The 53,030-nt window shown below is 61.9% G+C and carries 67 protein-coding genes and 1 pseudogene (1 of these 68 running past the window's edge); 36 read left to right on the top strand and 32 right to left on the bottom strand.

All coding sequences use genetic code 11. The features are described from left to right. A protein-coding gene (locus tag HFRIS_RS05160; RefSeq protein ID WP_006462192.1) for a L,D-transpeptidase crosses the window boundary here: on the bottom strand, nt 1–44 show its 5' end (the start). Its footprint begins 775 nt before the window's first position; only the first 44 of its 819 coding nucleotides appear in the window; its start codon is at nt 42–44; its stop codon lies beyond the left edge, outside the window. A gap of 88 nt (nt 45–132) precedes the next feature. Continuing rightward, the gene (locus HFRIS_RS05155) at nt 133–924 is read right to left on the bottom strand and encodes a universal stress protein (RefSeq protein ID WP_006462191.1); all 792 of its coding nucleotides are present in this window, start codon (nt 922–924) and stop codon (nt 133–135) included. 135 nt (nt 925–1,059) lie between these two features. Here HFRIS_RS05155 and HFRIS_RS05150 point away from each other — a divergent pair, with 135 nt between their 5' ends. Then, nucleotides 1,060–1,500 carry a universal stress protein gene (locus tag HFRIS_RS05150; RefSeq protein WP_006462190.1) on the top strand — a complete coding sequence of 147 codons (441 nt, stop codon included), beginning with the start codon at nt 1,060–1,062 and terminating at the stop codon, nt 1,498–1,500. A gap of 56 nt (nt 1,501–1,556) precedes the next feature. Then, nucleotides 1,557–2,207 (top strand): BON domain-containing protein, encoded by a 651-nt coding sequence (locus HFRIS_RS05145; RefSeq protein ID WP_006462189.1) that lies wholly within the window; start codon nt 1,557–1,559, stop codon nt 2,205–2,207. Nucleotides 2,208–2,421: 214 nt separating this feature from the next. On the opposite strand, the gene HFRIS_RS05140 is transcribed toward HFRIS_RS05145, so the two are convergent. The 4 genes from HFRIS_RS05140 to HFRIS_RS25925 form a co-directional block, all read right to left on the bottom strand. Then, complete coding sequence (locus tag HFRIS_RS05140; protein ID WP_006462188.1) at nt 2,422–2,979, bottom strand: general stress protein; 558 nt, start codon at nt 2,977–2,979, stop codon at nt 2,422–2,424. Nucleotides 2,980–2,992: 13 nt separating this feature from the next. Next, on the bottom strand, nt 2,993–3,346 hold the full coding sequence (locus tag HFRIS_RS05135) for an SPW repeat domain-containing protein (protein ID WP_006462187.1): 354 nt from the start codon (nt 3,344–3,346) through the stop codon (nt 2,993–2,995). 105 nt (nt 3,347–3,451) lie between these two features. Next, nucleotides 3,452–3,808, bottom strand: a complete 357-nt coding sequence (locus tag HFRIS_RS05130; RefSeq protein ID WP_006462186.1) for a hemerythrin domain-containing protein — start codon at nt 3,806–3,808, stop codon at nt 3,452–3,454. Between the two features lie 91 nt (nt 3,809–3,899). Beyond that, nucleotides 3,900–4,439 (bottom strand): BCAM0308 family protein, encoded by a 540-nt coding sequence (locus tag HFRIS_RS25925; protein ID WP_275450447.1) that lies wholly within the window; start codon nt 4,437–4,439, stop codon nt 3,900–3,902. Nucleotides 4,440–4,829: 390 nt separating this feature from the next. Between HFRIS_RS25925 and HFRIS_RS05120 the strand changes: the two genes are divergently transcribed. The 6 genes from HFRIS_RS05120 to HFRIS_RS05100 all read left to right on the top strand — a co-directional run bounded on the left by HFRIS_RS05120 (nt 4,830) and on the right by HFRIS_RS05100 (nt 7,322). Next, on the top strand, nt 4,830–5,033 hold the full coding sequence (locus tag HFRIS_RS05120; RefSeq protein ID WP_006462184.1) for a dodecin family protein: 204 nt from the start codon (nt 4,830–4,832) through the stop codon (nt 5,031–5,033). A 71-nt stretch (nt 5,034–5,104) separates the two neighbouring features. Next, the gene (locus tag HFRIS_RS05115) at nt 5,105–5,752 is read left to right on the top strand and encodes a BON domain-containing protein (RefSeq protein ID WP_006462183.1); all 648 of its coding nucleotides are present in this window, start codon (nt 5,105–5,107) and stop codon (nt 5,750–5,752) included. 69 nt (nt 5,753–5,821) lie between these two features. Next, a complete protein-coding gene (locus HFRIS_RS05110) occupies nt 5,822–6,271 on the top strand; it encodes an Hsp20/alpha crystallin family protein (protein WP_039874477.1) in 450 nt (149 codons plus the stop codon). Nucleotides 6,272–6,349: 78 nt separating this feature from the next. After that, nucleotides 6,350–6,511 (top strand): hypothetical protein, encoded by a 162-nt coding sequence (locus HFRIS_RS25410; protein WP_161625964.1) that lies wholly within the window; start codon nt 6,350–6,352, stop codon nt 6,509–6,511. A gap of 93 nt (nt 6,512–6,604) precedes the next feature. Continuing rightward, on the top strand, nt 6,605–6,814 hold the full coding sequence (locus HFRIS_RS05105) for a dodecin family protein (protein ID WP_006462181.1): 210 nt from the start codon (nt 6,605–6,607) through the stop codon (nt 6,812–6,814). Between the two features lie 22 nt (nt 6,815–6,836). Beyond that, nucleotides 6,837–7,322 carry a flavodoxin family protein gene (locus HFRIS_RS05100; RefSeq protein WP_006462180.1) on the top strand — a complete coding sequence of 162 codons (486 nt, stop codon included), beginning with the start codon at nt 6,837–6,839 and terminating at the stop codon, nt 7,320–7,322. Between the two features lie 128 nt (nt 7,323–7,450). On the opposite strand, the gene HFRIS_RS05095 is transcribed toward HFRIS_RS05100, so the two are convergent. From HFRIS_RS05095 to HFRIS_RS05005, 19 genes are all read right to left on the bottom strand, one after another. Continuing rightward, nucleotides 7,451–8,599, bottom strand: coding sequence for an ABC transporter permease (locus tag HFRIS_RS05095; protein ID WP_039874474.1), 1,149 nt, complete (start codon nt 8,597–8,599; stop codon nt 7,451–7,453). Beyond that, nucleotides 8,596–10,089: an efflux transporter outer membrane subunit gene (locus HFRIS_RS05090; protein WP_006462178.1), complete on the bottom strand. Its 1,494-nt coding sequence runs from the start codon at nt 10,087–10,089 to the stop codon at nt 8,596–8,598. Before HFRIS_RS05090 ends, HFRIS_RS05095 begins: the two co-directional genes overlap by 4 nt. A gap of 2 nt (nt 10,090–10,091) precedes the next feature. Then, a complete protein-coding gene (locus tag HFRIS_RS05085) occupies nt 10,092–11,180 on the bottom strand; it encodes an HlyD family secretion protein (RefSeq protein ID WP_006462177.1) in 1,089 nt (362 codons plus the stop codon). Beyond that, nucleotides 11,177–11,878 (bottom strand): ABC transporter ATP-binding protein, encoded by a 702-nt coding sequence (locus HFRIS_RS05080; protein ID WP_420865055.1) that lies wholly within the window; start codon nt 11,876–11,878, stop codon nt 11,177–11,179. The genes HFRIS_RS05085 and HFRIS_RS05080 overlap by 4 nt, the downstream gene beginning before the upstream one ends. Before the next feature lie 174 nt (nt 11,879–12,052). After that, the gene (locus HFRIS_RS05075; protein ID WP_006462175.1) at nt 12,053–12,901 is read right to left on the bottom strand and encodes a helix-turn-helix domain-containing protein; all 849 of its coding nucleotides are present in this window, start codon (nt 12,899–12,901) and stop codon (nt 12,053–12,055) included. Nucleotides 12,902–13,271: 370 nt separating this feature from the next. Further along, on the bottom strand, nt 13,272–14,348 hold the full coding sequence (locus HFRIS_RS05070) for a GlxA family transcriptional regulator (RefSeq protein ID WP_006462174.1): 1,077 nt from the start codon (nt 14,346–14,348) through the stop codon (nt 13,272–13,274). 333 nt (nt 14,349–14,681) lie between these two features. Continuing rightward, nucleotides 14,682–15,365, bottom strand: coding sequence for a hypothetical protein (locus HFRIS_RS25675; protein ID WP_006462173.1), 684 nt, complete (start codon nt 15,363–15,365; stop codon nt 14,682–14,684). Nucleotides 15,366–15,432: 67 nt separating this feature from the next. Then, on the bottom strand, nt 15,433–16,011 hold the full coding sequence (locus HFRIS_RS05060) for a hypothetical protein (RefSeq protein WP_006462172.1): 579 nt from the start codon (nt 16,009–16,011) through the stop codon (nt 15,433–15,435). A gap of 782 nt (nt 16,012–16,793) precedes the next feature. Next, nucleotides 16,794–18,161 carry an LLM class flavin-dependent oxidoreductase gene (locus HFRIS_RS05055; RefSeq protein ID WP_006462171.1) on the bottom strand — a complete coding sequence of 456 codons (1,368 nt, stop codon included), beginning with the start codon at nt 18,159–18,161 and terminating at the stop codon, nt 16,794–16,796. Next, nucleotides 18,158–19,099 (bottom strand): TauD/TfdA dioxygenase family protein, encoded by a 942-nt coding sequence (locus HFRIS_RS05050; RefSeq protein WP_006462170.1) that lies wholly within the window; start codon nt 19,097–19,099, stop codon nt 18,158–18,160. The genes HFRIS_RS05055 and HFRIS_RS05050 overlap by 4 nt, the downstream gene beginning before the upstream one ends. A 79-nt stretch (nt 19,100–19,178) precedes the next feature. After that, nucleotides 19,179–20,018 (bottom strand): ABC transporter ATP-binding protein, encoded by an 840-nt coding sequence (locus tag HFRIS_RS05045; protein WP_039874568.1) that lies wholly within the window; start codon nt 20,016–20,018, stop codon nt 19,179–19,181. 24 nt (nt 20,019–20,042) lie between these two features. Further along, nucleotides 20,043–20,864 (bottom strand): ABC transporter permease, encoded by an 822-nt coding sequence (locus HFRIS_RS05040; protein WP_006462168.1) that lies wholly within the window; start codon nt 20,862–20,864, stop codon nt 20,043–20,045. 10 nt (nt 20,865–20,874) lie between these two features. Next, entirely contained in the window at nt 20,875–21,735 is an 861-nt protein-coding gene (locus HFRIS_RS05035) for an ABC transporter permease (RefSeq protein WP_006462167.1), read from the bottom strand. 3 nt (nt 21,736–21,738) lie between these two features. Next, nucleotides 21,739–22,833 carry an ABC transporter substrate-binding protein gene (locus tag HFRIS_RS05030; RefSeq protein WP_006462166.1) on the bottom strand — a complete coding sequence of 365 codons (1,095 nt, stop codon included), beginning with the start codon at nt 22,831–22,833 and terminating at the stop codon, nt 21,739–21,741. 344 nt (nt 22,834–23,177) lie between these two features. Continuing rightward, nucleotides 23,178–24,884: an ABC transporter ATP-binding protein gene (locus HFRIS_RS05025; protein WP_006462165.1), complete on the bottom strand. Its 1,707-nt coding sequence runs from the start codon at nt 24,882–24,884 to the stop codon at nt 23,178–23,180. 15 nt (nt 24,885–24,899) lie between these two features. After that, entirely contained in the window at nt 24,900–25,448 is a 549-nt protein-coding gene (locus HFRIS_RS05020; protein ID WP_006462164.1) for a carboxymuconolactone decarboxylase family protein, read from the bottom strand. Between the two features lie 9 nt (nt 25,449–25,457). Further along, nucleotides 25,458–26,327 carry an ABC transporter permease gene (locus tag HFRIS_RS05015; RefSeq protein ID WP_039874461.1) on the bottom strand — a complete coding sequence of 290 codons (870 nt, stop codon included), beginning with the start codon at nt 26,325–26,327 and terminating at the stop codon, nt 25,458–25,460. Nucleotides 26,328–26,337: 10 nt separating this feature from the next. Beyond that, on the bottom strand, nt 26,338–27,393 hold the full coding sequence (locus HFRIS_RS05010; RefSeq protein WP_006462162.1) for an ABC transporter permease: 1,056 nt from the start codon (nt 27,391–27,393) through the stop codon (nt 26,338–26,340). Between the two features lie 9 nt (nt 27,394–27,402). Then, nucleotides 27,403–29,043, bottom strand: a complete 1,641-nt coding sequence (locus HFRIS_RS05005; protein ID WP_006462161.1) for an ABC transporter substrate-binding protein — start codon at nt 29,041–29,043, stop codon at nt 27,403–27,405. 366 nt (nt 29,044–29,409) lie between these two features. Between HFRIS_RS05005 and HFRIS_RS05000 the strand changes: the two genes are divergently transcribed. The 5 genes from HFRIS_RS05000 to map all read left to right on the top strand — a co-directional run bounded on the left by HFRIS_RS05000 (nt 29,410) and on the right by map (nt 33,164). Continuing rightward, the gene (locus HFRIS_RS05000; RefSeq protein ID WP_006462160.1) at nt 29,410–30,393 is read left to right on the top strand and encodes a DUF1852 domain-containing protein; all 984 of its coding nucleotides are present in this window, start codon (nt 29,410–29,412) and stop codon (nt 30,391–30,393) included. A gap of 40 nt (nt 30,394–30,433) precedes the next feature. Next, a complete protein-coding gene (locus tag HFRIS_RS04995) occupies nt 30,434–31,462 on the top strand; it encodes a methionine synthase (RefSeq protein WP_006462159.1) in 1,029 nt (342 codons plus the stop codon). 119 nt (nt 31,463–31,581) lie between these two features. After that, nucleotides 31,582–32,091 carry a flavin reductase family protein gene (locus tag HFRIS_RS04990; RefSeq protein ID WP_039874459.1) on the top strand — a complete coding sequence of 170 codons (510 nt, stop codon included), beginning with the start codon at nt 31,582–31,584 and terminating at the stop codon, nt 32,089–32,091. A gap of 93 nt (nt 32,092–32,184) precedes the next feature. After that, on the top strand, nt 32,185–32,397 hold the full coding sequence (locus HFRIS_RS04985) for a ParD-like family protein (protein WP_039874457.1): 213 nt from the start codon (nt 32,185–32,187) through the stop codon (nt 32,395–32,397). Continuing rightward, a complete protein-coding gene (gene map / locus HFRIS_RS04980; RefSeq protein WP_006462156.1) occupies nt 32,394–33,164 on the top strand; it encodes a type I methionyl aminopeptidase in 771 nt (256 codons plus the stop codon). Before HFRIS_RS04985 ends, map begins: the two co-directional genes overlap by 4 nt. Nucleotides 33,165–33,240: 76 nt before the next feature. Here the strand turns inward: map and HFRIS_RS04975 are convergent, their stop codons facing one another. Further along, nucleotides 33,241–33,552, bottom strand: a complete 312-nt coding sequence (locus HFRIS_RS04975) for a helix-turn-helix domain-containing protein (protein ID WP_006462155.1) — start codon at nt 33,550–33,552, stop codon at nt 33,241–33,243. A gap of 244 nt (nt 33,553–33,796) precedes the next feature. On the opposite strand from HFRIS_RS04975, the gene HFRIS_RS04970 reads away from it, so the two are divergent. The 19 genes from HFRIS_RS04970 to HFRIS_RS25400 all read left to right on the top strand — a co-directional run bounded on the left by HFRIS_RS04970 (nt 33,797) and on the right by HFRIS_RS25400 (nt 43,377). Beyond that, on the top strand, nt 33,797–34,039 hold the full coding sequence (locus HFRIS_RS04970; protein ID WP_006462154.1) for a hypothetical protein: 243 nt from the start codon (nt 33,797–33,799) through the stop codon (nt 34,037–34,039). A 104-nt stretch (nt 34,040–34,143) separates the two neighbouring features. Next, nucleotides 34,144–34,350, top strand: coding sequence for a hypothetical protein (locus tag HFRIS_RS25165; protein ID WP_006462153.1), 207 nt, complete (start codon nt 34,144–34,146; stop codon nt 34,348–34,350). Next, a complete protein-coding gene (locus HFRIS_RS04965; RefSeq protein WP_006462152.1) occupies nt 34,340–34,546 on the top strand; it encodes a hypothetical protein in 207 nt (68 codons plus the stop codon). Before HFRIS_RS25165 ends, HFRIS_RS04965 begins: the two co-directional genes overlap by 11 nt. Beyond that, entirely contained in the window at nt 34,546–36,351 is a 1,806-nt protein-coding gene (locus HFRIS_RS04960; RefSeq protein ID WP_006462151.1) for a replication endonuclease, read from the top strand. Before HFRIS_RS04965 ends, HFRIS_RS04960 begins: the two co-directional genes overlap by 1 nt. After that, nucleotides 36,336–36,488, top strand: coding sequence for a hypothetical protein (locus tag HFRIS_RS25405; protein ID WP_156481294.1), 153 nt, complete (start codon nt 36,336–36,338; stop codon nt 36,486–36,488). The genes HFRIS_RS04960 and HFRIS_RS25405 overlap by 16 nt, the downstream gene beginning before the upstream one ends. Nucleotide 36,489: 1 nt before the next feature. Next, nucleotides 36,490–36,786: a hypothetical protein gene (locus HFRIS_RS04955; protein WP_006462150.1), complete on the top strand. Its 297-nt coding sequence runs from the start codon at nt 36,490–36,492 to the stop codon at nt 36,784–36,786. 88 nt (nt 36,787–36,874) lie between these two features. Further along, nucleotides 36,875–37,198: a hypothetical protein gene (locus HFRIS_RS04950; protein ID WP_006462149.1), complete on the top strand. Its 324-nt coding sequence runs from the start codon at nt 36,875–36,877 to the stop codon at nt 37,196–37,198. Beyond that, nucleotides 37,195–37,674, top strand: a complete 480-nt coding sequence (locus HFRIS_RS04945; protein ID WP_006462148.1) for a hypothetical protein — start codon at nt 37,195–37,197, stop codon at nt 37,672–37,674. Before HFRIS_RS04950 ends, HFRIS_RS04945 begins: the two co-directional genes overlap by 4 nt. Beyond that, the gene (locus tag HFRIS_RS04940; RefSeq protein ID WP_161625963.1) at nt 37,658–38,275 is read left to right on the top strand and encodes a P-loop NTPase family protein; all 618 of its coding nucleotides are present in this window, start codon (nt 37,658–37,660) and stop codon (nt 38,273–38,275) included. The genes HFRIS_RS04945 and HFRIS_RS04940 overlap by 17 nt, the downstream gene beginning before the upstream one ends. Before the next feature lie 123 nt (nt 38,276–38,398). Beyond that, complete coding sequence (locus HFRIS_RS25920; protein ID WP_006462146.1) at nt 38,399–38,533, top strand: hypothetical protein; 135 nt, start codon at nt 38,399–38,401, stop codon at nt 38,531–38,533. A gap of 254 nt (nt 38,534–38,787) precedes the next feature. Next, a complete protein-coding gene (locus tag HFRIS_RS04935) occupies nt 38,788–39,639 on the top strand; it encodes a major capsid protein P2 (protein ID WP_006462145.1) in 852 nt (283 codons plus the stop codon). Nucleotides 39,640–39,648: 9 nt separating this feature from the next. Continuing rightward, nucleotides 39,649–39,918 (top strand): hypothetical protein, encoded by a 270-nt coding sequence (locus HFRIS_RS04930; RefSeq protein WP_006462144.1) that lies wholly within the window; start codon nt 39,649–39,651, stop codon nt 39,916–39,918. Nucleotides 39,919–40,321: 403 nt separating this feature from the next. After that, on the top strand, nt 40,322–40,573 hold the full coding sequence (locus tag HFRIS_RS04925; protein WP_039874452.1) for a hypothetical protein: 252 nt from the start codon (nt 40,322–40,324) through the stop codon (nt 40,571–40,573). Next, nucleotides 40,570–41,052 carry a hypothetical protein gene (locus HFRIS_RS04920; protein WP_006462142.1) on the top strand — a complete coding sequence of 161 codons (483 nt, stop codon included), beginning with the start codon at nt 40,570–40,572 and terminating at the stop codon, nt 41,050–41,052. Before HFRIS_RS04925 ends, HFRIS_RS04920 begins: the two co-directional genes overlap by 4 nt. After that, nucleotides 41,049–41,795, top strand: coding sequence for a hypothetical protein (locus HFRIS_RS04915; protein ID WP_006462141.1), 747 nt, complete (start codon nt 41,049–41,051; stop codon nt 41,793–41,795). The genes HFRIS_RS04920 and HFRIS_RS04915 overlap by 4 nt, the downstream gene beginning before the upstream one ends. Further along, entirely contained in the window at nt 41,788–42,384 is a 597-nt protein-coding gene (locus HFRIS_RS04910) for a lysozyme (protein WP_006462140.1), read from the top strand. Before HFRIS_RS04915 ends, HFRIS_RS04910 begins: the two co-directional genes overlap by 8 nt. After that, nucleotides 42,381–42,716: a hypothetical protein gene (locus HFRIS_RS04905; RefSeq protein WP_006462139.1), complete on the top strand. Its 336-nt coding sequence runs from the start codon at nt 42,381–42,383 to the stop codon at nt 42,714–42,716. Before HFRIS_RS04910 ends, HFRIS_RS04905 begins: the two co-directional genes overlap by 4 nt. Before the next feature lie 302 nt (nt 42,717–43,018). Further along, entirely contained in the window at nt 43,019–43,201 is a 183-nt protein-coding gene (locus HFRIS_RS04900) for a hypothetical protein (protein ID WP_006462137.1), read from the top strand. Continuing rightward, on the top strand, nt 43,201–43,377 hold the full coding sequence (locus tag HFRIS_RS25400; protein ID WP_161625962.1) for a hypothetical protein: 177 nt from the start codon (nt 43,201–43,203) through the stop codon (nt 43,375–43,377). Before HFRIS_RS04900 ends, HFRIS_RS25400 begins: the two co-directional genes overlap by 1 nt. Nucleotides 43,378–43,482: 105 nt before the next feature. On the opposite strand, the gene HFRIS_RS04895 is transcribed toward HFRIS_RS25400, so the two are convergent. Further along, on the bottom strand, nt 43,483–43,755 hold the full coding sequence (locus tag HFRIS_RS04895) for a hypothetical protein (protein ID WP_006462136.1): 273 nt from the start codon (nt 43,753–43,755) through the stop codon (nt 43,483–43,485). A gap of 10 nt (nt 43,756–43,765) precedes the next feature. Continuing rightward, nucleotides 43,766–44,179, bottom strand: a complete 414-nt coding sequence (locus HFRIS_RS04890; RefSeq protein WP_006462135.1) for a hypothetical protein — start codon at nt 44,177–44,179, stop codon at nt 43,766–43,768. A 394-nt stretch (nt 44,180–44,573) separates the two neighbouring features. On the opposite strand from HFRIS_RS04890, the gene HFRIS_RS04885 reads away from it, so the two are divergent. Further along, nucleotides 44,574–45,155 (top strand): DUF305 domain-containing protein, encoded by a 582-nt coding sequence (locus HFRIS_RS04885; RefSeq protein ID WP_006462134.1) that lies wholly within the window; start codon nt 44,574–44,576, stop codon nt 45,153–45,155. A gap of 115 nt (nt 45,156–45,270) precedes the next feature. Here the strand turns inward: HFRIS_RS04885 and HFRIS_RS04880 are convergent, their stop codons facing one another. From HFRIS_RS04880 to HFRIS_RS04870, 3 genes and pseudogenes are all read right to left on the bottom strand, one after another. After that, nucleotides 45,271–46,572, bottom strand: a complete 1,302-nt coding sequence (locus HFRIS_RS04880; RefSeq protein ID WP_006462133.1) for an MFS transporter — start codon at nt 46,570–46,572, stop codon at nt 45,271–45,273. Between the two features lie 286 nt (nt 46,573–46,858). After that, nucleotides 46,859–47,169, bottom strand: a pseudogene (locus HFRIS_RS04875) (DUF4147 domain-containing protein); the annotation flags it as partial. A gap of 199 nt (nt 47,170–47,368) precedes the next feature. After that, on the bottom strand, nt 47,369–48,460 hold the full coding sequence (locus HFRIS_RS04870; RefSeq protein ID WP_006462131.1) for a tartrate dehydrogenase: 1,092 nt from the start codon (nt 48,458–48,460) through the stop codon (nt 47,369–47,371). A gap of 110 nt (nt 48,461–48,570) precedes the next feature. Between HFRIS_RS04870 and HFRIS_RS04865 the strand changes: the two genes are divergently transcribed. Continuing rightward, nucleotides 48,571–49,557: a LysR family transcriptional regulator gene (locus HFRIS_RS04865; protein WP_006462130.1), complete on the top strand. Its 987-nt coding sequence runs from the start codon at nt 48,571–48,573 to the stop codon at nt 49,555–49,557. 85 nt (nt 49,558–49,642) lie between these two features. On the opposite strand, the gene HFRIS_RS04860 is transcribed toward HFRIS_RS04865, so the two are convergent. After that, a complete protein-coding gene (locus HFRIS_RS04860; RefSeq protein ID WP_006462129.1) occupies nt 49,643–50,707 on the bottom strand; it encodes a DNA-binding protein in 1,065 nt (354 codons plus the stop codon). 185 nt (nt 50,708–50,892) lie between these two features. Between HFRIS_RS04860 and HFRIS_RS04855 the strand changes: the two genes are divergently transcribed. Beyond that, nucleotides 50,893–51,870, top strand: a complete 978-nt coding sequence (locus HFRIS_RS04855; RefSeq protein WP_006462128.1) for a site-specific integrase — start codon at nt 50,893–50,895, stop codon at nt 51,868–51,870. Nucleotides 51,871–51,993: 123 nt separating this feature from the next. Continuing rightward, nucleotides 51,994–52,869, top strand: coding sequence for an MBL fold metallo-hydrolase (locus HFRIS_RS04850; protein ID WP_006462127.1), 876 nt, complete (start codon nt 51,994–51,996; stop codon nt 52,867–52,869). Nucleotides 52,870–53,030: the final 161 nt, after the last annotated feature.

Genomic DNA, 53,030 nt, shown 5'->3' with positions numbered 1-53,030 from the left:
AGCGCCGTTGTCAGGCCGGCGATGGACGAATGGCGAAATGGCATGCAGTTCTTTCCGTTTATACGCTGGCGTGACGTTCGAGACGCTGCATACCCCGAAGGAGTTGAAGCAACGACCAGCCCGGGAATGATTTCAGTGCGACATCAGCAATGCGATGTCAGTATGTTCGAGCATGAATCCCGTGGTGCCTCCGCGTAGCACGTTGCGCCAGCGCGGATGCGCGGATCCGCCCATGACGACCATGTCGGCATGTCTGTTCCTGGCCAGCGCCGCCAGACGTCGACCAACGTCATCGACCCCGTTGTCACAGCACACTGTGGGGGCGATGCCCACGCTCTTCAGGTAGTCGATGGCGTTGTCGAGTGCGGCTGGACTCGCGGTCCTGGAGGGGCCGAAGGTGGCCAGGGTGACCCGTTGTGCCGGCTCCAGAAAGGGGCGCGCCTGCGTCAGTGCATGAAATGCCGCGTTGCTGCCGTCGTAGGCGATGATGACGTTCGAGCCGAATTGCGCCTGCGTGCCGACGATCAGAATCGGGCAGGAGGTATTGAGCACCACGAATTCACACAGGTCGAGATGCCCAGGCGGCGTCGCGCCATTGACACGGTGGCTCATGATCACCAGGCTGGCACCCTGAGCAGCCCGGGCCAGGGCAGTAGCTGCATTGGTATTGGACAGATGACGGCATACCGCAACAATACCGTGGCGGACCATGAGGTCGCCGAAGTGCTGCATCGCCGCGACGGCGGCGCGATAGGTATCGGTCGCCTGCCCAGGCGAGAGCGTCGGACCCAGGTGGACCAGCCCGGTGGCGCAGACGGCGGTGATCCTGCAGTTCCATTCGCGTGCCAGTTTGGCCGCGACCTCCGCCCGGCATTCGAGCGTATCTGCAAGATCGACATGGACGACGATGGTGGGTGCTGACATGGGTGGCCCCGGTTCTCGGATGGATGATGGAGATCATGTTGGCGCCATCGACGGGCTCTGTTTTGATCCATGTCAGTTCTTTGGGGACGGCGGGGAATAGGATGAAAGTACTGTCCACTTTCAGGAGATTGAGCGATGAGCATCTTCAAAAAAATCCTTGTTCCAACCGATGGATCGAAAGTGGCGGAAAAGGCCGTCGAGGCGGCCATCCAGTTCGCCAAGGAAAACGGCAGTAGCCTGGTCGGCCTGTCGGTGGCGGAGGATATCGTCCAGTGGGCGGTGATCGACGGCACGGCTATCAATTATCTTCAGGTGGAAAACGAGATCCTGGAAAACGCCAGGACAAACGTGACCAGGCTGGCCGAGCTGGCCAAGAGCGCCGGCGTTCCCTGCGAAGTCTTCACCGTGAAGGCCATCCATCCTTACGAGGAGATTCTGGCGCATGCATCGCGGCATCATTGCGACGCCATCTTCATGGCCTCGCACGGCAGGAAGGGGATGGAAAGATTCATCCTCGGAAGCCAGACCCAAAAAGTCCTTTCCGGCGCGACGATACCGGTCCTGGTATTTCGCTAGGGCGCTGGCCTGCGCAGGCCGACTGGCATGTTGAATCTTCTCAAGGGAGCAGGATGATGAAAAGCGACCATCAATTGCGGCAGGAAGTCATGGACGAACTGGCTTGGGATACGGCCTTCGACGACAATCGCATCGGCGTGGAGGTGGTGGACGGGGTCGTGACGTTGACCGGTCATCTTTCCAGTTACGCGCAAAAGTACGCCGCCGAACGCGCGGCCTTGCGGGTGGGCGGTCTGAAGGGACTGGCGGTGGAAATCGACGTCCGCCTGCCCGGCGCGAGCCAGAGACTGGACAGCGACATCGCGGCGTCGGCCAGGAATGCCCTTGAATGGAACGTCGTATTGCCGCGGGAAGGTATCCAGATCAAGGTGGAGGGTGGCTGGATCACCCTGACCGGCCAGGTCGAATTCGACTACCAGCGCGAAGCGGCCGAACAGTCGTTGAGAAACCTGTTCGGCCTGATCGGCATCAGCAACCAGCTCACGGTGCAAGCCCGGGCAGTACCTCGAGACATCAAAAGCAGTATCGAGGCAGCGTTGCAAAGACGGGCGCACGTCCAGACCAAGGCCTTGTACGTCACCGTGAATGACAGGGTGGTGACCCTCACCGGCATGGTCAGCTCTCTTGCCGAACGACAAGAGGCGCACCGGGCGGCACTGCATACACCGGGAGTGGAACGCGTCATCGACGACATCGTCGTGGTGTAGCGGAAGACCTTCCGAGAAACCAAGGGCGGAGAACAAGCAAAACTGCCCTGAGAGAAAGCAGAACAGGACGGAGACAAGAGGAGATACAACACGAAAATGAGAGTGAGAGCCGCGGCAGGTGCCGCGGCTCATTTTTTATGGTTTGCAGGGGGATGGACGTCTTTCGTGTGACTTCCGTGCTCCCGTTTTCCGCACTGCCAGTCCACCGATGCGCTCAGCAATATTGCTCGGGGGCGCCGATATTGACCTTCTTGACCACGGTGTGATGTTCGAACGACAGGTGGCCGGATGCGGTCAGCAAGGCCTTCGCACGCTGGATATCGTGTTCGTCCCCATGCACCACCAACAGGAACTCTCCGGCCTGCAGGGAGTTCTGGTAGCGCAGGACCGAGTCCTTGGGGATACCCATCGCGCTCAACGCTCCCACCAGCGCACTCGCGCCGCCCACTACCACCGCGCCCTCCAGGCCGCTGAAGAGCATCGCCGCAATCGGCCCGAGCGCCACGACCGGACCGATCACCGGGAAGGAGAACAGCGCCGACCCGAACAGAATGCCCAACAGGCCGCCCCAGAAGGCGCCCAGTCGGCCATAGATCTTGGCGCGGGTGCCGGCGTTGAGAAAGCCCACCACATGCTCCTCCAGGCGATAGTCGCGTCCGACGATGGAAATGCGGGTCATGTCGAAGCCCAGCCTTTGCAGCTCCTTGATGGCCGATTCGGCCTGGACATGGGTGCCGTAGGTCGCTACGGCGAGATCTGATTCCGTGCTCATACTGTGCCTCCCATCAGGATACGAAACGGTGTTCTTCCTGGATCACCCAGGAAGCGCAGATCAACGTGACCACTGCCACGCCCACGGTGAGGCTGGTGACATTGTGCAGGTCGGAGAAATCAAGTATCCAGGGCGAGGCCAGCAGCCATAAACCGAGGAGCAGGATGATCACCTCTTCCCAGATCGCCGGCATGAACAGGGCTGCCAACGCCGCTGCCATCAGCGCGCCACCTACCAGATAGCAGTTCAGCGACACCGCGGTATTGCTGATGTCGAAGATGAGCGTCGATGCGAGAAAGAAAGCGCCGGCCAGCAGCGTGACCCAGTCTTGCCAGTGCGGAGACTTTTCGGGGATGGATACAGGCATGATCAACTCCTAGAATGAGGGGAGCTTCAGTATCCGGTCATCGCGTGGCGCGCGACTGACGCAGGTCAAAAAAATCCCGCTGTCGACTCGCGTGGATGTCGTCATTCAGCGAGGCAAGTACGCGCTTGATGAACCCAAGGCCTGCTGCAGTGGAAGGTCGACCTTGATCATGTGCTCCAGCAGACAATGCGGCAGCATGTCCACCATATCGGCGCCAGCGGCCGCGCCGTCGTAATGCATCCGGGCCGAGATGCGCCACAGCAGTTGCAGCAACTTCTGATGCTCGGCCATGTGGGCATCCCGGGTGGCATAGCCGATCAGGACCATGTCTTCCTCCTCCTTGCGGAAGGCCAGCGTGAGCGCATCCTGAAAATGTTGGAATGCCGATCGGAAGCCCGACTCGGACGCGGTCAGCAGTGCCTCCAGGCGCCGCACCACGAATGTTTGCTCGATCAATTGCATGGGATTGAATATGAAGAGAGGTTGATGCGTGGCGGGCCCGACCTCGATTCACCACAGCCTGGTACGCCGGATAGCAAGAAGACACGAAGCTTCAGCCGTTGTGTGGCTGGGTGGTCTGCCCGTGTTGGCGCAACAGGCGGCAGCAGTCGCGCCATTTGGTCCACTGCATGTTCAGGCAATCGGCCTGCGCATCGTAGTGGATCTGCAGGCTGCCTTTGAAGGAGGTCGCCAGGGCGACGTAAAGACCGCGCACCAGGGCGGAGCCGGTGGTGGTGACGACGATCTTTTCACCCTCATGCTGGATCTCGATGAGTCTTTCCATGGGATGTGATCGCTGCTCGCGATCGGCTCTACGCCTGAGCAAGGCGCAGATCGCTTGCAGCTGTTCCTGGGTCATCGGTCCTTCGATGATGAGACGACCTGCCGGCCTCTTTTCGGCAACGCGGCGGCACGCCGGACATACGATACCCTTCGCGTAGGCAGGCGAAGGCGCCCAATGCCACTGGCCTCCATCGTTGACGGCACCGCATTGAAGGCAGATAGATGGGCCGGAATCAGGCTCGGTCAGGGGCGAGGAAAGGGCCGGAGAGGGGCGCACCGGCTGGACATCGAAGGACTTCAAAACCGCCATTGCCACCAGGGCTTTGGATTGGACACTTCCTGAAGCACGCATGTTGGTTCCTTGCTGGTCTACGCGTTGGGACAGCCGGACTGCATCAGTGAAGCGGAGGGCAACTGTGGTCCCCTGGCTTGCAGCACACCGGCACGTTCAAACTTTCGCAATACCGCGCCAGCACCCGATGGCGCCAGCGAATATGCAGCTCACACTGTGAACCTCGAGCAGTCTGAAATCCTGCGCCATATCAAAAAAAATGCAGTCGCTGCAGCTGTCCTTGCAGGCAGGCGCAGCCGATCGCCTGCATGCGCATGCATCCCTGCAACGGGGGGCAAATTCTTGACTTATGTCAGCCATGCCTGGCGGCGTTGACGTAACTTCAGATCACCCTATCAGGAGGAAGTCATGAACACGATCAAGGTGATCGAAGTGCTGGCCGAATCGGACAGCAGTTGGGAAGATGCGGCACAGGTTGCCGTGAGCGCCGTCTCTGGAAGCATTCACAATCTGCGCTCGCTGCATGTCAGCGAGCTGGAGGCGGTGGTGGAGGGCGACAAGATCGCGCTTTACCGCATCAACGCGAAAATTTCCTTCCTGGTGGATCACTGAAGAAGCTTGATGGTGGGTGAAGGGAAGGAGTCGCAAGACTCCTGGGTGTTTATCTTTCATGGAGAAAAAAGATGTCCAGCGATACCGAACTACAGCAGAAGATCATTGATGAGCTTGATTGGGAGCCGTCCGTCAACTCGCACCACATCAATGTCGCGGTCAAGGATGGCATTGCCACACTCTCCGGCTACGTGACGCGTTTTTCCGACAAGAAAGCAGCCGAACAGTCGGCCAAGCGCGTGGCCAACGTGAAGGCGGTGGTGGACGAGTTGCAGGTCAAGCTGGACGGTTCCAGCAAACGCAGCGACCTGGAAATCGCCGAGGTGGCGCTCACGGCATTGCGGGCCAATGCCACCCTGCCGCGCGACAAGGTGACCGTCACCGTCGCCGATGGCTGGGTGACGCTCGATGGCAAAGTGGACTGGCATTACCAGCATGACGCGGCCGAAAGCTCGGTGCGCAACCTCGTCGGCGTCAAGGACGTGGTGAACAAGATCGAGATCAAGCCGAGCATGCGCGTTGCGGATGTGAAATCCAAGATCTACCAGGCGCTGGTGCGCAATGCGCAGATCGATGCCAGCAAGATCGACGTGGTCATCGATCATGGCGTAGCCACCCTGAGTGGAAAGGTGAAATCCTGGGCCGAGAAGGAACAGGCTGGCGTGGCCGCATGGTCCGCCCCGGGTGTCACCATCGTCAAGAACAACATCGCGGTCTAGCCTGGTCGCAGGAGGGCGCAGGCCCTCGCTGACGGCACTTGCCGCGACCGGCAATTACAAGGAGTCATCATGAGTCGTGAAATTTCAAACCTTTCCTCGTTGAGTGACGTCGCGCGTTTCGACCCGCTCGGCAGTTTCGAAGATCTTTTCCGGGACTTTCGTCAGGCGCCGCTAGGCCGCTGGATGGAGGGCCGGCAAGCGATGAAGATGGATGTCTCGGAGAACGAGGCCGCCTATCTCGTCAAGGCGGATGTCCCCGGCATGAAGAAGGAAAACATCAAGGTCGACATCGACGGCAACAAGGTGTCCATCGTGGCCGAGGTCAGCGACAGCAAGGAAGAGAAGGACGGCGAAACCCTGATTCGCTGCGAACGCTCCTGCGAACGCATGCAGCGCGTATTTTCGCTGGCGCATGAAGTCGATGCCGCCCATGCGGTGGCCAAGTATGAGGACGGCGTGCTGGCCCTGACCCTGCCCAAGAAGAACGGCAAGGAAGCCCGCCAGCTGAAGATCGACTAGAGCCGGTCCCGCAAGAGCGGCACCGGGCGCAATGCGATGAAATCATGCCAGCAATGGCCAAGTCTTGAGGAGCAGCGAATGTGGATCGTCAAATGGTTTTTCGTCGTGATAGGCATCTTTCTCGTTTCTGGATGCGATCGTATTGACTCTGTTGTACCGAAGACGGATGAGCAGGTGGCTCCGGCAGCAGCAGGCGAGCCAGGTGCGCAGAATGCTGCGGGCACGTCGTCACAAAAATAGGTCGCGCGCCCGGTCGGGCGGCCACGCATCGCCCCGGAGCCGGAACAGAGCCGATGGGCAAATCTGAACATGAGCAGATCAAGGAGTTTCACCATGGATATCCTGAAGGTCATCGAGGTGCTGGCGGAATCGGAAACCAGCTGGGAGGATGCCGCACAGAATGCAGTGAAGAAGGTAGGCAAATCGGTCACCCACATCAAGTCGATCTATCTGAAGGAGATGTCGGCCTGTGTGGATGGCGACAAGATCGTGAAGTACCGCCTCAATGCAAAAATATCCTTCGTGGTGAACCGCGGTTCCTGATCAACGCTGGAGGAGGTGCATCATGCACAATTGTCTGGTGGTCTGTTATTCGCGCTCGGGGCATACCGCCCGGATCGGCAAGGAATTTGCAGATCTCTGTGGTGCCGACCTGGAATTCATCGACGACGTCAGCAGCCGTTCGGGCCCGCTGGGTTATCTTCGCTCGGTATACGAGAGCCTGTTCCACAAGGAGCCCAGGATCAATACGTCCGGCAAGGATCCCGGCGATTATGCGGTGGTCGTTCTCGGTACGCCGGTATGGGCCGGCAACATGGCCGCCCCGATGCGCAGTTACCTGGCCCGTCATCGCATGCGCTTTCACCGGATTGCGTTGTTCTGCACCATGGGCGGGAGGGGCGGCGACCGCACGCTGGAAGAGATGGCCGACCTTTGCGGCAAGGCACCCATGGCCAGGATCGCCATCACCGATGCCGAAATCCGGCGTGGGAGCTACCGCAGCAAGCTGCAAAGTCTGCAGAGCCGCGCTCTGGAGCTGGAAATGAGCTGATCGTAACGGCATGCAAGCGCATGCAAGGAAGAATCGGGCGCTGCCGGGATGGCCGGGAGCGCCCGATTTCCTTTCTTTGCACCCATCAATCTGCCCATGCCCTCGGCGTTGCCCTTGTCATCCCGCCTTCAGCTGCGGAAGATGTCGAAGGGCTCGATCTTCAACACTCGTCTGATGGCAAACCAGCTGGAAATGGCCGCAATGATCAACACCATGACCAAGGCCAATGCCAGGTTCCAGAACCCGATCATTGCCGCGTAGTTCGGCAGGCGCGCACGTGCCAGACTGATCGTGAGGGTGACCAGCCCGATGCCCAGGCCGAACCCGGTCATCGCCGTGACGATAGCCATACCCAGGATCATCTCCACCAGGTCGCGACCCTTGGCGCCGATGGCCTTGAGCGCGCCGAATTTCTCCAGATTCTCGGTGATGAAGCTGTAGAAGGTCTGCCCGGAAATGGACAGTCCGACCAGGAAGCTGATGACCGTCATCAGCAGGATATTGGTGCCGATGCCGGTGCGGTAGGTGTAGAAGTCGGTAATGCGCTTGTTGAATTCATCCCGCGTGAGGGCCAGATAGCCTAGTGCAGCCACGCTCTGCTGGATGCGGGCGATATCGTCCGTGTGCCTGGGCCGCACCAGGATGTAGGAGATGGTGAATCGTGTCGTGGGCAGGTATTCGGTGGCCCGGCTATAGGTGGTGTAAAGGGTGGGGACGCCATTGAGCCCATTGGAGACCACCTTGGCGATGCCGACGATGACGCCGCGGTGATCGTTCAGTTCGAAGCTGGAACCGATCTGTGGATGCTCCAGCTTGTCGTACTCGGCATCATCGACCACGAAGAAGGCATTGTCGGCATAGATGTCCTGAAGCTCGCCCTGTTCCAGCTCAGGTCGGCCGAACAGGCTGGCATCATCCAGCCCGATCACGGTCACGCCCTGGTAGGTGCCGCTAGGCAAGCGGACCTGGGCACCACCAACGAACAAGGGCAGGGCGTAGTCCACTCCCGGCATGCTGCGCAGCGCGGCCAGCAGGTAATCGGGCAGGGTTATCGAACTGGTCGGGGTATTGACAGCCGGGTCGATCACCCACATCGGTGCTGCAATATTGCTGACGGTCGAATGCGCGCGGTTCAGGATGCCGGCAAACATGGCGGTCATCTGCGTCATCAGGAACACCGCGAATGAGATGCCGATCAACAGTGCCGAGAACTTGGCGCGGTCATTGATCAGCAGCTTCAGGCCGATCAGCAGGATTCCCTTGTTCTTCAACCTCATCTCCCCGCGGGATCGCGCCGCTCGCTGGATGGCGCGCCATCCCAGCCGCCGCCGGAGGCCGCCAGCAGGGAAACCGTATCCTGGTAGCGCAGGGTGAGCGTCTGCAACCGGGCAATGGCGGCATTGTGGTACTGCATATCGAAGGTCAGCAGATCGACGTAGGAAGCCAGTCCGGCGCTATAGCTGGCCTGTTGCAGCGCCAGCGTGTCGCGGGCATCGCGCTCGGCCTCGGATTGTGCTTGCAGCACCCGCCCATCGGCTTGCAGTGCGCGCAAGGCATCGGCAACCTGGGCGAAGGCGGCCAGGACAGTCTGCCGGTATTGCGCCTGGCTCGCCTCGAAGGCGTTGACGGCGGCATCGCGCTGGGCTTGCAGGCTTCCGCCATGGAACAGCGGTGCGCTCAGGCTGGGGCCGATGCTCCAGAATGGCGCGCTGGCGCCGGCCAGCGGCGACAGGCCGCGCGCGGCCAGACCATAGGAGGCGGTGAGATCCAGACTGGGGTATTGCGCAGCGCTGGAAATGCCGATGGCGGCGCTGGCGGCATGCAACCTGGCCTCTGCCGCAAGGATGTCGGGCCGCCGCCGGACCAGGGAGGAGGGGAGGCTCACCGGGATTGCCGCCGGCAGGTGGAGGTCATCGAGTTCCACCGCCGGGACCACGACATCGGCCGGAAAGTCTCCTTGCAGTTGGGCCAGCAGGTGTTCAGCCTGGCTCAGCCGCTGCTTCAGCTGCACCAGCACAGCCTGGTTGCCCGCCAGCAGGCTGGCCTGAGCTAGCTGGTCTGCGAACGGAGCAATTCCGGCCTTGACCCTGGCCTGGATGACCAGCAACTGCTGTTGTTCCAGTGCGATGATCTGTTCGGTCAGCCGGATCTGGCTGAGGTAGCCTGCCCGAGCAATGCAGGTATTGACGACGTTGGCGGTCAGCGTCAGATAGGCGGCGTCGCGCAACTGTTGCTGCACGTCCACCAGTGCGCCCAACTGTTCAACGGTGCGCCGTCTGCCGCCGAACAGGTCCAGCGCATAGCTGATGCTGCCCTCGAGCGTGGCCACATTGAAGACACTGGCGGGCGCCAACGAACCCTGGAGCGCCGGAGCACTCCGGTTGCGCTCCAGCTTCATGGCGGTATCCAGTTGCGGGTAGAAGAGGCCATTGCCGGCGCGCAGATTGTCCTGGGCTGCCCGCAAGTTCGATACGGCCGCCTGCAGCGTGGGATTTTGCGTCAGGGCGCGGTCCACGGCGGCATTGAGTGCAGGAGAACCGAACAGTCGCCACCACTGAGCGGGGGGATCGGCGCCAATGAGCAGCAACTGGGGCTGTTCCTGATCTTGATCCCCCATCCCGGTCATGGACACCGGCTCGCGGGTGTATTGCCGCACCGGCGGCGCAGCGGGGGACACGAAGTCCGGTCCCAGCAGGCAGCCAGCCTGTGCCACCAATAGCGTCAGGGCCAACAGGGTGCGAGTGAGCCTGGTATATATCGTTTTCATTTTCAATTTTTCTGGGCGATGAATACATCCACCAGTTGCCCCGGGTAGACCTTCAAGGCCGGCTCACGCCTGAAGCGGAACAGCACCGGCAATACCCGCTGGTCGACCCGTTCCTTGCGCTGGTTCGACAATTCGATCTTGGGCGACACGTAGGGCTGGATGCGAACGAATTCCAGCGGCACGGACATCTTCGTGCCGCGAATGGCCATCCTGGCAGCGATGCGATCTGCCGTGGGTAGTCGCGAGAGCAGCATCTCATCGACGTAGCAGCGCACCGCGAGATGTTCTTGCAGCGCACCCAGGAGCAAGGGCGGCCCCATGGCTTCGCTGTAGCCGTCATAGGCGCCCTGCGGCGATACATAGCTGCCCACCGATGCATTGAGTGCCAGGACGACACCGTCGGTGGCGGCGCGTATCGTGTACTTCTGCAACAGCGCCTGGGCTGCAACATAGGTCTGCGACAGTGCCTCGGCCTGCCGCTGTTGCACCATGATGTCGTAGCGCCAGGCCCCGGCACGGACCAGTGCGAACTGACGCCTGGCCACCTCCACGCTGGCCTCGGCCTGATACACCGCGTCTGCAGCGGTATCGAGTACATCCTGGCTGATCGAGCGGGCATCCAGGTCCCGGCTGGCGCGGCGCTTGTCGAACTGGTCCCGGGCGGTCCTCAGATTGGCATCGGCCAATACCACCTGGGCGCGGGCCACCTGCAGGGCCTCGGGGCGTGGCTGCGCCTTTAGCTGGGATAGTTGCGCCTGCGCGGATTCAGCCTGCAGTCTGGCCTGCTCGGTGCTGGCCCGCTGCACGGCATCGTCCAGTACCAGCAAGGGTGCGCCCGCCTTGACTTGCTGGCCTTCTGCGACCAGCACCTGGATGATCCTGCCGGCGACCTCCGGGTAGACCGGGATGTTGGCGCCGCCAGCCTGCTCGCTTTCGATGATCCCATTGGCATAGATGGCGTCGGGGTAGGGGTTGGTGACGGGGGCGAAGGCCGGTGGCGGAGGCTTGCGTTCCAGTCCGAACAGCCAGGCCGCGCCCAGGCCCATGATCAGGCCAATGATGGCCAGAATGAAGATGGATCGGCTTTTCATCCAGGCTCCTTGTCCAGCCCGGTGACCTTGCCGTCGGCCATGTGCACGATGCAGTCCGCGAATTCATTGATGCGCGCATCGTGGGTGACGATCAGGATGCAACGTTGCGGGTTGAGCACCTTCTCCCGCAGAAAGGAGAGGATCATGCGGCCGGTGTCGCCGTCCAGTGAGGCGGTGGGTTCGTCGAGAATGAGGACTGGTGGAGCGCCAACGATGGCCCTGGCGATGGCCACACGTTGCTGTTCGCCGCCGGAGAGCTTGACCGGCAGCATGTCTCCCCGGCCTTTCAGGCCCACCACCTCCAGCAGTTCGTTGGCCGCGACCAGCGCCGGTTGCCAGGCCTGTTGCCTCAGTATCAGCGGGATGGCGACGTTCTCGGCGCTGGTCAGTCGCGGGAAGAGATGATAGTCCTGGAACACGAAACCGACGCGATGGAGACGGAAGTCGGCCAGCTGATCGTCGTCCAGGGACCAGAGATCGACCCCGTCGACCCTTACCGTCCCCTCGTTTGGCCTGAGGATGCCGGAAAGGATGCTCAGCAAGGTGGTCTTGCCGCTGCCGGAGGGCCCGACGATGAAGGAGATTTCGCCGAAGCAGGCTGTCAGGCAGGCGTGATCAATGGCCAATACCCGCGTGGCCCCCTCACCGAAATACTTGACCAGGCCATCGGCGACGATGGCTTTTCTTTTTCTTGTCAGCGCTTCGATGTCGGCCTGCATCCTCTTTCCTCCAAGGCGGGAGTGTTGTCTGGCGCGCCGCTGCAATGCCGGCACCGGTCGCGAGCCGGTGACGGGTGTCCTTGAACATCTGGTGGAATGATGCGCCGCTGCTGCCTGGCGGGCGTGACCTACGTCAAGAATTTCGCAGCGCCTTCAGGCGCTGCGCGGTGTGGCGGCCTTCCGCTCAAGCACCAGCACCTGGCCCCTCTCCGTTGCTGGTGTTTTCTCGCAGGGCTGCTCCATCTGATCCTGTTCATACTGGTCCCAGGAAACGGCGCCGCTGGCCAGTTCTTCGAGCGCGTGAAGCGCCAGGACATGCACGTGGCGCACACTGACTTCGATCAGGCCGGCTTTGCGGAAGCGGGTGATGAGACGGCTCATGCTCTCATTGGTCAGGCCGAGGAAGAGACCGATATCGGTCCGGCTCATGCGCAATGAGAAGTCGTTTGCGGAGTGACCGCAACGCGAGGAAATGCGGGACAGGTCCAACAGGAAGGAGGCAAAGCGCTGCTCCGACCTGGACTTGAGCAACAGGCTTTGCTGCTGCATCGATGTCACCTCGTTGCTCAGGCGGCGCAGGATCTGATGCTGCAGGCTGGGAATCTTCCGCGACAGGTATTCCAGACCGTGGAAGGAGACCTCGCAGATCTGGCTGTCTTCAAGTGCGATTGCATCGACGTCATAGTGGGTATGTGATGCGCTCTCCATCCCCAGCAGGTCGCCGACGTGGTGAAAGGCGATCACATCCATCCCACCGTGGGTGGAGACACGCACGGTCTTGAAACTGCCCATGCGAATGATGAAGAGCTTGGTGCATTCGTCATGCGCCCGATAGGCAAACTGGCCCCGCAGGACCCGCCGGCGCCGTCCTACCAGCTGTTCGAACTGTTCTATCTCCGGGCCGCTGAGGCCGTGCGGAAAACACTGCCGCTGCACGATGCAGCTCTTGCACGTCAAAACGGGAAACAGGCGGCTACTGCCGGTGGTGTCGGAATTGCTCATGTCGGGCTCCTGGCCCCCGTTGGGTGGCGGCTCGATGGTTTGGGGACCACTTGTGTTTCCGCCGGACAAACGCTTTCCTGATGCCCACACTTTCTGTTTTTTATGAGGGCGGGCCCATCGCAGGAGCTTTTCTTCAAGATAGTGAATGCGGAGGTTTCCACATACCGTGGCAAAGGCCACAAACTGATGTAGATCAATGATCTGGGCTCCCTTGCGAGGAAGGAGCAAAGCGACCGGCTCATCAGTGTGTCGCCCAAGGCTGTTCAGTAATAAGTGGTGAAGACCTTGTCCCACGCAAGGCGGGCTGACAGCCGGATCGAATTGCCGCTGCGGCGGTAGAAATGATAGAACCGGAAGAAGGGAGAGATTTTCATGATTGATGGATATGCAGATGGGCCGTGGACAAAATGATCGGAGAGGCGGGCGGGGAATCTTCCTTCCTGCGGTATTCTCCCGGCGATATCCCGTGGTGCTTGCGGAACAACCTGGAGAGATGTTCGCCGCTGACCAGGCCGCATCGTCGTGCGATTTTCTCGATCGGCAGGTCGGACTCCTTCAGGTAGAGGCACGCGGCCTCCAGCCGGATCCTGGTCAGAAAACTGTGGGGCGTCTGCCCGGTTTCGCGTTTGAATTCGCGCTGGAAGTTGCGCTCGCTCATGGCCACGTGATCGGCCGCATCGGTCAGGTTGATCGGCGAGGCCATATGCTCTTCCAGCCATAGCAATGACTTTTGGATGCGATCACTTCGGTGGCGTTTTTCTCCCGTCTTGAAGGCGTTGTCGCGGGAAATGGCGGGCTTGAACTGATGATGTTGCCGGACCGTCAGCGATTGCTCGATGCGGTTGGCGAAACTGCCGCCGAGATCATCTTCGATGAGGGAGAGGGCGATTTCAGCGCCGGTTCCGGAGTCTGCGGACGTAAAGACGTTTTCGTCCTGGATGATGATGTCGCTGGACTGGATATCGACGTTGGGAAATTCTCGATGCAGTTTGTCCCGCAGCGCCCAGTGGGTAGCGACCTTTCTGTGGTCCAAAAGACCGGCACCCGCCAGGACGAAGACCCCCGTGCAGAGCGCAGCGATGCGCCGGGGATCCGCGGTGGGCGTTCGTAGCCACTGCAGTAGTTGCTGGTTCCTGTACTCCGCGAAATTTCCGCGACCATCGGCGATGATGATGCTGTCAAAGGCGCTCATTGCCACGTGCTTCAACGCCAGCGTACCGATCTGGACTGAACTGGACGTCGTGATCATGCCCCCCATGACCGACAGCAATGAAAAATGGTAGCCGTTGCTCCTGGAAAACATGGAGGAGAGCATCTTGTCCGCGACGAAGAAGACCTCGGCGATTTCGGCCAGGTCCGCCAGGATGACCCCATCCGAGACGATGACCCCTACCTGTTTGATGGAGCTGCTTTCTTCACTTAATTCTTTTGATTGATAAGAATGCATTTGCGCGTTCCTCTGTTATGGGTATAGCAAGAACAAGCCTCAACGCGAGCCCTGTTTCCCCCCGGACATCACTGAAATGAATGGAATATTCAGTCCACTGATTTCTTGCTTGACTCATCTTAGTGGTGCTAGATGCGATTCAAAGTGGCGACTTTTGACGGGCGTCAAACATTTCATCTAGCGCTATACAAAAATGAATTTATATGTCGGTCGTCCAGACTCTTGTACCTCCATCTGTTTCAAAAAAGGCAGGCTTCTGGTCATTCCGTCGCCAAGCCATGCTTCGTAGCCACTTCCTGCCGCGCGGGAAACAACATGGCGGTCTTTCGTCGCTTACCGGCTAAGAGACGATACGGCCGTCGTGCCAGGTAGCTTCGTGCTGTCGGTGGTCAGGGGGGCCAGGCCCAGTCGCCGCCTCACGAATGGATCGGAGTATTCGTCATCGGCCGGCGTGGCGCTCGGCAAGGCGGGCAAGGCCACCGTTTTCCCCGGGCAACTCCGGCCGGTCGCTTCAACCGCCTTCTGATTGGCCGCGCTCTGGCACAGCAAGGCCAGGGCCACGTCTTCCATGCCCATGGCGCGGAATTCGCGCGAGTCCAGGCGCCGCACGCAAGCGTCATCCACCATGGTGGTGCCACCGGTGGCACCGAAGCCCACCATGCTTACGCCGAAAGACGATGAACCCATGCAGGTATCGGAAAACGTGGAGGTCAACGAGGGTGCGGCGATAGGCGGCGTAGTGCGTACCGTGTAGCTGCCCCCGTAGTTGATGGTGGTGGGTGTACCGGCACTACTGCCGTCGGACCCACCCACGCCGTTGGCCACCGAAACCATGACACTGGACGCATTTCCGGTCGCCGCGCCGCCGGTCGCACTGCCTCCCGACGCGGTACCGCCCATTGCAGCGCCCCCCGCACCGCCCATGCCGCCGTTAGCCGTCGCCGTGGCAGTGGGATCGGCCCAGGCGGATGATGCGACAAGTGCTGTCATCAGCAGCACCAGGAAAGTTTTGTCCACGCTAGCCCCCTTCTGTTAGTGGGGGAGGTTTCCTCCCCCGGTTCTTGCTATAACGGCCTGTGCCTGATCAGCGGATGAATGCGCTTGCAGCCGCATTGCCACCGTTACCACCATTGCCACCCACGGCCGGGCCACTCTGGGCGCTGCCCCCGATGGTGGTGGAAACACCTGCGCCGCCGCCGTTGTAGTTACCACCAGCCGAGGCGTTGGCCGACCCGGTCGAGGACGTGGTGGCGCCACCGACTGCCACCGCATTGCCATTAGCCGTCTGGACATTGCCCGGAACGGACGAAGGCGAGGGGAAGTGGTATTGGCTAGTGGCGGCACCACTGGATGTGGTGACGCCGCCGATGGCCTTGGTGCCGCCGGTGGAGGTCAGATTGCCCCCGGTGTTGGCGATGCCGCCGATGTTGGATTGGCTGGCGCCGCCGCCGGTCGCATTGCCGCCAGTGGTGGAGCCGGCGCTGGCGTTACCGGAGACGGCGCCGCCGCCGGCACCGCCGTTACCGGCCGTGGAAACCACCACAGGGTTGGTGATGCGCGTGGTAGTGGCGGCAGGTTGCGGTTGGTGGCCCGGAAGCTGGAATGCCATGGCCGATGCGCTGAACGTGGAAACGATCATTGCAGCCAGATAGATTTTCTTCATTGCTTGCTCCTATTCACAAGATTGAGTGTCGATGTCGACTGCGGCCACTTGCCAGCACATGGCTTGCAGAGAAGGGAGGTCGATATCGGCCGTGATCTGAAGGGAGCGCGCGCCAAACGCTGACGGGGGTGGTCCCCCTATGCCCGCCGCCCCGATCAAGATGACCTTCGGCAGAGAAAATAGTAGAGATACTGGTGTTGGTATTTACGCCAAAATCATGATTGCTTTGGCCGCCATAAATGGCGCTTTTTGCCGGAATTGGCGGCAGTTCGGTCGCTGATATCTCCTTATGGAGACCAAAGCTGACGATGGGCTGACAGCTGCGACCTCGGCCGATGACCGGAGTGCAACTCTTCTGGGGTATCGGAGGAGGGATCGTGCGCGGACTGTAACGTCCTGACGTAATTCAGATGGGAGCTGGCGCAGGTCCGTCCTGTTGACGCTGCCCGTCCGGTCTCCGGCAAGCCACGTCATTGTGCTGAGCCGCTGAGCGCCTTGAGGCGAGTAGGTTCTCATCCACGCAGGAAGAAGTGGAGAACTGGATGGGATTGCAGAAGATGCGAGCCCTATGCGCGGCGCGCGACGCTGCTCGCGCAGGAGCTAATTCTTTCCGGGAAGGACGGCTCCGTCATTTGTGCTTCCCTGTCAGACGGGACCCGAATTGCATTCGGGGCAACCCCGATGCGGACGCGACTACCGGGCAACGTCTCTGGATTCGCGGTGCGAATCCAGGGCTTACCCTAATATTGCGTCCGTTCGTCCGTTTGCCTGGTTCGCCAGCGTTAGGCAACCTTGGTCGGGATAGCTACTTGTGCACCCGGCTTCTGATGCGCTGGCCTGGTCAGTCCCAGATTCTCGCGCAAGGTCCGCCCCTCGTACTCGGTCCGGAACAATCCGCGCCGGCGCAGTTCCGGCAGCACCAGCGTAATGAAATCGTCCAGCCCGCCAGGCAGGGTCGGCGGCATGATGTTGAAGCCGTCGGCGCCCCCTTGGGTGAACCAGGCCTCCAGTTCATCGACGATGCTCTCCGGCGTCCCATACAGGGACCAATGGCCGCGTGCCGTGGCCAGGCGAAGGTAAAGCTGGCGCAGCGTCAGCCCTTCGCGCCGGGCCAGCGCCGTCACCAGCTGGAAGCGGCTCTTGGAACCATTGGGTTCGCGCAGGTCTTCCGGCAGCGGGCCATCCAGCGGATAGGCGGACAGGTCGATGCCGCCCAGATGCTGCTGCAGCATCGACAGTCCCACGCTGGGATGGATCAGCGATTGCAGCTCCTCATGCTTTTCCTGCGCTTCGCTGTGGCTGCGCCCGACCACCGGGAACACCCCCGGCATGATCTTGAGCTGGTCCGGATCGCGCCCGTGGCGGGCCATGCGCGATTTCAGGCTGGTATAGAAGGCCTGGGCATCGGCCAGCGACTGCTGGGCAGTGAAGATCACTTCTGCCGTGCGCGCCGCCAGGTCTTGCCCGGCCTCGGAAGAGCCGGCCTGCACGATCACCGGATGGCCCTGCACCGGGCGCGCCACGTTGAGCGGTCCCTTGACCGAGAAGTGCTGCCCGTGATGATGCAGGGTGTGCAGCTTGTCCGGATCGAAGAGCAGACCGGCCTCGCGGTCGTAAAGGAAGGCGTCGTCTTCCCAGCTATCCCACAGGCCGCGCACCACGTCCACGAATTCTTCCGCGCGCTGGTAGCGGGCGCCGTGCTCGGGGTGCTTGTCCAGGTTGAAGTTCTGTGCCTCGTGCTCGGACCACGAAGTCACCACGTTCCAGCCGGCGCGGCCATTGCTGAGATGGTCCAGCGAAGCGAACTTGCGGGCTACGTGATAGGGCTCGTTGTAGGTGGTGGAGACCGTGGCCACCAGGCCGATATGCTCGGTCACCTGCGATAGCGCCGAGAGCAAGGTCAAAGGCTCGAACGACGCCGCCCGGGCGGTACGGTGCAAGGTTTCCCGGTCGTGCGCACGGATGGCCACGCCATCAGCCAGGAACAGCGCATCGAACTTGGCCCGCTCGGCGGCCTGGGCGATCTGGCGATAATGGGCGATGTTCTGCCCCGCGTCCGGCTGTGCGCCGGGATGGCGCCAGCCCGCCACATGGTGGCCGGTGGCCATCACGAAGGCGCCCAGCTTGATCTGTCGACGCGGCGTGCTCATGACAGCACCGCCGTCTGCGGCTGCGTGGCGTGTTCATCGGCCCGCAGGCTGTCGGCCGCCTGGCGGCGCACGTTGCGGGAGACGCTATGGCGGCCATCCACCGAGACGGGTACGTCCCCGGCCACGGTCACCCGGCGTACTACCCGGTGCTGGTCGCCATAGTCGTTGATGGCGTAATGCTGGGTGGCGCGGTTGTCCCAGATCACCACGTCGCCCACCGACCAGCGCCAGCGCACGGTGTTCTCCAGGCGCGTGACGTAGCTCTCCAGCAGGCGCAGCAGATGGTCGGAATCCGAGCTCGGGTAGCCCAGCAGCTTCTTGACGAAGTGGCCCAGCACCAGCGTGCGCTCGCCGGTCTCGGGATGCACCCGTACGACCGGGTGCTCGGTCTCGTAGAGGGTGGAAGTGAAGATTTCGCGATAGCGCTTCAGGCCCGCTTCGGTGGTATTGAAGCGCGAGGCGTAGTCGTATTCATTGGTATGCAGCGCCCACAGCTGGTCGGCCAACGCACGCAGCGGCGCCGGCAGGTCGAGATAGGCTTGTGCGGTATTGGCCCAGACCGTGTCGCCACCGGCCGCAGGGATCACCACGCCGCGCAGGATCGAGGCCTGCGGATAGGCGACATCGAAGGTGACGTCGGTGTGCCAGGAGTTGGCGCGACCGCCATGTTCCGAATCCAGTTCCAGCAGATAGCCGCTCCCCTCGCGCACCGGCACCGTGGGATGCGCCACCAGTTCGCCCCAGAGCTTGCCGAAGGCTTCCTGCCCGGCATCGTCCAGATGTTGCTGCCCCCGGAAGAACAGTACCTTATAGCGCAGCAGCGCAGCGCGCACGGCGGCAAAGGTGGCCGGGTCCAGCTCGGCCGAGAGGCGGATGTTGCGCACTTCGGCGCCGATGCGGCCGGCGACCGGATGGATGTCAAGCAGGGTGTCAGACATGGCGAATCTCCTTGTTGGTTGGGACTGCGGGTTATGTACTGCGGGGGACGACAGGGTTCGTTGCGAGGGAGCCACCCGCTCATACCGCGAACTGCCACAGCGCCGCCGGCAGTTGCGGCGAAGAGGGTGCCTCGGGCTTGAGCGGTGCTTCGGCCAGGCTGGCGCCGTCGTGCGAAAACTCGTCCAGCACGCGCTGCTTGACGGCGGCGAAGCCGGCATCGCCCCGTTCACGCGGATGCGTCAGCGGCACCGGCACGATGCGCCGCACCCGGCCCGGTCGTGGTTCCATCACCACTACCTTGTCGCCGAGATAGACGGCTTCCTCCACGTCATGGGTGACCAGGATCATGGTGATGCCCTCGGCCTGCCAGACACGGTGCAGTTCCTGCTGCAGATAGGCACGCGTCATGGCGTCGAGGGCGCCGAAGGGCTCGTCCAGCAGCAGGATTTCCGGCTTGCTGACCAGCGCACGGGCAATCGCCACGCGCTGCGCCATGCCGCCGGAGAGCTGGTGCGGATAGGACTTTTCGAAGCCCTGCAAGCCCACCAGGGCGATGTGTTCGCGCACTGCCTCGCGCTTTTGCACCGGGCTGCCGGGTGCATTGAGCAGGCCCAGTTCGATGTTGCCTTCCACCGTCAGCCAGGGAAAGAGCCGGTGCTCCTGGAACACGATGCCGCGTTGCAGGCTGGTGCCGACGATGCGTTGGCCATCCAGCAGGACCTCGCCCTGGTATTGATCTTCCAGGCCCACGATCAGGCGCAGCAGGGTCGATTTGCCGCAACCGCTGGTGCCGACGATGCTGACGAATTCACCGGGGGCAATGTGCAGGGTCACGTCCTCCAGCACCGCCAGATCGCCGTCCTTGACGGCATAGGATTTACTCAGATGCTGGATTTCCAGCGTACCGGCTTGCGCCATCATCACTCCTTGTTCTCGTCCGTTTCAGAATTGCGCCACCGAGCGGCCGCGCCAGGCCAGCAGGCGATGCTCGATGCGCGCGGCCAGCCAGTTCAGGGCAAAGCCCACCAGACCCACCACGATGACGCCAAAGATCACCAGGTCCATCAGGAACAGCTCGCGGCCATCGATCATGGTGTTGCCGATGCCCTGGCCGGAGACCAGCAGGTATTCGGCCCCCAGGGTAGCCAGCCAGGCATAGACCAGGGCCAGGTGGATGCCCGCCAGGATGGACGGTGCCGCTGCTGGCAGCACCAGCTTGGTCAGCCACTGGCGGCGCGTGAACTTCAATACGCGGGCGGCCTCGATGAGTTCACCCGGCACGCTGCGGATGCCCTCGAAGGTGTTCAACACCACCGGGAAGAACGCCGCCAGCGACAGGAACGCCACCTTGGCCGCATCCCCCAGGCCGAACCACACCGACAGCAGGGGAATCCAGGCGAATAGCGAAATCTGCTTGAGGGTATGGAAGGTCGGGCCGATCATCTTTTCGAACAGGCGCGACAGGCCGAAGGCAATCCCGAAGACCAGGCCGGCGCTCACGCCAATGGCCAGGCCGATCAGGTCACGCCGCAGGCTGGCGGCCAGGGCGCTCACCAGTTCGCCGCTGAGAAGTTGCTGTACGGCGGTGTCCCACACCTTGCCGGGAGGTACCAGCAGCGGCGAATCCGACCAGTGCAGGCGCGCGGCCAGCCACCATAGCAGTACCAGGACGATGGGCAGCACCCAGCCCCGCAGCACGGGCGACACCGGGTGGCGGTCGCGCGGTGCGCGTTGTTCATGCGAGCGACGGTAAAAGGGCATCATGCGGACCTCCTCAGAAACCGCTACGGCGCCAGCCGAGCAGGACCACTTCGATGCGGGCCAGCACGCGGTCACCCAGATAGCCCACCACACCGACCACGGCCACGGCGGCGATCACCACGTCCAGCTGGAACAGCTGCCGTCCGAACACGATCATGTAGCCCAGGCCTTCGGAGGAAGCCAGCAACTCCACCACCACCAGCGCCAGCCAGGCGTGCGTGAAGCCGTAGCGCACGCCATTCCAGACCGGTGGCAAGGCGGCCGGGAACACCACCCGCCACAGCAATTGCCAACGCGAGAACTGCAGCACGCGCGCCACTTCCACATAGCGTGCCGGCACGTTCTCGATGCCCTTGTAGGTGTTGACGGCGATGGGTACCAGCGCGGCCTTGGCGATGAGGATGATCTTGAGTGCTTCGTCGATGCCCACCAGCAGCATCAGCAAGGGCAACCAGCCCAGCACCGGCACCTGGCTGAAGGCCTTGAAGAAGGGATAGACGTAATCCTTGAACAGCGGCGACAGCCCCATGGCCACGCCCAGCAGCAGGCCGCCTACCACGCCCACGCCAAAGCCCGCCAGCACGCGCAACAGGCTGATCCACAGGTTGTCCCACAGCTCGCCCGATTGCGCCAGGTCGATGAAGGTATGCAGCACCGCCAGCGGAGACGGCAGTACCTGCGGCGCCACCCAGCCGAAGTGGGCCGAGATGCCCCACAGCAGCAGCAATCCCAGCGGGAAGGGCAGCGCCAGCCAGCTGCCGGCCCAGCGGCCGAAGAAGGCGGCATAGGCGCTGCGCGGCGGGCGGCCAGCTGCCAAGGTCGGGGCCGCAGGGGAGCTGGCGGAGGCGTCCAGGACGCCAGAGGGGGTGGACATCGCTCAGGCTCCCAGGATCTTGCCGTTGGCCTGGAACACCGGCCAATAGTTTTCCAGGCTCAGGTCCTTCAGGGCGGCCTGCAGATAGCGCTGGTCTATCCATTGATCCACATCGACCCGGGCGCGGCTGAGCTTGAAACGATAGGCCTGTTCCACCGAATCCTTGTAGCGGGCGATCAGGAAGGGATCGAAATTGGGGTTGATGCGCACCCGCAGCGGCTGGCCATCGTAGTCCTCGCGCCAGTGTTCGTAGGGCGTGCCGGCCTTGGCCCAGAGATGGAGCACCTCGTCCCGGTTGACCTCGTCCGAGGCCCACTTGGCCGCCTTGACGAAGGTCTTGACCACGCGGGCGGTGGCCTCGGGGTATTGCTGGGCGAACTGCTCGGTCACCAGCACGTGCGACTGGGTGGTGAAGATGGGCGAGCCGCCCTTGCTGGAGTAGACGATGCGCGCCGCATTCTTGTCGCGCAGGCGCAGAAGGTTGATGTTGCCGAAGGCGGCATCGATGTCCTTGGTGGACAGCGCCGCCAGGGTGGTGGCCTGGTCCAGGTTGATCGAACGCAGGTCGCGCTCCTGCAGGCCATTGGCTTCCAGCACGCGGTTGATCGGCAACTGCGCATTGGTGCCCTTGAAGATGGCCACGCGCTTGCCGCGCAAGTCCTTGACCGACTGGATGGGCGAATCCGGTGGCACCGCCAGGTAGATGTTGGATCGCACGCCGGTGGCCAGCACCAGCTTGGTCTTGAGGCCAGCGGCACGCGCCACGATGGCCGGCAGGTCGCCCTGGAAGGCAAAGTCCAGCTGCTGGTTGGTCAGCGCCTCATTGACCGCCGGCCCCGCCCCCTTGAAGAAGAACCATTCGACCTTGATGCCATCCGCCTTGAACTCTTCCTCCACCCATCCCTTGGCATGGGCCACGGCGGCCGAGCTGCCCGAGAACACCGGCGGATTGCCGATGCCTGGCTGGGCCACGCCGATGCGGATGGTGGTGGGCTTGGTACCTGCATTGGCGGCAGAGGCGCTCTGCAGCGGCAGCGTCAGCAGCGCGGCACCGCCGGCGGCAAGTTGTTTGAGGACGCTACGGCGGTCCTGTGGCATGGTGGGTCCTTTCTGGGCGCGGGAGGGAGAATCGTCGTGGAGGACGAACTGTCTGCGGCCAGTATAGGAAGGGAGGATCGCGCCGGAAAACGAATGAATTCGTATGTCCTTATGCGCTGCCGATGCGTCAGCGCAGCTGAACGATGGCTGCTCAATGAAGGCAGCCTGGCTGCGCCCGGCATCATGCATCAACGTCCGCGAGCAGCAGCGCGGTCGATGGAAAGGTCTGTGAGAGCTAGCTTCCGCAATCTACCGAGGCTAGGGCCTGTTCACATTCAATCCTCGCATCTTGCAGATTGAATGGATTCGGCAGGATCGCCAGCCTCGGCAAGCTGGCGTGCGGCTCAGGCGATGAGCCGCTCCGGCTGTGCCGCGACGCTACGCGCATAGGCATTGCCTGGTGCCGCCGCCAGCAGGGTGCGGGTATAGGGATGCTGCGGCGCCTGCCAGATGGAACGATGATCGCCTTCCTCGACGATGCGCCCGCCCTGCATCACCAGTACGTGGTCGGCGATGTAGCGCACCACCGACAGATCGTGCGAGATGAACAGGTAGGCCAGGCCGAACTCCTGCTTCAGATCGACCAGCAGGTTCAGGATCTGGGCCTGCACCGAGACGTCCAGCGCCGAGACCGGTTCGTCGTAGATCACCAGCGCAGGCTTGAGCACCAGCGCCCGGGCGATCCCGATGCGCTGGCGCTGGCCGCCCGAAAACTGGTGGGCGTAGCGGCCCAGGGCGGCCTGCGGCAGGCCGACCAGATCGATGATCTGGCTGACGCGCCGCTGGCGCTCGTTGCGGTCCCGGACTTCATGGATCTGCAAGGCCGTATCCAGAATGTCGCGCACGCTATGGCGCGGATTGAGTGAGGCAAACGGGTCCTGGAACACCATCTGTACCCGCCTGCGCAAGGGGCGCAGGGCCTTGCGGTCCAGCCGGGTGATGTCCTGGCCGTCCAGCAGGATACGGCCGCTGCGGCTGTCTTCCAGGCCGATGATGCAGCGCGAGAGGGTGGACTTGCCGCAACCCGATTCGCCTACCAGACCCACGGTCTGGCCGGGGGCGATGTCCAGGCTGACACCGCGTACTGCGTGCACGCTGCCCTTGGGCGTCAGGTAATCCACATGCAGGTCCTGTACCGACAGCAGGGGCGCAGCGCCGGCAGCCAGCGGCTGGATGACTTGCCTGAGTGCCGTATCGGTCAGGCTGAAACGCCACTGGCCGTCTGCATCGATGTCATTGCGGATTTCGGGGAGACGCTGCCGGCGGTAGTGCAGTTCCTGCTCCAGTCGCAAGGACGCTCCCAGCAAGCCCCGCGTATAGGCATGACGGGGTGCGGCAAAGAGTTGTGCGGTCGTGGCTTCTTCCACCTTCTCGCCGGCGAACATCACGGCCACGCGGTCGGCCCATTGCTCCACCACGCCCAGGTCATGGGTGATGAGCAGCACGGCCATGCCCAGCTCGCGCCGCAATTGGTCCAGCAGTTCCAGGATCTGCGCCTGTACCGTCACATCTAGCGCGGTGGTCGGCTCGTCGGCGATCAGCAGGCGCGGACGGTTGGCGATGGCCATGGCGATCATCACGCGCTGGCGCTGGCCACCGGAGAGCTGGTGCGGGTAATCATCGATGCGCCTGGCGGGATCGGGGATGCGGACCTGGGCCAGCAATTCCAGTGCGCGCGCCCGCGCGGCCGCGCCGTCCAGCGGCTGGTGCAGGCGGATCGCCTCCACCAGTTGCTGGCCGATGGAGAGCACGGGATTGAGAGAGGTCATCGGCTCCTGGAAGATCATGGCGATGTCCTGGCCGCGCAGGGCGACCAGTTCGGGTTCCGGCAGACGCAGCAGGTCACGCTCTTCGAACAGTACCTGGCCGCTGACCTTGGCCGAGCCATCCAGCAGGCGCAATATCGACAGGGCCGTGGTGGACTTGCCGCAGCCGGACTCGCCGACCAGGGCCACCGTTTCGCCAGCGGCAATCGACAGGTCCAGCCCACGCACGGCCTGGTGCGCGCCGAAAGCAACCTTCAGGTCGCGCAGTTCCAGCAGGGAAGACATCATGGTTTCCTTGGTTCAGGCAGCCAGTACGGCGCTCTGGTATTGCGGTTCCAGTTGCACGTCCAGCGCTTCGTTGAAGCGCGCAAAGAAGGCGCACAGCGCTGCACGCAGCGTCAGTTCGACGATCTGGGATTCATCGAAATGCTCGCGCAGGCGCGCTACCAGCGAATCACCCACGCGCTGCCGGGTGACGGCCAGGGCATAGTCGCGCACCAGCAGTTCCACCGGGCCCAGGCCGGGGACGTCGGGCTCCAGGATGCGCTCCACCGTCTCGGCGCTGACCTGTTCGGCCTGCAGCTTGGGGGCATGGTGCGATACGCAGTAGGTACATTCGTTGGCCCGCGATGCGGTTACCAGCACGATTTCCAGATGCAGGCGCGAGAGATTGCCCTCGGCGGCGAAACCCAGCAGCAGGCCGTAGAGATGTTCGATGGAGGCCGGCTTGTGCGCCATCACGCCCAGCATGTTGCCGAAGGCGCCGTATTCGTTCTCGACTTTTTCGAAGATGCAGCGGGCTTCGCCGGCTGGCAGTTGGTGAGAGAGCAGGGTAGAGACACGTGCCATGGAAAAGTCCTATTTGCGTTCGCGCGGATCGAGCACATCGGCCAGTCCGTCGCCCAAGAGATTGAGGGCCAGCACCGTGAAGACGATGGCCAGGCCCGGGATGGTGGTGATGTACCAGTCGGTGCGCAGCACTTCGCGGCCGGCGCCGACCATGTTGCCCCAACTGGCGGCATTGGGGTCGCCCAGGCCGAGGAAGGCCAGGCTGGATTCGGTGAGGATGGCGCTGGCCACCATCAGCGAGGCCGATACCAGGATCGGGGTGGCGGCATTGGGCAGGATGTCGCGCAACAGGATGCGGGCATCGCTGGCACCCAGGGCGATGCTGGCGCGCACCATCTCGCCGTGCCGCAGTTTCAGGGCCTCGGCCCGTACCAGCCGCGCCAGGCTGGGCCAGGCGGTCACGCCGATGGCCAGTGCGATGGTCCACACGGTAGGCTGGATCACCGCCACGATGGCCAGTGAAAACAGGAAAGAAGGAATGGTCTGGAAGAACTCGGTCACCCGCATCAATGCCGCATCCAGCCAGCCACCGTAGTAGCCGGCCAGCAGGCCGCCGCTCACGCCCAGCAGCAACGCGATGGCGGTGGAGACGGCGGCGATCAGCAGCGACACCCGCGCACCGTGGAAGATGCCGGCCAGCAGGTCACGCCCCAGCATGTCGCTGCCCAGCGGATAGGCGAGGTCCACGCCGGGTCGCAGGAAGGGTTCGGCCACCATGTCCAGCGGATCGCCGGGGAACAGCCAGCCGGCCGAGGCCGCCATGAACAGCACCAGCAGCAACAGCAGGCTGCCAGCCAGCGCCGAGGGCGAGCGCCGCAGGCGCGCAAGAACGCCGCGCGCGGCAGAGGGATAAGGATGGGGGAGGGTGAGGGTGCTCATGTCGGTCTTTTCATTGCAGGCGGATGCGTGGATCCAGCCGCACATAGAGGGCATCGACGATCCAGTTGACCAGCACCACCACGGTCGAACTGCACAGCAGGATGCCCAGCAACAGGTTGAAGTCGCGCTGGAACAGCGCTTCGAAGGCCAGTCGGCCCAGGCCGGGCCAGGAGAACACGGTCTCCACCAGCACCGCGCCGCCGACGATGGCGCTGGCCTGCACGCCCAGCATGGTCACCAGCGGCAGTAGCGCATTGCGTAGCACATGCACCACCAGCACCCGATGCGCGGGCGCGCCCTTGGCCACGGCGGTGCGCACGAAATCCTGGCGCCGCACCTCAATCATGGTGGCGCGCATGAGACGCGTATAGACCGCCATGTAGAACAGACCCAGCGTCAAGGCCGGCAACACCAGGTGGCGTGCCACGTCCAGTACGTGGGCCAAACCGGTATAGCCGGCTTCGACCGTGATCATGCCGCCCACCGGCAGCCAGTCCAGCCAGACCGAGAAGACCACCACCAGCATGAGGCCGATCCAGAACAGCGGCGTGGCGAAGAACACCAGCGCCAGCAAGGACACCAGCAGGTCGACCAGCTTGCCGGCGCGGTAGGCCGCCAGGCTGCCGAGCACCACGCCGCCCACTGCCGCCAGCAGGATGCTGGCGCCCATCAGCAGCAAGGTGGCCGGTACGCGCTCGCCAATCAATTGCGCCACCGGCATGCCGTGACGGAAGGAATAACCGAGGTCGAACTGCAGCAGATGCAGCAGGTATTTGCCGAACTGCACCAGCAATGGCTGGTCCAGCCCGAACTGGGCGCGCAGTGTCGCCAGGTATTCGGGAGTGGCCGCGCCGGCTTCCCCGGCCAGCACCTGGGCGGCATCACCCGGCGCCAGTCGCAGCAGGAAGAAATTGATCACCGCCACGCCCAGCACCACCGCCAGCAATTGCAGCAGGCGGCGCACGGTGGCCTGCCATAGCCTGCCCCCGCGTGACAGGGGCGGCTTGGTGTGCCGGGAGGGATGGGGAGGCTCGGAGGAGGCCGAGGTCTCCAGGCTCAGGCTCATTCGCGGTCCTTAGCGTTGCGGCGCGGCGGGATTGGCTGCCACCTTGGCGCCGCTGTCGAACCACGCGTTCTTCAGCGATCCATAGACCTGGTCGACGCCGGCCACGGCATCCTTGAGGCTGGAGGATTGGACCGTGAAGAAGTGCATTTCCAGCAGCGGCAACGAAGGCAGGTCGGTCTGCACCTGCTGCTGCAGCTTCTTGAACAGGGCGATGCGCTCGCTCTGGCTGGCCGAACCCTGGGCCTGCGAGATCAGCTTGTCGGCCTCGGCGCTGCGGTAGCCGGAACCATTGCTCCAGGGGATGTTCTTGCCGACCGAATCGCTCCAGTAGGCGCGGGTGACACCGACCAGCGGATCGGCAAAGCCGGCGAACCAGACCACCGACAGGTCGTAGTCACGGTCGCCATAGACACGCTTGGTGTAGGTCGGCGTGTCCTGCGCCCGCACGTTGACCTCGATGCCCACACGCTTCAGGGAATTGCGGATGAATTCGCCGCTGCGCTTGAAGTCGTCGCCGTAGGGCAGGTAATCCAGGTTGATCTTCAGGCGGGTGCCGTCGGCACCGCGCTTGAGGCCGGCTTCATCCAGCAGGGCTTCGGCCTTCTTGGGGTCGAAGCCGTATTGCGGCACGTCGCTGGTGTGGAATTGCTTGAGGGTGGAGACCACCGGGCTGTCGGCCGGCTTGCCGAAGCCGTACCACACCACCTTGTTGAAGGCATTGCGGTCGATCGCGTAGGCCAGGGCCTGGCGCACGCGCAGGTCCTTGAAGTAGGGGCGGTCGAGGTTGATATCCACGAACAGCCAGGGCGAGAGCCATTCATAGCCACGTGTCTCCAGCTTCAGGCTGGGCAGCTTGGCCAGGCGCTCGGCATCCTTGAGCGGCACCGGGGAGAACGGGGCGTACTGGGCTTCGCCCTTTTCCAGCGCGGCAGCGCGGGCACCGGCATCAGGCACGACCTTGAAGACGATCTTGTCCAGGTAGGGCTTGCCCTTGTCCCAGTATTCTGGATTGCGTTCCAGGGTGATGTAGTTGCCACGGCTCCATTCCTTGAAGACGAAGGGGCCGGTGCCGATGGGCTTGTTGTTGTAGGGGTTGTTGAGGATGTCGGTCCCCTCGTACAAGTGCTTGGGCAGGACCTGGGCGCCGTTGCTGTTGAGCGAACTGAGCACGGCCAGCGAAGGCTCGCTGAAGTGGATCACCACGGTGTAGTCGTCCGGCGTATCGGTGGAGGTGACCTTGCCGTAGAGGATCTGGTTGCGCGGATGGATCTTCCTCCAGACGTTTTCCAGGGTCCATTTCACGTCGGCCGAGGTGAAGGGCTTGCCGTCGTGCCACTTGACGCCACGGCGCAGGTAGAAGGTCAGGGTCTTGCCGTCCTTGGAAAACTCCCAGCGCTCGGCCAGGGCCGGTTTCAACTTGAAATCGTTGTCGTATTCGACCAGGCCATCGAAGACGTTGGCACTGAAGAAGCCGGTCGGTGCGGCGGTGTTCAGGGCCGAGGTCAGGATCACCGGTTCGGGTTGGATGATGGTGGTGAGAGTCCCGCCCGGTGTGGGGGCGGCTGCCGTCGCAGGAGCGGTTGCAGCAGCGCCGGCGATGAGCAGTGTGGCTGCGCCCAGCAGGGAGCGCAGGAGTCTGGTGTGTAGCATGGTTTCCCCTGTTTGTCGGTGTGGTGTTGCGGTCGGGCCGGGCTTCTTTTTGTGCGCCCTGCGCCGGTTCGCGCCGGCTCTTGAAGCTGCGCGGCCGCATGGTGAGAGGGTGAAGAAGTGCTGGTTCAGCAACGTCGCGCTATTAGACCAAAGCGCTGTGCTGGCCTGAACGAAGCATTCCGCATGTGCTTCCTTGGAAATCGCATGCCTATCATGCGGCGGGTCTGCTGCAGTGACGGCCCTTGTGTTGGTATATGAGCCGATCTAATGGATCAATGAGATCATTTCACTTTTTTTCATGGATGACTGCGCTTAAGATTCGCTTCGAACATCGTCATCATCAGGACGGCCAGAGGCTGAATCACCATGACCAAAGAATTTACGTTTGCCATCAAGAGCATCCGCTTCGACGAGGACTATCGTCCTTCCGAGAACACGCGCATCACCACCAACTTCGCCAATCTCGCCCGGGGTGAAAGTCGCCAGGAGAACCTGCGCAACACCTTCCGCATGATCGACAACCGCTTCAATGCCCTGGCGCATTGGGATAATCCGGCAGGCGAGCGCTATCACGTGGAGCTGGAGATCATCTCGGTCGAGATGAAGATTGCCGGCGAGCGCAGCGGCCCGGCGCTTCCCTTGATCGAGATATTGCAGACGACGGTCATCGATCAGCAGACTGGCGAACGCACTGCCGGCATCGTGGGCAACAACTTTTCCTCCTATGTACGCGATTACGATTTCAGCGTGGTCCTGCTGGAGCGCAACCGCAACCAGCCTGTCTTCAGCGCCCCCGAGGATTTTGGCGACCTGCATGGACGGCTGTTCAAGTCCTTCGTGGAGTCGGAGGTGTACCGGGCGCATTTCGACAAGCCCCCGGTCATCTGCCTGAGCGTCTCCAGTAGCCGGACCTACCGGCGCACCGAGAACCGGCACCCGGTATTGGGCGTGGAATACCTGCAGGACGAGTATTCGCTGACCGATGAATACTTCGGCAAGATGGGCATGCAGGTACGCTACTTCATGCCGCCCGACAGCGCCGCGCCGCTGGCGTTCTATTTCTCCGGTGATCTGCTGGGCGACTACACCAACCTGGAACTGATCAGCACCATCAGCACGATGGAGACCTTCCAGAAGATCTACCGGCCCGAGATCTACAACGCCAATTCGGTTGCCGGCACGTCCTATCGGCCCAGCCTGAAGCACCAGGATTATTCCCTGACCCGCATCGTCTACGACCGCGAAGAACGCAGCCGGCTGGCGGTGGAGCAGGGCAGGTTTGCCGAAGAACACTTCATCAAGCCTTACCAGGCGGTCCTGGCGCAGTGGTCCGCGCATTACGCCCATTGATTACCCGCACGGATTCATACAACAGAACAGGTCATCCAACGTGAAAAAACTCTTACCCACCTCCACCGCCGGCAGCCTGCCGAAACCTTCCTGGCTCGCCGAACCCGAGAAGCTCTGGTCGCCCTGGAAACTGCAGGGTGAAGAACTGCGTGACGGCAAGCGCGATGCCTTGCGCCTGTCCCTGCAGGAACAGGTCCATGCCGGCATCGATATCGTCAGTGATGGCGAACAGACGCGCCAGCATTTCGTGACGACCTTTATCGAACATCTGGACGGGGTCGATTTCGAGAAGCGCGAGACCGTGCGCATCCGCGACCGCTACGATGCCAGCGTGCCCACCGTCGTCGGCGCCGTATCGCGCCAGAAACCGGTCTTCGTGGAAGACGCCAGGTTCCTGCGCCAGCAGACCGGGCAAACCATCAAATGGGCGCTGCCCGGCCCCATGACCATGATCGACACGCTCTACGACGCCCACTACAAGAGCCGCGAAAAACTGGCATGGGAATTCGCCAAGATCCTCAATCAGGAAGCCCGGGAGCTGGAAGCGGCCGGCGTAGACATCATCCAGTTCGATGAGCCGGCCTTCAATGTCTTCTTCGACGAAGTCAACGACTGGGGCGTGGCCACGCTGGAACGCGCCATCGAAGGCCTGAAGTGTGAAACCGCCGTCCATATCTGCTACGGCTACGGCATCAAGGCCAACACCGACTGGAAGAAGACCCTGGGCTCCGAGTGGCGGCAATACGAGGAAGCATTCCCGAAGCTGCAACAGTCCGGCATCGATATCGTCTCGCTGGAGTGCCACAATTCGCGCGTTCCTATGGACCTGATTGAACTCATCCGTGGCAAGAAGGTAATGGTCGGCGCCATCGATGTGGCCAGCAATACCATCGAAACTCCGGAGGAGGTCGCCGACACCCTGCGCAAGGCGCTGCAGTTCGTCGATGCCGACAAGCTCTATCCTTGCACCAACTGCGGCATGGCACCCCTGGCGCGTGACGTCGCCCGAGGCAAGCTCAACGCACTTGCTGCCGGTGCGGAGATCATCCGCCAGGAACTGGCCAGGTAGGCGTAGGCATACCTGCTTGGACGGGCGCCGCCAGCGGTGCGCGGTGGCCGTCCAGGCTGATGCTGAGTTTTCATATCCGTTTGGGTAGTTGCGATCCCAAGCCGCATTCCTGTTCCATCATGTCATTGATCAGCACAAGCATCGACCCATCGCGTTTTCGCGACGCGCTCGGGCATTACGCCTCCGGCATCACGGTGATCACCTCGCTGGTGGACGCCACGCCGATCGGCTTCACTTGCCAGTCCTTCTACAGCGTGTCGGTGAATCCGCCGCTGGTGTCCTTCAGCGTCATGGCCAGTTCGGGCAGCTATCCGGCGATCAGGCGGGCAGGGCGCTTTGCGGTCAATATTCTGGCCGCCGATCAGGCGCATATTTCCAGGCAGTTCGCCCGCCGTGGCCAGGACAAGTGGCAGGGGGTGGATTGGCAGGCGTCGCCCCTGGGCAACCCCATCATTGCCGGCAGTCTGCACTGGCTGGATTGTCAGATTCATGCTGAACATGTCGCCGGCGATCATCTCATCGTCATCGGCGAGGTGCTTGCCATGGACCAGCAAAAGCCGGCAAGCGCACAGCCATTGCTGTATTTTCGCGGGCAGTATCGGGACATCGCAGAAGCCGTGGACGCCTGAACACCTGCGCCGGGATGGACTGACCGGGTGGTTGACCTGTTTTTTGATATGAATATATACTTCGTATATGAATCATATATATACAGGTCAATCATGGGTATTGTGAACATCGACGACGACTTGCACGACCAGATCCGCAAGGCCACGGCCGTATCCTGCCGCTCCATCAATGCCCAGGCGGCGTTCTGGATCAAGATCGGCGTTCTGGCCGAGACCAATCCAACGCTTTCCTTCAACGAGATCATCGCCCGCGAATTGCAGGAGGCCGGGGTAGTCACGCCCAGTGTCAGAGTGACGGCGACATGAAGAAGCGCCCCGAAGAAATCTCCCTGATGGCCAAATCAGGCAGGCTGCTGGCCAGCGTATTCAGCGAGCTGGATCAGCTGGAGCTTGCCGGCATGTCTACCATGCAGGTCAACGACTGGGTTGACCGCTTTATCGTCGAGGAGCTGCACGCGCGGCCGGCCAGCAAAGGCCAGTATGGCTACGCGTTCGCCCTCAATTCATCGCGCAACAACGTGATCTGTCATGGCGTGCCGTCGGAAACGGAGATCCTGAGGGACGGCGACATCGTCAACTTCGACATTACGCTGGAGAAGAACGGCTACATTGCCGACTCCAGCAAGACCTACCTGATCGGAGCGGTCACGCCGGAAGCCCGGCATCTGGTGCAGATTACCTACGAAGCCATGTGGAAAGGCATCCATGCCGTGCGACCAGGCGCCCAGCTTGGCGATATTGGCTATGCCATTCAGCGTCACGCGCGACGTCACGGGTTTTCGGTGGTCCGCGAGTTCTGCGGCCATGGCATCGGCCGGGAAATGCACGAGCCGCCGGAGGTACTGCATTGGGGACGACCGAAGACGGGGATGGTCCTGCAGGAAGGCATGGTATTCACCATCGAGCCAATGCTGAACCAGGGCCACCATGCCTGCCGCACGGAAGACGACGGCTGGACCGTGGTGACGGCCGACGGCAAGTTGTCGGCGCAGTTTGAACATACTGTGGCGGTGACAAGGAAAGGCGTGCAGGTGTTGACGTTGCGGCCTGAAGAAGGCTTCATTTCAGCTTGAGCTGGAATGTCTAAAACTTCGCATAATTTGTAACGAGTTCAATGGCAGCACGTACCTCATGCCACCGCGCCAAAAGTCAGGCTAGGCGCGGGCTGCGGCGTGGCATGAGGGTCTCAAAAGACTTGGAAATTTTTTCCATGAGGCCTTGCCAAAGGGCCTTCATTTCGGGCGTCTTCGCCCTTTCAATGTTTGCCGCCGCGATCAGTTCGAACGGATTGCGGCCGGTCAGATTGGCCAGCTTCAGGGCCACATCATCATCAATGCGGCTGCGGCCAGCGCGGTAATTGCTGATCGCAGAAGTCGTCAGGCCAAGGGCCTTCGACAGCGCATAGTCGGAAGGCAGGCCAAGCCTGTTCTTCGCTTCGTCCAGATATTCCAGGGTATTCATGGGTACGCTCTCCTAGGGCTATGTACGCCTACGGGTAGGCGGGGGATATGCCCGCGTAGGATAGGTCAAGGCCTTGAATAGTTCAATGCTCATGTGCTTTATGCATCAAGGGCTTGTAGTAGGCAAAGGTCTTGATGTATAGTCCGGCACATCGACCGGGGCTCTTCAATGCTCCCCTAGGCAACGCGGCTCCGCCGCCCCCGGTCGGATTTTGCCGGGGGAGGGCCAAGACCTAGGGGGTCTCATGTCTGAAAAGCAATATTCGGTCACGCTGACAGAAAAGCAACTTGAGGCGGTTGAGATTGCGCTGCATGTGCGCATCGATCAATGCCGATCCAACTACGCATTCCCGTGTTTCGCCTTCAACGCAGCAAGCCACGCGGAACACAAAAAATACTGGTCGAGCCGTCAACTTGAGGCAGAGAGCGCAATGCGCCAGATCGAACAGGCCGGTTACAAGCTTCATCAGCAAATGGCGAGCGCATGACCATGGCCGCAAAAATCCAAGACATCGCCATGTGCGCAGTGGGCTTCGGCCTGCTGTGCTCGGCCACCATCCTGGCCGCCCTGGACGTGGTGAAGGGGTAAGCCATGCGGAATATTTCCATTTTGCTGAGTCGCGAGCAAATAGAGCGCTGCGTCTTAGCCTTGAAAGATGGAGCAGTGGCTTTTGAGGTGTTGCGCGATGAATGCCGGGCGCATGGCCTGCAAATCACTGCGCAGGGATGGAGCGAGAAGGCAGAGCGCTACAGAGGAACCGCCGCTGTGCTGATTGCGGAGCTTGATCATGCTGCATGAGGGACAAATCGCAGTGATCGGCGCGGGCCTGGAACTGCACGCAATCGTGCGCCAACGGCTGGCAATCGAGTTGCAGGCGCTGAAGGATGCCAGCGTGCCAGTGCCGGCAGCGCTGTTCGAACAGGCGCAGCGTGCGCTTGACGATCTGAGCGACGGCTTGCAGGGCGTTCTGCTTTCCGGCATCGAGGCGCACTGATGCCAGTCATCCGGCAAGAGAAAGGCGTCTGCACCATCAAGGGCTTGCCCCCGCGATGGGGACGCAAGGCATATCACCAGCTTGAGCAGGCACGCGCAGGCGTGGTGATCGGCCAATTGCCGGCACGGTATCTGAAACTGTCGGCGCTGCTGGATGAAATCACGGCCGCGCCGATCCCGTTGGACGTAACGGATTCACAGTTGTGCGTGGCCGCGCTGCACCGGTCACAAGAGTGCATTTCCATGTCGGGCCGCATCCATGACAAGGCCGCGCTGCGCCAGCGTATGCAGGCGATGTGCGAGCAACAGGGCGTCAAGGCGCCAGGGGTAGAAGATGACATTCAATTTATTGCGCGCTGCTGCGATCCCGCGTGGTGGCGGCGCCAGTTCCGTAAGGTGTTTGGCCGCACTTTCGAGCATGCCGCCGTGCGCCTGGGTCTGGTTTCTGTTCGCGCTGGGGCATATGCCAGCGACGAGACCGTGCTCCGCCGCCTGGACCAGAACCGCCGCAACGCCAAGATACTGGATTCGGTCCAGATGGCGAACGATCAGGGACAAGAATTCGCGTTGGCTGATCTGGTGGCAAAAAGTGTTGCAAACCGAAAGGTGCGGCGCGGCGAACTGATGCTGCGCATGCGTGGCTGCGAGGAGATAGCCAACGAACTCGGCCACGTGGGGGTATTCGTCACGCTGACATGCCCCTCAAAATTTCATGCCGTGCTGGCTCAGTCCGGCACGGCCAATCCGAATTACAACGATGCCACCGCCCGCGAGGCGCATGCATACCTGCAAACCGTCTGGCAGCGGATCCGCGCCGCCTACGCCCGCCAGGATGTGCAGCCCTACGGCTTTCGCATCGCTGAACCGCATCACGATGGTTGCCCGCACTGGCACATGCTGCTGTTTATCGCGAAGGATGACGCGCAGGTGTTCATCGACACCATGAAGGAATATGCCCTGGCCGAAGACGGCGACGAACCGGGCGCCAAGCGCAACCGGGTCAAGATCGTGCGTATCGAGGCAGGGAAGGGGACCGCTGCAGGCTACATCGCGAAGTATGTAGGCAAGAACATTGACGACGAACATGTGCCGGAACACAAGGCCCGTGACGGCGCTGTGATCGAGAAAGACCTGATCGGCGATGAGGTGATCCGCCCATGTCAGCGCGTGGAAGCCTGGGCGGCGTGCTGGGGCATTCGCCAGTTCCAGGCCATCGGGCAACCACCTGTCACGGTATGGCGCGAACTGCGCCGCGTGGCGGCTGACAAGATCGAGGGCGCGAGCGCGCATGTGCGTCAGGCGCACGCAGCCGTGCAGAAGACAGAAGAGAAGCCGGCCGACTTCGCCGCCTACATCCGGGCGCAGGGCGGCATCGGCATCGGCCGGAATTACCTGATTGCCGTGGCGAAGGAACTGCGCACGGTGCAGGGGAAATACGGCGTGTACGAGGGCGAGAAGCCAACGGGTATTTTCGACAGGGCGAGGCCGGAAGCCGGCATTTATGCCTCGACTCGTTACGAATGGCGCGTGGTCGGAAAATTGCGCGCCGTTGACGTTCCTTGGACTCGTGTCAATAACTGTACGCCGCCAGCCTGGGCGGCGGAAGTGAAAGGCACGAATCAAGTACCAAATTTTGACGCATCGGACTGGTTTGACAGCCAGGAATTCCGAGGCATCGCTGTAGATGACAGCCGCATGGCTGACATGATCGAAGACGCCCGCCAAGCGGCGGCGGAAGTAGGGAAGGGGCGTCCAGTCTGGACGATTTCAGAACGATATTGGGATAAATCATGCGTGAAAAGATAGAAGCCGCCTTGCTGGTGGTGGGCCTGATGGTGCCGCGTGGCGTGCGCCAGGTGCTGATTGACTTGGGAACGGAGTTCGACCGCCTCCGCGCCGAAGTGGACGAACTGAAGCGGTTGAACTCCAACGACGGGAAATGAAATGAACACCATCCAAGAAACGAAAGCGCGCTTGCGCGGCCTGGCCCTGGCACTGACAACCATCCTCGACAACTACGGCATCAACACCGACCAGATGCCGTATTACAACATGCAGCGTCAGGAGCTGGAAGACATCATCGCCAACATTGACGTGGTGCCGCCACCTGAACCGGTGACCGTGGATGATGTCGTCGCGGCCGTGGCCGGCCATATCGGCGACCTCGAAGAGAAGATCGACGGCCTGATCGCCCTGGCCAACGCCCACGGCGAAGCGCAACAAGCTGCTGCTGCAGCGTAAGTTTTTTCCAATGGGGCGGCGTGCTCACGAGGCATGCCGTCGCCGCCACCAGGCCGCGCCTTACCGGGCGCGGCAAGAGGGGATACACATGGCAAGCAAGAAGCTCGGGCATACGAATTGCCCGGAATGCGGGCATCACGAGGCCCACGTCAAAATCAGTCTGGACGGCGAGAACAAGAAGCCGTACCGCCACTGCCCTGAGTGCTACGCGTCCTACCACCCGCGCAACAAGCACCAGGCGGACATGCTCCTGGCCAAGATGAAGGCCAGCGACGAACCGAATACCCTCCCTGAGCCTGTCGAGCCGGCGCCTACTGTGGCGCCGGCTGCACCGGCAGCGCCGGAAAAAGAAGACACCGAATACGAAATGGTGTTCGGCGTGCGCGTCCCGAAAAAGAAGGTGGCCGCATGAGCACGGCCAACGACACCACCCTGAACCCGCAACAGCAGGCACTGCTTTCCTCGGCCGCTGCCGTGGATGAGGCCGTCGCGCCGCTGGTGACCGTGGATGCACAAGGCCGGCCGCTAGAACCGGAAGCTGACCACCAGGCCGCGCAGGACACTGCCTTCAGCCGCAATCGCGATCTGCTACAGCTTGGAATCGGCATGCTCACGCCGATGCTGCCTTTCCTGCCGGACTGCTATACGCCTCAAGTGGTTGACGCCATAGCCGCGCAGTTCACGGCCGTGGAGATTAAGCGCGGCTGGAACCTGGGCGACCAGATGACGCCGGAAGTAATGCTGGCCGTGGTGGCCCTACCGCCCACCTTCCAGGCGTTTATGCTAGGCCGGGAATACCTCGCCCTCAAGCGGGCAGAAAAAACGGCTCAAAACGCCGGAAAACAAGAAAAGCCATTCGGCGAGGTGGTCAATGAGCACGGCCAATAACGCCCAAATATGGGCCGTCGTCGGCGCGTCGGGGTGCGGGAAGGGGCTTTGGATGAAGGAACGGCTGAGAAAGATCAAGCCAAAGCGCCTCATCATCCTTGACACCAAGAACGAAAACGCGGAGTTCGGCGAGCTCATGCCATCCCTGGCCGCGCTGGCGCAGGCGTCGTTCGGGAAAGAATTCCGCCTGCGCTACATACCTCGCGGCCTGACGAAAAAGGCACGGCAGGACGAGTTCGAAACGCTGTGCCGCATCGTCCAGACCGCGAAGAACTGCACCTTCGTGATTGAGGAACTCGGCCGCTACACAACGCCCAGCTATGCGCCGCCCGCCTGGGCCGACTGCTGCAACGATGGCCGGCATGATGGCCTGCACATCATCGCTGCCAGCCAGTTCCCGGCACAGATCGATAAATCCTTCCTGGGCAATGCCACGGTGATCCATTGCGGCTACCTGGGCGAAGAGGCTCACCGCAAGGTCGTGGCCGCGAAAATGGATATCGAGCCGGCGCGCATCAAGGCACTGCCGAACCTGGCCTATCTGCACTTCGACCGGGCCAGCCGGCAAGTGACAGAAGGTGTTGTAAGAATCCCGAAATAACGAAAATTTTTCACAAGGGATTCTCCCTACCCGTAGGCGGCGTAAGGGTAGGGCTACCGGCCATATTCGGCCGCGCCGCTCGCTGTTTTCATGGGGCCTGATTCAACGAATTCTGAAACGGGCATGAGCAAGTACCTCCCAACGCTGGAAAAGATTTCACAAGAGGTCATCGCCACCGCCATTGCCGTCATCGGCGTGGCGTGGCTGGTGTCTCGCGTTCCTGCGCTGAAGGCCTTGGTCAAGTCTTACGACTCTTAATCCTGGGGAACCCATGAAAACCTATCTGAAGCAAGCCGCCTTCGTCCTGGCCGTGATCGCTGCCACCAAGCTGGTGAGCAAGTCCATCTCGCTGCCGTCCAGCGTCAAAGACCTGTTGCCGTCGTAACAGCGCCATGAAGGACGCAATCAAGCAGGCCGTCATCACGCTGGCCGTAATCTACGTACTGAACCGCGTGAGCATCACGCGTGGCCTCGTGCAAGAAGCACTGGCCTAACCGGGGAACCGAAGAAAAATGGCAATCAACTATCCTCTGCAACAGCCGGTCAACGTCGCGCCTGGCGCAATCGCCACCCTGACCATTCCGACCGGTGGCCAACTCACCCTGACCGGCATCTTCCTGGCGCTGACCGGCACCACCTTCACCAAAGCGCACATCACCGCGATCAAAGTGAAGATCGGACCGCGCCTGATCTGGGATTTGACCATCGCCCAGCTCAACGCCATCAACAATTACAAGGGCAACGCCGACGGCACCGGCTTCCTGTATCTGGACTTCACCGAACGTGACCAGGCGATTTTCCCGCAGAAGGAAATCGGTGGCATCGACCTCTTCCAGGCCATGTCCGTCGGTAACGTGATCGTTGAACTGACCATCGCGGCCGGCGCAGTGGCGCCGAAGATCGACGCCTTCGGCATGTTCGAACCGACCCAGGGCAACCCGGTGGTGCTGAAGTATCTGAACTATCCGAATGCCAGCTCGGTCGGCGGCAAGGTCACGCTGCCGCTGAATTTCCGTGGTGCGCTCGTCAAGCGCCTGTGGTCGTTCTATGCCGGTACGAACTGGACTACCACTGCAAACGGCAACCTGAACCGCATGGAAGTCAAGAAGAACGGCCAGGTGATTTTCGATCAGACCTGCCTGGCCGCTCGCTTCCTGCAGGTGCAGAACAAGAAGACTCCGCAGGCACAGTTGTTCGTCACGGACTTCATCGTGGACAACAACGCGCAGGCGCAGGTTACCACCATCAGCGATGCCGGTGGCGGCGCCAAGACCTACGATCAGTTCGAATTCAATGCGTACCTGACCGCTTCGGACGCGATGAACAACGTGGTTGAGGCCATCGACCTGATCACCAATCTGTAAGGGGGCGTCATGGATGACGTGACCTATAGCGCGGTATGGCCGAACGGTGCAAACGCGCCGCTCGTGCCGCAGCAGTACAACCCGCAGGCGTCGGACTGGACGGATGTGCTCATGTATGGCCTGTCCCACGCGGCCAGCAATGCCGCGTGGAACCTGTCCAACAGCGTCGGCAACCCGCCGCAGTATGGGCCGTCCATCGGCGTGACCGTCGGCACCAGCGGCAATCTGATGCCGCTGCTGATCCTGGGTGCGCTGGCTTACGTGCTGCTGGCCAAATGAGCGCGGGGCTTCCGGTGGGGTTCCCGCCGATGAGTTTCTCGGGAGGCCCGGCAATGTCCGGAGCGGACTCGCACGCGGGTCAGAGCATTCCAGTCAGTACGCCGATTGTGATGGATCACAGCGGATGGAATGTCAGCATCCACTCCGACGGTGGTACGCAGTCGGCAACAGGTTCGACCGATGCCAATGCGGGGGCAGGCGCGTCAAGTGCGCTCACCGGCTCACGCAACTGGATGCCGTACATCCTCGGGGGACTGGCCTTATGGCTGCTGGCGCGTCGTTCCTGACATTCTGCGCTTGCTCGCCAGGCGAGGCCATTCCTTGGCTGGAAGAAGCAGAGCGAAAGGGGAGGGAAGAAGGCGGTAGGACGCTGGCCGATCTGATACCGCGTGGACAGTGCTACATGCTCGGCATCGACGGAAAGCCAGTCGGTGCGTACCTGCTGGAACAGGTCGGATGCGAGGTTTTCATTCTGGCGGCGGCGGGGCGGGCAGATATAGACCTGACGGCGGCGATTGACCAAGTTGTGACGTTCCAGGCGGAAGGTTTTGAGAGCGTGGCATTTCGCACCATTCGGCCGGGACTGATGAAAAAATCCGCCGCACTGGGATATGTCCGGTGCGGCAATGTGATGAGAAAGCGGATTGCGCCATGAGCGTATTGAAAATTTGGGTGGGCTGGTTCTGCGCCGCATTCCTGCCGTGCTGTTTCGACTCCGCGTCATCGAGCGATTCCTCGACCACCGCGAACACCACCACCACGAACAATATTTCGTCGGAGGATAAGCGCATTGTCGGCGGCGATGGATCGACCGCAGTATCGGGTTCGGGAAACTCCGTCATCGTCACGGACAGCGGCGCGGTACAGGCCGCGCTCACCCTATCCGGGAACGTGGCAACGAAGGCCATCGACGCCAATACCGGCAGCGTGGCAAGCGTGCTGGAAGCCCTGACCACCATGGGGAAAAACAACCAGGCATCGTTCGACAAAACGCTCGCGCTGGTGGGGACTTCCGTCGATAAGACGCAAGACGCATTCAAGACCGCCACCGAAGAGGTGAACGGGAACCGCGTGCTCGTCGGCCTGGGCGTGATCGCCATCGGGATGATTGCCGCGAAGGGGGCTTACAAATGATGAATTTTCCGCTCAGTCTGACTGTGACCGGCATGCAGCCGGTGAGCCAGGTTGGCAATTACGTCTACTACAAGGCGGGCAGTGCGGGCGGCGCCGATCCGTCGATTAAGGTCAATACCGACCTGGGCGACGAATACATCCTGATGCCGGGCCAGGGCTTCCGGCTGGATAACGCCAAGTTCAGCAATCTGCGGGTGACCAATGCCGGTGGCCAGGCGACCATCCTGGGCGTGCTGCTGATTGCTGACGGCGGTTTCTTCGACAACCGGGTGACCGGTAGCGTGGAAATCATCGACGGCGGCAAGAATCGCACCCTAGCGGGTGGCGCATTCCTGGCTTCTGGCTACAAGTCGGGATCAGCAGGTAACGGCGTGGTGAACATGCTGTGGAATCCGATCGGCACAGGAAAGCGGCTCGTTATTTCGGCTTTCGCTGTGAACTCGGCCACATCGACCGCGATGAACGTGATTGCCGCAACCGCCAGCTACGGCGCAAAGCAGGCCAACGGCAATTCCAAGATGCTGGGTGGTGCTCAGTCCGTGGGCGAATTTTGGGCCGGGAACGGCACCGCGCCAGCGGGAACCGTGATGCTGTCGATCAGTGCCATTGCGGCCCAGGTGTTCGAAAAGAAGTTCGCCGAACCGCTGGTGCTCCGTCCCGGCAATGGTCTCGCAATCTTCTCGGGCGGCTCGGGCGCTGATCTTGGCGGCTATTTCGAATACTTCGAAGAAACCGATGCGTGATGACGTTCTAATCGCCGCCGCCCTGCTGGCGGCAGCTTACATCGTGATGAGCCGCCAGCAGGATGGCGTCGGATGGGACGGCATTTCAGAAACGGTGCTCACCACCTTTGATGAGGTGGCGGGTGCTTTCACCGATCAACCTTTGCAAGACATGAATACATCGCAAAACGGAATCGACATGCTGAAGGCCCGCGAACGGCTGCGCCTGACGCGCTACTCGCTGGGCGACGGCGGATATACCTGGGGCTACGGCCACTTCGACACGAACCCGAATGCTCTCCCGGAGACCATCACCCGCGACCAGGCGGAAGCGATCTTCGCTGACGACCTTGTGAGCCGTGGCGAGAAGTGGGTAAAGCTGTACGTCAATGTGCCAGTGTCGCAGCAGCAGTTCGATGCGCTGGTGTCCATCGCTTTCAACATGTCGCCGCGCTCGTTCAAGAAGTTCGCCGACCAGGTGAATGCAGGGAACGGCATCGACGCTATCGCAGACCAGTCCGTGAGCTGGGTATCGGCCAATCTGCAGAACGGAATCCGCAACCGCCGCGACGACGAGAAGCGGCTTTTCAATGAAGGAATTTACGCATGAGCAAAGCAATCGGCGGGGGCGGCGGCAGTAGCGACCTGATCCTCGTGGCGGTCATCATCGTGGGCGCGATGATCTACTCGCGCAGCGCGGGCGCTGGTGCGCTTGCTGGCCGGCCGCGTGTGGTCAGCATGCCCACCACGGCATCCGGCGCCACCGGCACCGGAACCCAACAGGTAGCGGCCGGCGTCACGGCCGGCCTGGCCGCATGGCTCGCCAATATGGCACGCGGTATGCCGGACACCTACAACGCATCGCCGGCTACCGGTGGTTACAACTCGTTCGGCACGCTCGGCCCAATCGGCGGCACTGCTGAAGACCCCTGGTACGGCTGATCATGGACCGAGACAAACTCATCATCGGCGGCGCGATCCTCGCGGCCATCATCTTTTTTGTAAAAAAAAGGGTGCGGCTGCGGATGTGGGGGCGGCTGTGGGGGGCGCCGCCGTTGAGTTCGTTCTCGGCGCCGCTGATACCGCAATCTCTACGCCCGTCTATGCCATAGGCGATTACGTGGGCGTGCCACGCACTGAACTGACCGAGTGCGAACGGGCCAAGCTGGAAGGGCGGACGTGGGATGCCTCGTTTGCCTGCCCGGCCGGCAACTTCCTGAAATACCTTTTCTCGTGAGGAAAAAATGAACCTGCTGCAACGTCTGAAAGAACCATCGACCCATGCCGGCATTGCAAGCCTGATCGGCCTGGCCACCCTGTGGGGCGTGCCGACCACCACCGTGCAGACCATTTCGCAGGCAGCGGCCGCGCTGCTGTCCCTGGCCGCGATCTTCACGCCTGAAGGCAAGGCCGGGCAGGGCGAGTGATGGAATTCACGCCGGAACTGGTTGGCCAGGTGCTGACCGCCGTGGCCACCGGCTCCGGCGTGTACGCGGGCATTCGTGCTGACATCAAGGCACTGCGGGACAAGGCCGACCGCGCCCAGCATACGGCCGACACTGCGCACAAGCGCATCGACGCAATCTATCGGAGAGAGAAATGACCAAACGACGCACGCCGCCGCGCAAGGCCAACGGCCAATTCCGCAAGCGCAAGAAGAAGTGAAAAAGCCCCGGAAATCCGGGGCTTTTTGCTGTCCTGGCCAGGATCAAGAGCAGGTAAATTGCAGCGTCACTTCGTAGTCGTTGTCGTCGGTCAGCGTGGGAACCCATATGCCGGCATAGGAGGCGATCTTGCTGGCCGTGGTCAGGTTCTGATTAGTTTCCTCGCTCACGGCACCCTTGTACTTGGTCTGCGAGCTGGTGACCTCAAGGCGCTTGCTTTGCTTGTCGCATGCGGCCTGAGCGGCTTTGATGGCGGCGCCCTGGGCGGCGTTCTCGTCTTCGCCGAAGCCGGTGGTCTTGTACTGGCCACCGGCCATAGGCAGGACATTAGCCGGCTTCGTTGACGAGCATGCCGTCAGGATCAGGGCCAGGGCGATGGATGATAGGAGCTTGATTTTCATTCTTAGAGTCCTTCAGGGTTGGAAATTGGATAACGTCGCCAGATACCACCGCCAGGCGGCGCGGTAGGTCAGCAAGGAACATTTGACGATGCCTGTCCCGGGCTTCCATCTGGCGCAGCCGCATGAGTTCGGGAACCCACCACGGAATTTTCGATTTGCCGTCCAGCCAGTCTTTCACGGATCGCTCAGATCGGCGCAGCATGCGGGCAAGCGTTTTCGGGGGCCTGCCATCCGCATAGAACACAAACTCGTCGCGATCCCCATATCGCAAGTTTGGCATTTTCATTGTCTTATTGTTAATTTTGGGACAGCTGATTTTAAGGGCCAGCTGTAAAAGCATGTAAAGAAAAAGCCGCCATAAAGGGCGGCAATTCCGGGCTAAGGTGACATTCGGTGATGTTGCTGTGCTGCCATCAAACTTCGCATAATTTGTATTATGTAAAATAACATATGCGCAAGATTGCATCCGAAGCGGCCAGGAATGCCGATTCAATCTCAGCGAACCCGCCAACATCACCAACCTACGCAGGCACGGCCGTTCTCCCCCCTCGCTGCAACTTTCGATAAACGCCCCTGTCCCTCAGGCGATACCTCTGGCGGCGATCTTGTTGGGATAGATAGCTCAATAGCTCATGCGCCCCAGGCTCTTCCGTCCTGACGTACTTCGTGTTGCATACCGATGCGAAGGGTCCGGATCAAATCAACGCAACTCAACCATTCACCAGGAGAACGCCATGGCAGATAACGCCTCCATGAAGATGGGATATGGCCGGTTTTGGGCAATGATCGCGAGCTCTACGGCGGTGATGTACGGGCTGATGTACCTCAACACCTACGTGCTCAGCCATATCGAATATAGCCAGACGCGGATGTGGATGGCCCTGCTCATGGGGGCCAGCATGGCGTTCATCATGCTCGCTTTCATGGCTTCGATGTACAAAAGCAGGCGCGTCAATATCGCCATTTTCGTCGGTAGCATCATCGCTTTTGCCGGCGCACTCTGGCTGGTTCGCAGCCAGGAAACGGTGGATGACATCAGTTACATGAAAGCCATGATTCCGCACCATTCTATCGCCATCATGACCAGTGAACGCGCGCACATCAAGGATCCGCAGGTGCGCAAGCTGGCCGACGGCATCATCGACGCACAGATCCGCGAAATCACGCAGATGAAGGAGCTCATTGCGCGGCTGGAGTCGCGACCGGCCCCGGCTTCCGCACCCGACCTTCCATCGTACCGTGATCGGCAAGTCCCCCCTCCCCCTCCCGAAACGGACGCCAGCACCGGGATCGACACATTGAAACCATTGCGCTAGAGCGTCGCGCAAACGCACCAGGTCCCGCCGTCCTGGATTGACCAAGATGGTCCGGTGGTCACTGGCGACGCTGGCGCAACTCGACTATCCTGGCTCTTCTCGAACTTGGATCTTCTTACACTTTCTGATAGACATGCGCATTCCGCTCCCTGGCCTGGAAGCGCGACATGATCAGCGTAAGCACCGCCGAAAACACCAGCAGCCCAGCCACGAAATACAAGCCACCGGCATAGCTGCCGCTCGAGTCCTTGATCCAGCCGATCACGCTGGGCGCCACGAAGCCGCCAAGGTTGCCGATGGAATTGATGGTGGCAATGCCGGTGGCCGCGGCCGTGCCGGAGAGGAACATGGTCGGCATGCTCCACAGCGGCGGCTTGGCGCAACTGATGCCCACGTTCACCAGCGTCAAGGCCGCGATCAGCCCTACCACGCTATTGGCACCGGCTGCGATCACCAGCCCCACCGCCGCGGCAACGCAAGCGATGATGACGTGCCAGGTACGTTCACCAGTCCGGTCGGAATGACGCGACCAGAGCACCATGGCCACCACTGACACGATAGGTGGAATCGCATTGAGGAAGCCCACCGCCATGGAGGAGACCCCCAGTCCATTGATGATCTGCGGCGCCCAGATGCCCAGCGTGTACAGCCCTGCCGAGGTGCCGAAGTAGATCAGCGCCAGCCCCAGCACGCGGGGATCGGCCAGGCCACGGATGATGCCGTGCTTGCCCGACTTGTCTTTCTGCGCATTCTCGTCGTCCATGGTCTTGATGAGCCAGGCGCGTTCGTCTTCCTTGAGCCACTTTGCCTTTTCCGGTTTGTCGGTCATGAAGCCCAGGACCACAACACCGAGCAGTAGCGCCGGAATGGCTTCCAGGATGAACATCCATTGCCAGCCATGGAGATTCATGACGCCGTCCATCTCCAGCAGCGCCGCCGAGATCGGCGAGCCGATCGCCGTAGACAGCGGTGCGGCTGCCATGAAGAAAGCCGTAACGCCTGCGCGATGGCGGGCCGGGAACCAGTAGCTCAGGTAGAGAATGATGCCGGGGAAGAATCCGGCCTCGGCCGCACCCAGCAGGAAGCGCATGACATAGAAACTCGTTGCGCCATCGACGAAGGCCATGGCACCTGAGATCATCCCCCAGGTCACCATCACCCGGGCAATCCAGAGGCGCGCCCCGACCTTGTGCAGGATGATGTTGGAGGGGACTTCGAACATGAAGTAGCCCCAGAAGAAGATGCCTGCGCCAAAGCCCAGGACCGAGGCGCTGAAGCCCAGGTCCTGCTTCATCGTCAGCGCCGCGAAACCGATGTTGACCCGGTCGATGTAGGCGATGAAGTACAGCAACATGATGAATGGCACGATGCGCCAGGTGATGCGCCGCAAGGTGCGCTTTTCGATTTCGGTTTGCATGCTTGTCTCCTTCTTTACGTTGTTCGAGGGTGATTCCTGTTACACGTTGTTGTGTGCCTGCCTGGCGCGCCAGCGCGACCGGCGGGCAGTTTCTGTTCTGGTTCTGCTCATCTTCCCTGCTGGCGCATCTGCCCTGCCCGCTTCAGGCGATTTGTGCCAGGCGCAGCAGCGATGGGGCGGCTGGGTCTCATGCCGAGAATCGGCATGCCCGGACGTTCCCGCGCCATGCGCTGCGCCGAGTAGCAGAGGTGGTGCAGGCTACGGTCCCAGGGTGGCAACGATCTTTGCATTGCACCAGATCGTCTTCGCTGAGCTTGCTGACCATGTCCATGAGGCGCGTGGCGGCGTCCCGGCCGCTTTCATCCGGTACCGGATGGCTGCCTGCACAATCTCGATGCGCTCGCAAGGCACCGCGTAGCCGTAGCGGGTCACCACCAGGCCTTCGAGCTTGCCCGGCCAGTGGTCTTCGAACGCGCGTGCCATGGCGGCCGAGGCTTTGCCGGCACCGATGACGATCAGACGCCCGCGCGGCGCCTCGGGCAGGAATTGGGGAATACGGACGGCCGGCTGGGCGATGGCAATCGCCGCATCGAACATGCCTTTCAACAAGGCGTCGATCCGGGCCCGCTCGGACGGTGGTTGTACAGTGGGCATTGCGTCTCCGGCAATGGCAGGCTTGATGTGCCTGTCTTCGATTTTTTTTAGCGCGAGGCAGCCCCACCGGCACCCGAAACCGGGGCCGGGAGGGAGCGCTCTTGTCGGCAGAGGCGGTCCGTCGGGACCGCTGAAGAATGGCTTACGCCGCCTTCCGGGTGTGCGCCGCCTTGCTGACGAAGGCGCAGACGGCTGCGGTGACCTGCGCCGTGGTGGCCTTGCCACCCAGGTCACCGGTATGCAGCGACGGGTCGGCGGTCACGGCTTCCACAGCCTGCATGACCTGTGCCGCCGCTTCGTGCTCGCCCAGGTGCTCCAGCATCATCACCACCGACCAGAAGGTGCCCACCGGGTTGGCCAGGCCACGGCCCATGATGTCGAAGGCCGAACCGTGGATGGGCTCGAACATCGAGGGATAGCGGCGCTCGGGATCGATGTTGCCGGTGGGGGCGATGCCCAGGCTGCCGGCCAGCGCGGCGGCCAGGTCGGACAGGATGTCGGCGTGCAGGTTGGTGGCCACGATGGTGTCCAGCGTGGCAGGACGGTTGACCATGCGCGCGGTGGCGGCATCGACCAGTTCCTTGTCCCACTTCACATCCGGGAATTCCTTGGCAATCTGCACGGCGATTTCATCCCACATCACCATCGCATGGCGCTGGGCATTGCTCTTGGTGATGACGGTCAGCAGCCTGCGGGGGCGCGACTGCGCCAGCTTGAAGGCGAAACGCATGATGCGCTCGACACCGGCACGGGTCATCATCGACACGTCGGTGGCGGCCTCGATCGGATGGCCCTGGTGAACACGGCCGCCCACGCCGGCATATTCGCCTTCGGAGTTTTCGCGGACGATGACCCAGTTCAGGTCTTCTGCCTTGCAGCGCTTCAGGGGCGCATCGATACCCGGCAGGATGCGGGTCGGGCGCACGTTGGCATATTGATCGAAGCCCTGGCAGATCTTCAGGCGCAGGCCCCACAGGGTGATGTGGTCGGCAATGTGCGGGTCGCCGGCCGAGCCGAACAGGATGGCATCCTTGTCGCGCAGCGCGTCCAGCCCGTCGGCCGGCATCATGGCGCCGGTCTTGCGGTAGTAGTCGCCACCCCAGTCGAAGTCCTCGAAGTCGAACTTGAATGTGCTGCTGGTGGCGGCCAGCGCCTCCAGCACCTGGCGACCCGCTGGTACGACTTCCTTGCCGATGCCGTCACCCGGAATGGTTGCGATGCGATAAGTCTTCATGTCTCCGGCCTTTCATAAAATGTTTTGGTGAGTGGCACTCTACTGGCGTTCGCTCTACAAAAACCGGTGCTAAACTCAAAGCATCCTTAACTTAAATTTAACAATCGCGTATGCAAGACGTGGTTCTTCCCTCGGATTTACGCTTCTTCTCGGTGCTGGCGATGGCCGGCAGCCTGTCGGCGGCGGCCCGTGAGCTGGGCCTGACGACGGCAGCAGTGAGCAAGCACCTGAGCCAGATGGAGAGCCGCGCCGGCGTGCCGCTGGTCAACCGGACCACCCGCCGCATGACCCTCACCCCGGAGGGGGAGCTTTATCTGGAACACGCCCGTCGGATCCTGGATGAAATCGACGAACTGTCCGAACTGCTGGGGAGTTCCAAGCGGCGTCCTGAGGGCTTGCTGCGTGTCAATGCCACCCTGGGTTTCGGACGCAGCCATGTAGCGCCGGTGATCTCGAAATTCGTCGCCGAGTATCCGCAGGTCGCGGTGCAGCTGCAGCTATCCGTGATGCCCCCGCCGTTGACCGACGACAGCTTCGATGTCTGCATCCGCTTCGGCGAGCCGCCTGATACGCGGGTCGTGGCCAGGCGTCTGGCGCCGAACGCAAGGCTGCTGTGTGCCGCGCCCCAATACCTGGCGCGACGCGGCATGCCCGTCACGCCACACGACCTGACCAAGCACAACTGCGTGGGAATCCGACAAGGGGACGAAGCCTACGGGCTATGGCGGCTCACCGCCGGAAGCGGCGCCTCTTCCAAGACGGAGGCAGTGAAGATTCGCGGCAACCTGACCACCAACGATGGCGAGATCGCGGTGAAATGGGCCCTGGAAGGGCATGGAATCCTGCTGCGCGCGGAATGGGATGTACGGGGCTACCTGGAGGAAGGGCGGCTGATTCGCGTCCTGCCCGGCTGGCAGTCACCCAATGCCGATATCTATGCCGTCTACTCCCAACGTCATCAGATGTCCAACCGGATCCGGGCCTTCGTGGATTTCATTGCGGCACAACTGGAACTGGCCGATATCGCACCGGCTGGCCGTCATGAACCCGGCGGAAGCGTTCGTCAGTCCCAGCGCAAGCGGAAGATCACGCCTTAGGGGCTTAGGGGCCGTTAGGGGCTGTTGATCCGCCGCATGGCGGTCTTTGAAACGGCTAACGACGCAACCGGCTCGACGCTGCCTGTCACCGCTCCAAGCCGGTATCTTCTGGTCCCGGAGACGGCGCCTGCTGACCACCCTCTCCTTCGTGATTTCTCTGCTGGTGCCATGCGAGCGTCAGCGCTTCGTGGGTTTCCAGCCTAGCGCGGGCGGCGGCCAGTTCTATTTCCGTCTCCTGTAACTGCTTGCGGGCGCCGGCCAGGGCTTCCTCGGTCTGGGCCCGGCTGGCCTGCAGGCTTGCCAGCGCTGCATTCCTGTCGGCCAGTTGCGCCTCCAGCACCTGCTTGCCGGCCGCCACCTGCTGCAGCGATTCCAGCTGCTGCTCGCGCCGATCCGCCAGTGCCTGTTGCTCCACCAGAGCTTGCCGCGCATGCGAGAGGTCGGCCACCAGGCGCACCCCTTCCTGGTTGACGCGGGTGATTTCCGTCTGCTTGACGATGAGTTCCTGGCGCAATTGACGCAGTTCGGCCTGCACCGTCTGGAGTTGCTGCTCATGCTGCCGCTGATCCTGCTCGCGCTGTTCCTTGGCGGCGCTGCGGTAGTGGTCCAAGGCAGCGCGGGCGTGCTGGTGCTTGTCTTCGAGAGAGAGGCGATGCTGCTCGTTTTCCTGCTGGCGTTCCTGCAAGGCGGTGGTGCGCACCTCCAGTGCGCGCAGGGCGACGGCCTGTTGCTGGCATTCCTCCCGGCTGCTTTCGTGGGCGGCACGGGCAGCGATCAGGGCTTTTCCGGCGAGATCCAGCCGGGTCGACAAATCCGCATTGGCCTCATTGACCTCGGCCAGGGCCTGCTCCATCCGGGCTGTGACCGCCCTCACCTCTTCCCGGGCGGCAATCACGCGCTCATCGGCCTCGGCCTGGAGCTGGGACGCCAGGCGCTCCACCATCTCCTGCAGGGCGGCGCTGATGCTGCGGGGTTGTTGTGCGATGCCCTCCTCTTCTTCCAATTCCTTCAGATATTTGTGGATGGTGGTCTTGGACCCGGTATTGCCCAACTCCACGCGTACCGCATCCACGGAGGGGTGCCGGCCCAGCGCCAGCAGGCTGTCGCGGGCTTTCTTCACTTCCGATTTGTACAAGCCGGTCCGGGCCATGATCGCATCCTGTTATTTGATGATGTATTACATAATACGTAATTACGTAATACAAATGAAGGGATGTCACCAAATATAATCTCAGTATTGAGATTGGATATTGGCTCATTATCTGTTCCCATCGGCTAAAATGCCGCTTTTCAGCCCTGCTCTTCCTCTTTTGCGCCTGATGCGCGCGACTCGCCATGATTGCCATTGACGACTACCTGCAAGCCGCCACCCGCGAGAACACCCGTCGCAGCTACCGTGCCGCCGTAAAGCACTTCGAGGAGGAATGGGGTGGCTTCCTGCCGGCCACGGCGGACGGGATTCTGCGTTACCTGGCCCGCTATGCCGGCGTGCTGGCGCACAACACCCTCAAGCAGCGGGTCTCCGCGCTGGGTCAGTGGCACATTGATCAGGGCTTTCCAGACCCGACCAAGGCGCCGGTGGTCCGCAAGATGCTGCGCGGCATCCAGGAAGTGCACCCCGCCCAGGAAAAGCGCGCCCGCCCGTTGCAACTGGATGTGCTGGAGCAGGCTGCGGGCTGGCTGGAACAGCAACAGGCGCTGGCGCGTCAGCAAGGCCGCTCTGCCGATCTGCTACGGCATGCGCGCGACAAGGCCTTGTTGCTGATCGGCTTTTGGAGAGGGTTTCGAAGTGATGAATTGGCTCGCCTGGAAGTGGAGCGCATCGAGGCAGTGGCCGGTCAAGGCATGCGCATCCAGCTGCCGCGTACCAAGACCGACCGCAGTCTCAAGGGCAGCACCTATCTGACGCCGGCGCTGTCGCGGCTTTGCCCGGTGGCGGCCTATCTTGACTGGCTGGCGGTGAGCGGCGTGCGCAGCGGTCCGGTATTGCGCGGCGTCGATCGCTGGGGCCGCATCAGCGAGGACGCCATCCATGCCGCCAGCATCATTCCCCTGCTCCGGCGCATCCTGGGCGCAGCCGGCATTACCGATGTTCATCTGTACAGCGCGCATTCGTTGCGCCGCGGCTTTGCCAGTTGGGCCAGCGCCAATGGGTGGGAGCTGCGCGCACTGATGGAATATGTCGGTTGGAAGAACATCAGCTCGGCCTCGCGCTACGTGGATTCGCATGACCCCTATCATCGAGACATGCTGGAGCGCTTGCTGCCGCCCAAGCCTTTGCCTTCACCCGCAATCGATGCGCCAGACAGTTAAGGCCGGCATTTTGACGCAACGCGCTGCCGCAAGCATGCCGACAGTGGCAAACTGGCGTCTTTGGAAAACATTGGCTGGCATGCATCTTGATAGAGGGTGCTCACCGACATGGAAGGAATCCACATGAACAAGCTGCACATCGAAGGGCATTTCGACCCCGCCACCAGTACCGTCAGCTATATCGTGCTGGATCGCTCCACCGGACAATGCGCGCTGCTGGACAGCGTACTGGATTACGACCCCAAGTCTGGACGCACCGCAACGGCCAGCGCCGATCTGCTGATCCGGCGCGTGCAGGAACTGGGTGCCTCAGTCCAGTGGATCCTGGAAACACACGCCCACGCCGACCACCTGTCGGCGGCTCCCTATCTCAAGCGCAAGCTGGGCGGGCGTATCGCCATCGGCGAACACATTCGCCAGGTGCAGGGTGTGTTCGGCAAGTTGTTCAATGCGGGTGGTGACTTTGCCCGTGACGGCAGCCAGTTCGATCACCTGTTTGCCGATGGCGAACGGTTCCAGATCGGTGAGCTTCATGCCCGCGTGATGCATACACCGGGCCATACGCCGGCCTGTATCACCTATGTCGTGGAAGAAGCCGGCGAGGTCGCGGCCTTCGTCGGCGATACCCTGTTCATGCCCGACTACGGCACCGCCCGCTGCGACTTCCCTGGCGGGAATGCGCGCACCCTGTTCCGCTCCATCCACGAGGTTTTGAGTCTCCCGGCGCACACCCGGATCTATCTGTGCCACGACTACCAGCCCAATGGCCGTGCCCTGCAATTCGAGACCACCGTCGCCGAGGAGCGCCAGAACAACATTCATGTGCGCGACGGTATAAGTGAAGAAGAATTCGTCACCATGCGCAGCGCCCGTGATGCCACCCTGGGTATGCCGGTATTGCTGCTGCCTTCGGTGCAAGTGAACATGCGCGCCGGCCAGTTGCCGCCGCCTGAGGACAACGGCGTGCGCTACCTGAAGATTCCGCTGGACGCGGTCTGAACGGCTCCGTCCTCAGCCAATCAGTCTCTCAGTCTATTTGCAGTCCGGATTGCCGTGCGTGCGCAGGCACTGGCTGCGGGCGCAGGCGGCGATGACCTGGTCACGGCCGTATTCGTTGATGTCGACCGTGACGTAGACCGGGTATTGCTGGTACTCGGTGC

This window comes from Herbaspirillum frisingense GSF30, assembly GCF_000300975.2.
GTDB classification, from domain to species: Bacteria; Pseudomonadota; Gammaproteobacteria; order Burkholderiales; family Burkholderiaceae_D; genus Herbaspirillum; species Herbaspirillum frisingense.
The sequence above is the reverse complement of the archived record's forward strand: the minus strand, read 5'-3'. Positions and strand labels throughout refer to the sequence as shown.

Excerpts from the sequence above, each read along its gene's own strand:
- HFRIS_RS05155 (WP_006462191.1), bottom strand. The coding sequence starts at position 924 with ATGTCAGCACCCACCATCGTCGTCCATGTCGATCTTGCAGATACGCTC.
- HFRIS_RS05150 (WP_006462190.1), top strand. The coding sequence starts at position 1,060 with ATGAGCATCTTCAAAAAAATCCTTGTTCCAACCGATGGATCGAAAGTG.
- HFRIS_RS05145 (WP_006462189.1), top strand. The coding sequence starts at position 1,557 with ATGAAAAGCGACCATCAATTGCGGCAGGAAGTCATGGACGAACTGGCT.
- HFRIS_RS05140 (WP_006462188.1), bottom strand. The coding sequence starts at position 2,979 with ATGAGCACGGAATCAGATCTCGCCGTAGCGACCTACGGCACCCATGTC.
- HFRIS_RS05135 (WP_006462187.1), bottom strand. The coding sequence starts at position 3,346 with ATGCCTGTATCCATCCCCGAAAAGTCTCCGCACTGGCAAGACTGGGTC.
- HFRIS_RS05130 (WP_006462186.1), bottom strand. The coding sequence starts at position 3,808 with ATGCAATTGATCGAGCAAACATTCGTGGTGCGGCGCCTGGAGGCACTG.
- HFRIS_RS25925 (WP_275450447.1), bottom strand. The coding sequence starts at position 4,439 with ATGGCGGTTTTGAAGTCCTTCGATGTCCAGCCGGTGCGCCCCTCTCCG.
- HFRIS_RS05120 (WP_006462184.1), top strand. The coding sequence starts at position 4,830 with ATGAACACGATCAAGGTGATCGAAGTGCTGGCCGAATCGGACAGCAGT.
- HFRIS_RS05115 (WP_006462183.1), top strand. The coding sequence starts at position 5,105 with ATGTCCAGCGATACCGAACTACAGCAGAAGATCATTGATGAGCTTGAT.
- HFRIS_RS05110 (WP_039874477.1), top strand. The coding sequence starts at position 5,822 with ATGAGTCGTGAAATTTCAAACCTTTCCTCGTTGAGTGACGTCGCGCGT.
- HFRIS_RS25410 (WP_161625964.1), top strand. The coding sequence starts at position 6,350 with ATGTGGATCGTCAAATGGTTTTTCGTCGTGATAGGCATCTTTCTCGTT.
- HFRIS_RS05105 (WP_006462181.1), top strand. The coding sequence starts at position 6,605 with ATGGATATCCTGAAGGTCATCGAGGTGCTGGCGGAATCGGAAACCAGC.
- HFRIS_RS05100 (WP_006462180.1), top strand. The coding sequence starts at position 6,837 with ATGCACAATTGTCTGGTGGTCTGTTATTCGCGCTCGGGGCATACCGCC.
- HFRIS_RS05095 (WP_039874474.1), bottom strand. The coding sequence starts at position 8,599 with ATGAGGTTGAAGAACAAGGGAATCCTGCTGATCGGCCTGAAGCTGCTG.
- HFRIS_RS05090 (WP_006462178.1), bottom strand. The coding sequence starts at position 10,089 with ATGAAAACGATATATACCAGGCTCACTCGCACCCTGTTGGCCCTGACG.
- HFRIS_RS05085 (WP_006462177.1), bottom strand. The coding sequence starts at position 11,180 with ATGAAAAGCCGATCCATCTTCATTCTGGCCATCATTGGCCTGATCATG.
- HFRIS_RS05075 (WP_006462175.1), bottom strand. The coding sequence starts at position 12,901 with ATGAGCAATTCCGACACCACCGGCAGTAGCCGCCTGTTTCCCGTTTTG.
- HFRIS_RS05070 (WP_006462174.1), bottom strand. The coding sequence starts at position 14,348 with ATGCATTCTTATCAATCAAAAGAATTAAGTGAAGAAAGCAGCTCCATC.
- HFRIS_RS05060 (WP_006462172.1), bottom strand. The coding sequence starts at position 16,011 with ATGAAGAAAATCTATCTGGCTGCAATGATCGTTTCCACGTTCAGCGCA.
- HFRIS_RS05055 (WP_006462171.1), bottom strand. The coding sequence starts at position 18,161 with ATGAGCACGCCGCGTCGACAGATCAAGCTGGGCGCCTTCGTGATGGCC.
- HFRIS_RS05050 (WP_006462170.1), bottom strand. The coding sequence starts at position 19,099 with ATGTCTGACACCCTGCTTGACATCCATCCGGTCGCCGGCCGCATCGGC.
- HFRIS_RS05045 (WP_039874568.1), bottom strand. The coding sequence starts at position 20,018 with ATGGCGCAAGCCGGTACGCTGGAAATCCAGCATCTGAGTAAATCCTAT.
- HFRIS_RS05040 (WP_006462168.1), bottom strand. The coding sequence starts at position 20,864 with ATGATGCCCTTTTACCGTCGCTCGCATGAACAACGCGCACCGCGCGAC.
- HFRIS_RS05035 (WP_006462167.1), bottom strand. The coding sequence starts at position 21,735 with ATGTCCACCCCCTCTGGCGTCCTGGACGCCTCCGCCAGCTCCCCTGCG.
- HFRIS_RS05030 (WP_006462166.1), bottom strand. The coding sequence starts at position 22,833 with ATGCCACAGGACCGCCGTAGCGTCCTCAAACAACTTGCCGCCGGCGGT.
- HFRIS_RS05025 (WP_006462165.1), bottom strand. The coding sequence starts at position 24,884 with ATGTCTTCCCTGCTGGAACTGCGCGACCTGAAGGTTGCTTTCGGCGCG.
- HFRIS_RS05020 (WP_006462164.1), bottom strand. The coding sequence starts at position 25,448 with ATGGCACGTGTCTCTACCCTGCTCTCTCACCAACTGCCAGCCGGCGAA.
- HFRIS_RS05015 (WP_039874461.1), bottom strand. The coding sequence starts at position 26,327 with ATGAGCACCCTCACCCTCCCCCATCCTTATCCCTCTGCCGCGCGCGGC.
- HFRIS_RS05010 (WP_006462162.1), bottom strand. The coding sequence starts at position 27,393 with ATGAGCCTGAGCCTGGAGACCTCGGCCTCCTCCGAGCCTCCCCATCCC.
- HFRIS_RS05005 (WP_006462161.1), bottom strand. The coding sequence starts at position 29,043 with ATGCTACACACCAGACTCCTGCGCTCCCTGCTGGGCGCAGCCACACTG.
- HFRIS_RS05000 (WP_006462160.1), top strand. The coding sequence starts at position 29,410 with ATGACCAAAGAATTTACGTTTGCCATCAAGAGCATCCGCTTCGACGAG.
- HFRIS_RS04990 (WP_039874459.1), top strand. The coding sequence starts at position 31,582 with ATGTCATTGATCAGCACAAGCATCGACCCATCGCGTTTTCGCGACGCG.
- HFRIS_RS04985 (WP_039874457.1), top strand. The coding sequence starts at position 32,185 with ATGGGTATTGTGAACATCGACGACGACTTGCACGACCAGATCCGCAAG.
- map (WP_006462156.1), top strand. The coding sequence starts at position 32,394 with ATGAAGAAGCGCCCCGAAGAAATCTCCCTGATGGCCAAATCAGGCAGG.
- HFRIS_RS04975 (WP_006462155.1), bottom strand. The coding sequence starts at position 33,552 with ATGAATACCCTGGAATATCTGGACGAAGCGAAGAACAGGCTTGGCCTG.
- HFRIS_RS04970 (WP_006462154.1), top strand. The coding sequence starts at position 33,797 with ATGTCTGAAAAGCAATATTCGGTCACGCTGACAGAAAAGCAACTTGAG.
- HFRIS_RS25165 (WP_006462153.1), top strand. The coding sequence starts at position 34,144 with ATGCGGAATATTTCCATTTTGCTGAGTCGCGAGCAAATAGAGCGCTGC.
- HFRIS_RS04965 (WP_006462152.1), top strand. The coding sequence starts at position 34,340 with ATGCTGCATGAGGGACAAATCGCAGTGATCGGCGCGGGCCTGGAACTG.
- HFRIS_RS04960 (WP_006462151.1), top strand. The coding sequence starts at position 34,546 with ATGCCAGTCATCCGGCAAGAGAAAGGCGTCTGCACCATCAAGGGCTTG.
- HFRIS_RS25405 (WP_156481294.1), top strand. The coding sequence starts at position 36,336 with ATGCGTGAAAAGATAGAAGCCGCCTTGCTGGTGGTGGGCCTGATGGTG.
- HFRIS_RS04955 (WP_006462150.1), top strand. The coding sequence starts at position 36,490 with ATGAACACCATCCAAGAAACGAAAGCGCGCTTGCGCGGCCTGGCCCTG.
- HFRIS_RS04950 (WP_006462149.1), top strand. The coding sequence starts at position 36,875 with ATGGCAAGCAAGAAGCTCGGGCATACGAATTGCCCGGAATGCGGGCAT.
- HFRIS_RS04945 (WP_006462148.1), top strand. The coding sequence starts at position 37,195 with ATGAGCACGGCCAACGACACCACCCTGAACCCGCAACAGCAGGCACTG.
- HFRIS_RS04940 (WP_161625963.1), top strand. The coding sequence starts at position 37,658 with ATGAGCACGGCCAATAACGCCCAAATATGGGCCGTCGTCGGCGCGTCG.
- HFRIS_RS25920 (WP_006462146.1), top strand. The coding sequence starts at position 38,399 with ATGAGCAAGTACCTCCCAACGCTGGAAAAGATTTCACAAGAGGTCATC.
- HFRIS_RS04935 (WP_006462145.1), top strand. The coding sequence starts at position 38,788 with ATGGCAATCAACTATCCTCTGCAACAGCCGGTCAACGTCGCGCCTGGC.
- HFRIS_RS04930 (WP_006462144.1), top strand. The coding sequence starts at position 39,649 with ATGGATGACGTGACCTATAGCGCGGTATGGCCGAACGGTGCAAACGCG.
- HFRIS_RS04925 (WP_039874452.1), top strand. The coding sequence starts at position 40,322 with ATGCTCGGCATCGACGGAAAGCCAGTCGGTGCGTACCTGCTGGAACAG.
- HFRIS_RS04920 (WP_006462142.1), top strand. The coding sequence starts at position 40,570 with ATGAGCGTATTGAAAATTTGGGTGGGCTGGTTCTGCGCCGCATTCCTG.
- HFRIS_RS04915 (WP_006462141.1), top strand. The coding sequence starts at position 41,049 with ATGATGAATTTTCCGCTCAGTCTGACTGTGACCGGCATGCAGCCGGTG.
- HFRIS_RS04910 (WP_006462140.1), top strand. The coding sequence starts at position 41,788 with ATGCGTGATGACGTTCTAATCGCCGCCGCCCTGCTGGCGGCAGCTTAC.
- HFRIS_RS04905 (WP_006462139.1), top strand. The coding sequence starts at position 42,381 with ATGAGCAAAGCAATCGGCGGGGGCGGCGGCAGTAGCGACCTGATCCTC.
- HFRIS_RS04900 (WP_006462137.1), top strand. The coding sequence starts at position 43,019 with ATGAACCTGCTGCAACGTCTGAAAGAACCATCGACCCATGCCGGCATT.
- HFRIS_RS25400 (WP_161625962.1), top strand. The coding sequence starts at position 43,201 with ATGGAATTCACGCCGGAACTGGTTGGCCAGGTGCTGACCGCCGTGGCC.
- HFRIS_RS04895 (WP_006462136.1), bottom strand. The coding sequence starts at position 43,755 with ATGGCCGGTGGCCAGTACAAGACCACCGGCTTCGGCGAAGACGAGAAC.
- HFRIS_RS04890 (WP_006462135.1), bottom strand. The coding sequence starts at position 44,179 with ATGCTTTTACAGCTGGCCCTTAAAATCAGCTGTCCCAAAATTAACAAT.
- HFRIS_RS04885 (WP_006462134.1), top strand. The coding sequence starts at position 44,574 with ATGGCAGATAACGCCTCCATGAAGATGGGATATGGCCGGTTTTGGGCA.
- HFRIS_RS04880 (WP_006462133.1), bottom strand. The coding sequence starts at position 46,572 with ATGCAAACCGAAATCGAAAAGCGCACCTTGCGGCGCATCACCTGGCGC.
- HFRIS_RS04870 (WP_006462131.1), bottom strand. The coding sequence starts at position 48,460 with ATGAAGACTTATCGCATCGCAACCATTCCGGGTGACGGCATCGGCAAG.
- HFRIS_RS04865 (WP_006462130.1), top strand. The coding sequence starts at position 48,571 with ATGCAAGACGTGGTTCTTCCCTCGGATTTACGCTTCTTCTCGGTGCTG.
- HFRIS_RS04860 (WP_006462129.1), bottom strand. The coding sequence starts at position 50,707 with ATGGCCCGGACCGGCTTGTACAAATCGGAAGTGAAGAAAGCCCGCGAC.
- HFRIS_RS04855 (WP_006462128.1), top strand. The coding sequence starts at position 50,893 with ATGATTGCCATTGACGACTACCTGCAAGCCGCCACCCGCGAGAACACC.
- HFRIS_RS04850 (WP_006462127.1), top strand. The coding sequence starts at position 51,994 with ATGAACAAGCTGCACATCGAAGGGCATTTCGACCCCGCCACCAGTACC.